The sequence below is a fragment of the Prodigiosinella aquatilis genome (assembly GCA_030388725.1).
In the GTDB taxonomy this organism is placed as follows: Bacteria; Pseudomonadota; Gammaproteobacteria; order Enterobacterales; family Enterobacteriaceae; genus Prodigiosinella; species Prodigiosinella aquatilis.
Genome location: CP128857.1, coordinates 4,550,966 through 4,608,636, shown reverse-complemented (window position 1 = coordinate 4,608,636; position 57,671 = coordinate 4,550,966). Strand labels below are relative to the sequence as shown.

The following is a 57,671-nucleotide window of genomic DNA, read 5'->3' as shown; positions in this document are numbered from 1 at the left end:
CGATCCAGCGCATCCGCGCACCAGGCGTAATCATAGGCATCCGGCCGTATTTCCAATGCGGCGCGGAAGGCATCTACAGCCTGTTGCCATTCACCGTGCTTCATCAACAACTGCCCCAGCGTACTGTGTAGTAACGGTGTGGCACCGTGTTGTTTAAGCAATTGACGCAGTATTTTTTCCAGTTGATCAGGGTTTCCGGTTTTGATGCGTGGCATGAGTAGTATCAGACGCTCGTCATACTGGCGTTTCAGACCATCCACAATAATCTGTTGGGCGGTATCGGGGTCGTCACATTGGATTAAATGTTCCGCCATTGCTATTTGTAACGTCAGCTCCTGACGCGTTTTCCGGCTCTGGTTTTTCCACCATTGCCTGAGTCCCTCGCTACCCCCTTCGGACATGGCCTGATTCATCAGCCCAATGGTTGAACGTTGCTGGAGATCCTGTAGTTGTTGTTCATCGTGCAACTGAATTTTGCGCATGGCGGGCAGAATATCCAGCAACGCGCTGTAAGCGCCGGTACGCAGGAACGCCTGTTCCGCTAGCCGCAGCACTTCCGGGTGCCGTGGGGCGACTTCCAGCAGATGATCAATACCGTGACGGGCAGCATGATCTTCGTTGCGAGCCAACTGGATACGCACGCGGGTGATATCCACCGGAAGCTGATTGGTATCCGCAATTTCTGCTGCACGCTCCAGATATTGTTTGGTACGGAAGTCATCACCACGTTGCTGAGCCGCTTCTGCCGCCAACAGATAATTTACCACCGGTTGATCGGCATGATCGGCATTACGCATTAGTAGTTTTTCTACCTGTAGATAATCGCCTTCGGCCAGTTTAAGTAACGCCGCCTTGGTTTGCTTACGGGCTCGACTGCTTTTGCGTCCGATAAACCAGCCATGAGTACGTGAACCGGTACGAAAAATCCGGCGCAGCAACCATTCGATGATCAGGAAAGCCAGCAAAAACAGAACCAGCATAATCACCAGACCGGTAACGCTGGTTTCAACGTTGTAGTTGTCGGTCTGAATCAATACATAACCCTGATGCCCCGCCATCATCGGGCCAACGACGATACCAGCGATGAGCACGATAAACAGCAACAAGACCTTTAGCATAATCAGCCCTCCTGCGGCGTGGCTGACGGCTGCGCCAGCAGGTTACGGACTCGGGTCTGCATGACTTTTTCCAGCAGCGCCTGGCTTTCCAGCTCGGTGGGGACATCCATCGAAATGGATTGCTTGCTCAGTGCATCCAACTGTTCCAGGAACGCTTTAGTGCTGGGATCGTTGTCATCAAAATAGGCCCGGACCCAAACAGCAGCGGTTTCCAGCGACTGTTTGTAGATTTCGTTCTGGTGACGGGGAATGGCCTGGGCAGCTATTAACAGGCGCGAGCGAATATTTTCACGCAGGTAAACATCTTGATTCGGTGCCAGCAATGGCTCGGCGGTACTGTCACGACGACGGATAGTAATGAAATCCGAGAGGAAGTTATGCCAGCTTTTGATCAGGTTTTGCCGCCATTCGCTCAAGGAAGCCGATACCGCAGTGTCGTTGTCGTCCATGGGCGCTTCATCGGTATCGTTATCCGCCAGACGCAGATTGTCTACCTGATCGGCCAATTGGTTAACTTTAAGAATGATGCCGTCAAAATCAATCTGGTTGACAGCAGCCAGCGTACTAATGTCATGCGTTAACGCGCGGCGCACATCAATCAGGCTTGGATCGTGCATGTCGGCCAGACTAATATCGGCACTTTTCAGCAATGCGACGGCGGTCGTCACGTCTTTATCACTCCAGAGCTTGCGGCCTGCCATTTTCACCAGAAAATCAGCCTGCGCCAATAACCAGGTTTGAGAGTCGCCATTGGAGATTGTCGCCAGTTTTTCCCGCATTTCATCCGACTGGCGAGTTAATGTCGCAATCTGCTGTTCTGCCGCGCTCTGCGCTTTGCCTTGTTGCGCCTGCGTCTGCTGCCATTGCTGCTGTTCCTGCTGATATTGTTTTTGCATAGCGGCGATCCGGGCTTGCAGGAGATCAATATTGGCGGACTGACGTTGTGCCTGTTGATGTATGTAGTAGTAAAGACCGCCGCTTAACCCTAATGCGATAACGATTGCTGTTATACCCAGAAGCACACCGTGGTGTTTGGGGACAGGGGTCAGCGGTTTTTTCTGTTCTTTCTGCGGATGTACGGGTTCAACCCGTCCGACAACCTCTTCCGGAGGGGGCGGGGGGGTAATGTGTTCCGTCATAATGATACCTATGATCAAGGTTATTGTAGTGCGCGCATCAGCGCATCGTTATCCGCATTATCGGCGATCCGGATATCACTCCAGCCAAGCTCTCGGGCCAGATCGGCCAGACGCTCGCTCACGACAATCACTCGGCAACACAGCAGCCAGGATGTCCGATAATAATCAGGTACTAAAGTATATAGCTGTTGCAGCATTTCTCCGCTGGTTATTACCAACGTATTAATGTTTAACGACTGCCAGTGCTGGCTCTGCTCCATACCATTATAAAAGACCGGATTACGCTGGTAGCATTCACAGTAACTGACGTCGGCGCCGCGTTCTTGCAGTGTGTTGCCAAGCAGTTCCCTACCACCGTTACCGCGCAACAGTAACGCCCGTTTGCCGGCCACGTGCTGTAATGAAGGCAGTTGCAACAGGGTTTCACTGGTTTCCCGTTCCGATGGATATTGCACGGGCAAGCCGCTAACGGTATGCAGGGATAATCCGGTAGTGCGCCCCACGGCATAGTAGGTTAACGCTTTAGGCCATCCGGTTCCGGTACGGACCAACACCGGATTAGCATGATCCGCTACCTGCTGGGAAAGGACAATAACCAGATCACCAGGATGTAATGCAGCAAGCATGCTCGGCAACTGGGATAATTCCCGGCCAGGCGAAAAATCAATCAATGGACTGTGATAAGCTGGCAGACCGGCCAGACAGAGGCGGGCTACCAGTTGCTCACCTGCAGGAGAGGGACGGGTAACCAGAATCGTCATGATGGCGTGTCCCCATAAACGGCTTGTAAAATGGTTTTGGCACCTCGGGCTAACAACTCTTCCGCCAGATTGATGCCAATCTGTTCTGCATACTGCAAGTTGCCTCGGCGTTCACTCCGGATAATGCAACTGCCATCCGGTGCGCCGACCAGCGCCCGTAGCCACAGCGTCTCACCTTCCAGTTCGGCGTAACTGCCAATAGGAACCTGACAGCCTCCTTCCAGTCGCGTATTCATGGCGCGCTCAGCCTGTACCCTTATTGCTGTTTCTGTGTGATTGAGTGGTGCCAGCAGCATGCGGGTATGCTCATCATCCAACCGACACTCAATACCAACGGCACCTTGCCCAACCGCGGGTAACGACTCTTCCGGGCTTAATGCACAACGAATGCGACTTTCCAGCCCCAGACGTTTCAGACCGGCGACAGCCAGAATAATGGCGTCATATTCGCCACTATCAAGCTTCGCCAGCCGTGTGCCGACGTTGCCACGTAAATCACGGATGGTCAGATCGGGGCGCTGCGCCCGCAACTGACATTGACGGCGCAGGCTAGATGTTCCGACACAGCTTCCAGCGGGTAAATCCGTCAGACCAGAATAGTGATTGGAAACAAAGGCGTCACGGGGATCTTCGCGTTCACAGATCGTGACCAGACCCAGGCCTTGAGGAAATTCAATAGGAACATCTTTCATGGAGTGTACGGCGATATCTGCGCGTTTTTCCATCAGGGCCAATTCTAACTCTTTGACGAATAAACCTTTACCACCAACTTTTGCCAGCGGTGTATCCAGCAGAACATCACCGCGGGTGATCATTGGCACCAGATCTACGCGTAAACCGGGATGGCATGCCTGTAGCCGATGTTGGACATACTGAGCTTGCCATAGGGCGAGTGGGCTCTGTCGGGTGGCGATTCTGAGAATATTGTCTAACATGCTTGATACCGTTTTTAGCATTTTTAGCCATCGTACCATTGATGGCGCGCTGGTGTCAGTTGCCTGGCATCTGCAATTAAGGACAAAAAGACGGAAATGGGAGGATGCCCGGCTGGTGATAAGGTAACAAGAAAAGGCAAGAATGTAGTCACAGGCGAAGCAGCAATAAGCGCGTCTAACTTTCTTTACTTTCTTTACGCCCTTTCAGCAAGGTGTTAGATTGATCACGTTTCCAGCAATAATCTGTCAGACATTCTTCCAATACACCTTCAGTGGCAGAAGCGGAATAACGGTATTTTTTGTAAGCACTGGGATAAGCAGGCGAAACGTCTTGTACTTCTATATCGAGACACTGAAGCAGAGACTGGATGCGATTAACCAACTACGTGTTGATCGTGCTCTTGGAGCGATGAAACCCGTTTTTCAGCAGGTTTACAGTCTTCTGCCAGTTTTATTACATCATCATCATCCTCTGATGCCGGGTTATCTTGAAGGTAAGGTTCCGCATGGTATCTGCATGTTCACGCCTGATGAAAAACAACAACACTATCTCGACAGTGTAGAACTGAAATGGGGCGAGTTGTCTTGCCCTGATACTCGGGGCGAGTTGCCTATTACCGGCGTTTATTCCATGGGTAGTACCTCTTCCATTGGCCAAAGCTGTCGTTCGGATCTGGACATTTGGGTATGCCATCAGTCCTGGCTCGACAATGAAGAGCGTCAACACTTACAGCAAAAATGTTCACTGCTTGAAAAATGGGCTGCTGCCCAGGGTGTGGATGTCAGTTTTTTTGTGATGGATGAAAACCGCTTCCGTCACAATGAAAGCGGTAATCTCGGTGGTGAAGATTGCGGTTCGACCCAGCATATTTTGTTGTTGGATGAGTTTTACCGTACTGCTGTACGCATGGCTGGCAAACGTATCCTGTGGAATATGGTGCCGGTGGACGAGGAAGCCAATTATGATGAATTCGTGCTCTCCCTTTATGCGCAAGGCGCACTGACACCCAACGAATGGCTGGATTTGGGGGGACTGAGTACGTTATCTGCCGAAGAGTATTTCGGCGCCAGCCTGTGGCAACTGTATAAAAGCATCGATTCGCCTTACAAGGCGGTGCTGAAAACCCTGTTACTGGAAGCGTATTCCTGGGAATACCCTAATACCCGGTTGTTATCCTCCGAGATTAAAACTCGTCTGCACAACGGTGAAATTGTCTCTTTTGGGCTTGACCCTTATTGCATGATGCTGGAGCGCGTCACCCAGTATCTGATCGCTATTGATGACTCGGCTCGCCTGGATCTGGTTCGCCGCTGTTTCTATCTCAAAGTGTGTGAAAAACTCTCCATTGAACGCGCCTGCACGGCATGGCGTCGCCAAATCCTGTTGCAATTGGTGCAGGAGTGGGGATGGGGAGAAGAACGCATTCTGATGCTGGACAACCGCGCCAACTGGAAAATCGAACGGGTACGTGAAGCTCATAATGAGCTGCTTGATGCGATGATGCAGAGTTATCGTAACCTGATCCGCTTTGCTCGTCGCAATAACCTGAGCGTGAGTGCCAGTCCGCAGGATATTGGCGTATTAACCCGTAAACTGTATGCCGCTTTTGAGGCGTTACCGGGTAAAGTGACATTGGTTAATCCACAGATCTCGCCGGATCTGTCAGAAGTTAATCTGACCTTCATTTTTGTGCCGCCAGGACGTGCCAATCGTTCTGGTTGGTATCTGTACAATCAGGCTCCTTCCATGGATGCCATCGTCAGCCATCAGCCGCTGGAATATAACCGTTACCTGAATAAACTGGTGGCCTGGGCTTACTTTAATGGTCTGCTGACGCCAGCAACGCGCCTGCATATCAAGGGTAGTGAACTGTGCGGGATTGACAGATTGCAAGAGCTGGTTGCCGATGTCTCCAACCATTTCCCACTGCGTGTACCCGCACCGACACCTAAAGCACTATATAGTCCATGTGAAATCCGGCATTTGGCGATTATCGTTAATCTGGAACATGATCCGACGGCGGCGTTCCGTAATCAGGTGGTTCATTTTGATTTCCGCCAGTTGGATGTTTTCAGCTTTGGCCAGCAGCAGCAGTGTCTGGTGGGGAGTATCGACTTGTTGTATCGCAACTCCTGGAACGAAGTGCGTACCTTGCATTTCAGCGGTGAGCAATCAGTATTGGATTCACTGAAAACCATTCTCGGCAAGATGCATCAGGATGCGGCGCTGCCGGAATCGCTGGAAGTGTTCTGTTACAGTCAACATCTGCGTGGACTGATTCGGACCCGGGTACAACAATTGGTTTCCGAGTGTATTGAGTTGCGTTTGTCCAGCACCCGTCATGAACCGGGTCGCTTCAAGGCGCTGAAGGTTGCCGGACAAACCTGGGGGCTGTTCTTCGAACGTTTAAGTGTCTCGGTGCAGAAACTGGAGAACGCCGTGGAATTCTACGGCGCCATTTCCAATAATAAATTGCAGGGATTGCCAATCCAGGTGGAAACCAACCATGTCCATCTGCCACCAGTGGTTGATGGCGTCGCCAGTGAAGGTATTATCCAGTTTTTTTTCGAAGATCAGTTAGATAATCAAGGGTTTAATATCTATATTCTCGATGAATCCAATCGGGTGGAAGTCTACCACCACTGTGAAGGCAGTAAGGAAGAACTGGTGCGCGATGTCAGCCGTTTCTACTCGTCGTCGCACGATCGTTTCACCTATGGTTCCAGTTTTATCAATTTTAACCTGCCTCAGTTCTATCAAATTGTTCAATTGGATAACCGTACACAAGTCATTCCGTTTCGTAGCAGTGCATTGACACATCTATGTGTGACACCTTCGTCGGAAGATAACGCGTTGATCATGAATCAGCGATTACAAATGCTCTGAGCTTTTTGTCTGTTATTCAGCCCGAAAAAGGTATCACGATGGATAGTGCGTAGCGGAAAACGCTGACCTTTACCCGTGCTCGGACATATATGCATCAGCGCACGATCAGTTGAAACGAATGGTTTCACCAGCCTGAGTCGAGCAGGCGCTGCTCAGCAGTGACAAAAATTCATCGCCATTGCGATTACAAATCCATTTTTGATCGAGATAATCAAAATGGTAGCCGCCGCCTTTGGTGGCCAGCCAGATTTGATGCAGTGGTTCCTGCCGGTTGATCACAATTTTGCTGCCGTTTTCAAAACTCAGTGTCATCACCCCGCCGTTAGTTTCATAATCGATATCGGCATCGCCATCAAATTGGTCCAGTGTTTCCTCCAATTGACGCATCAGTGTGTCGGCTAATTGATGAAACTCGCTATCGTTCATATTCGATTCCTATTGATTTTCATGATCCACCTGCGATTATAGAGAGCATACATCGATGAGTGACAGGTTTTAACGTTATGATAAATCTATTTCGCCATGTGTGCCTGGCATTAACTGTACTGGCACTGGCTGGTTGTGGCCTGAAGGGGCCGCTTTATTTTCCGCCGGAGAAATCGAAAGCGCCTGCGCCTGCGAAGACCACGCAGCAGCAACATATAACAAAAACACCGCAACAATCACCTGTCCAGCAATAATGGTGATATTGCGATTGGTCTACCATCATTTTATAACAGGTCACGATAGTGTGTTTACCGCGTCCGGTTAAGTCAGCGGAGTCAGGATAATGCAGTTCGCCAAAATGCACGGTTTGGGCAATGACTTTATGGTTGTTGATGCCGTTACGCAGAATGTCTATTTTTCACCTGAGTTGATTCGACGTTTGTCGGATCGGCATTATGGTGTTGGCTTTGATCAACTGCTGGTGGTTGAGCCACCTTACGATCCTGAACTGGATTTTCATTACCGTATTTTCAATGCAGATGGTAGTGAAGTGACTCAGTGTGGTAATGGTGCCCGTTGTTTTGCCCGATTTGTGCGGCTTAAGGGATTAACTAACAAACGAGATATCAGTGTCAGTACCCAGACTGGGCGTATGATTCTGAGCGTTACGGATGATGAACTGGTGCGAGTCAATATGGGTGAACCCAATTTTGAGCCGCAGCAGGTCCCTTTCCGCGCAGTTAAAGCGGAAAAAACGTATATTATGCGAGCAGAAGAACATACCGTACTGTGTGGTGTAGTTTCGATGGGGAATCCCCATTGTGTGATACAGGTGGATGATGTGGATACTGCGAAGGTCGATGTGTTGGGACCGCTGCTGGAGAGCCATGAGCGTTTTCCGGAACGTGCCAACATTGGGTTTATGCAGGTTGTGGATGACCACACTATCCGATTGCGTGTCTATGAACGCGGCGTGGGAGAAACTCAAGCTTGCGGTAGTGGAGCCTGTGGGGCTGTTGCGGTGGGTATTCAGCAAGGGCTGCTGGCCGACAATGTTAAGGTTAAATTGACTGGCGGTGAGCTTGATATTAACTGGGCAGGTCCAGGTAAGCCGTTATTTATGACTGGGCCAGCTACGCACGTTTACGATGGATCCATTCATTTATGAAAAGCGTTGAGGAGCAGGTGGAACACCGGATTTCACTCACTGACGAGATGGTTTTGCAGTTTTTGCACCAAAATCCTGACTTTTTTATCCGTAATTCACGTCAGATCGAACAGATGAGAATTCCTCATCCGGTGCGGGGCAGCGTGTCGCTGGTTGAGTGGCAGTTGGCACGCCAGCGTAACCATATAGATAAACTGGAAGAAGAAATCACCCTTCTGATGGAACAGGCCACTTCGAATGAAGCGTTGTTTAACCAGTTGCTTCAAGTGAATATGGAACTGTCCGCGGCGGACAGTCTACAGGACTTTCTGGAGCGTTTACGTCTCTGGGCGCGAACGCTGGGTTTGCTGGGAGCATCGGTACGGTTGTTCAGTGATAAATGGCACGTTGGTGCTCCTTCTGATTTTACTCATCTGGCGCTTAATCGCACATTGTTCGAGTCACTGCGTATTCAACGCCTGGGCAACGGGAATCATTATTTAGGTCCGTTGAACGGACCTGAACTGCTGCTTCTGTTGCCTGAAGCCAAGCAGGTTGGTTCGGTTGCCTTGTCACTAATGGGCCCAAATGGTGATTTGGGCCTGCTGCTTTTCAGTAGTCGTGACAGTCATCATTATCAGAAAGGGATGGGAACCGTGCTGTTACAGCATCTGTCATCAACGCTCCCCGTGCTGCTGCAACGCTGGGTTGAACGTTTATGAATCAAGCCGTATCGCCGTTACTGATACAAACGAATGCTTTCTTGCGTTACCTCAAGGTTGAACGGCAATTGAGTCCGTTGACGCAGAGTAGTTATGCGCATCAGTTACAGGTGATAACGGAGATATTGTCTGCTGTTGGGATAACGGCATGGCAGAACCTCGATGCCGCAGGCGTACGCTCGGTGGTGACGCGCAGTAAACGTGACGGATTACAGTCTTCCAGTCTGGCATTACGCCTTTCCGCGCTGCGCAGTTTTCTTGACTGGCTGGTGAGCCGGGGGGAGCTGGGCGCAAACCCGGCCAAAGGGGTTTCCACCCCAAGGGCCGGGCGCCACCTTCCCAAAAATATGGATGTAGACGAAGTGAACCGTCTGCTGGACATTAACCTGAATGATCCACTGGCTGTGCGTGATCGGACAATGCTGGAAGTGATGTATGGCGCCGGGTTGCGTCTGGCCGAATTGGTCGGCATGGATTGCCAGCACGTAGATCTGGACGGCGGCGAAGTGTGGGTGATGGGTAAGGGCAGTAAAGAGCGTAGATTGCCCATTGGCGCGACGGCCGTCACCTGGCTGCGTCGCTGGCTGGAACTGCGTGAGATTTATGATCCGCAGGATGATGCGGTGTTTGTTTCCAGCCTCGGGAAACGCATTTCCATGCGTAATGTACAGAAACGTTTTGCGGAGTGGGGGGTGAAGCAGGGAGTCAACAGCCACGTTAATCCACATAAACTGCGCCACTCTTTTGCCACCCATATGTTGGAGTCCAGCGGTGACCTGCGTGCGGTGCAGGAGCTATTGGGGCATGCCAACCTTTCTACCACCCAGATTTATACCCACCTGGATTTCCAGCATTTGGCATCAGTGTATGATGCCGCGCACCCACGCGCCAAACGAGGAAAGGGTTGATGCATTTCTACCGCCCGCTGGCTGCAATTTCAGCCATCACCTTTGATCTGGATGACACACTGTATGATAACCATGATGTGATACGACGTACCGAGCAGGAATCCATCCACTTCCTGCAAGAACACTATCCTGTGTTGAGGCATATGCAGGCTGTTGATTTTCAGCGTTTACGCGCAGAGCTTCGCGCCCAGGAGCCGGAAATTTACCACGATGTCACTCTATGGCGCTGGCGTGCGGTGCGGTTGGCGCTCATCCGTCACGGCGTCAGTGAAGCGGAAGCCTCGGCAGGTGCGAATGTCGCGATGGAGAACTTTGCTTATTGGCGTAGTCGTATTACCGTTCCACAGTCAACCCATGACACACTTGGCGCACTGGCCGAACACTGTCCATTAGTCGCCATTACCAATGGTAACGCCGATCCGTATGCCTGCGGGCTGGGTGATTACTTTCAGTTTATTTTGCGAGCCGGCCCGAACGGTCGTGCAAAACCTTTCAGCGACATGTACCACCTGGCAGCGGAAAAACTGAACCTCCCTGTAAAACAACTGCTGCATGTCGGTGATGATCTGACGACTGACGTAGCGGGCGCCGTGCGCTGTGGGATGCAAGCTTGCTGGGTTAACTTGCGTGAAGGAAATCTGATGCATATCGATGACACCCGGTTATTACCACATATTGAAATTTCCCGGTTGGAATCGCTGACAGCATTGCTATAATTCTTTTTATTGTGCTGTATGAATAACCAGTAAAATGTGTATCCTTTGTGATTATACGTTTTTCCGCCAACGGATAACGGTGCTATGGACGTCTCTGACCTGCTTGATAGTTTGAATGATAAACAACGCGATGCGGTAGCTGCTCCGCGCCATAATGTGCTGGTGCTGGCTGGCGCGGGCAGTGGTAAAACACGAGTCCTGGTACACCGTATCGCCTGGCTCCTGACGGTAGAAAACCGCTCACCGTACTCCATTATGGCCGTCACCTTTACCAACAAAGCGGCGGCCGAGATGCGCCACCGTATCGATCAGCTTATCGGCACCAGTCAAGGTGGGATGTGGATCGGCACCTTTCATGGTTTGGCGCATCGCTTGTTACGGGCTCATCATCTGGATGCCAATTTGCCGCAGGACTTTCAGATCCTCGATAGTGAAGATCAACTGCGTTTGCTCAAGCGTCTGGTCAAAGCGCTGAACCTGGATGAGAAACAGTGGCCGCCACGGCAGGCCATGTGGTACATCAACGGGAAAAAGGATGAGGGGCTGCGTCCTCAGCACATCGAAAGCTATGGCAATCCGGTAGAGCAAACCTGGCAGCGAATTTATCAGGCTTATCAGGAAGCGTGCGATCGCGCCGGTCTGGTAGATTTCGCCGAGCTGTTGTTGCGGGCCCACGAACTATGGCTGAACAAGCCACATATTCTGCAGCATTATCGCGAGCGCTTTCACAATATTCTGGTGGATGAGTTTCAGGATACCAATAGTATTCAGTACGCTTGGATCCGTCTGCTGGCGGGCGATAGCGCCAATGTGATGATTGTCGGTGATGATGATCAGTCCATTTATGGCTGGCGAGGCGCTCAGGTCGAAAACATTCAGCATTTTCTGCGCGACTTTCCCGATGTTGAAACTATTCGTCTGGAGCAGAATTACCGTTCTACCAGTAATATCCTCAATGCGGCGAATGCGTTAATTGCCCATAACGGTGATCGTCTGGGGAAAAATCTGTGGACTGACGGTGTCGAGGGTGAACTGATTTCCCTCTATTGCGCGTTTAACGAACTAGATGAAGCCCGGTTTGTGGTTAATCGCATCAAAGTGTGGCAGGAAGCCGGTGGTTCGTTAACCGAGAATGCCATTCTTTACCGCAGTAATGCCCAATCACGCGTACTGGAAGAAGCGTTGATTCAACAGAATCTGCCTTACCGTATTTATGGTGGTATGCGCTTTTTTGAACGACAAGAAATCAAGGATGCGTTGTCTTATCTGCGTTTGATTGCCAACCGTAATGATGACTCCGCCTTTGAGCGTGTGGTGAATACGCCGACACGTGGCATTGGCGACCGCACGCTGGATGTGGTGCGCCATGCGGCGCGTGACCGTCAGATCACGATGTGGCAGGCCAGTCGTGTTCTGTTGCAAGAGAAAGCGTTGGCAGGCCGTGCGGCTTCTGCATTACAGCGTTTTCTGGAGTTGGTGGATGCGCTGGCCTATGAAACAGCCGAATTACCGTTGCATGTTCAGACAGACCGGGCCATCAAGGATTCCGGATTGTGGAATATGTATGAGCAGGAAAAAGGTGAGAAGGGTCAGGCGCGGGTAGAAAACCTGGAAGAGCTGGTGACAGCAACGCGCCAATTCAGCTATCAGGAAGAAGATCAGGATTTGATGCCGTTACAGGCATTTCTTTCACATGCGGCACTGGAAGCGGGTGATGGACAAGCTGATGCGCACCAGGATGCGGTGCAGCTTATGACGTTGCATTCCGCCAAAGGTCTGGAGTTTCCGCAGGTATTCATTGTTGGCATGGAAGAGGGCATGTTCCCCAGCCAGATGTCGCTGGATGAAGGTGGACGTCTTGAGGAAGAACGACGCCTGGCATATGTCGGTGTGACTCGTGCCATGCAGAAGTTGACCCTCACTTATGCGGAAACCCGGCGTTTATACGGGAAAGAAGTGTATCACCGCCCATCGCGTTTTGTCGGTGAACTGCCAGCGGAGTGTGTGGAGGAGGTGCGGTTACGAGCCAGTGTGTCGCGCCCGGTCAACCACCAGCGATTGGGAACCCCGGTCAGTCAGAGTGACAGCGGCTTTACCTTGGGGCAGCGTGTGCGTCATGCCAAATTCGGTGAAGGGACTATCGTCAATCTGGAAGGAAGCGGCGAGCATTGCCGGATTCAGGTGGCGTTTCCAGGGCAAGGCATCAAATGGCTGGTCGCCGCTTATGCTCGTTTGGACGCGATATAAGAGGCCTGTACCCGACATGGAATAGCGTCAATCAGTTCAGGTAGTGAGAGACCGGGTAACGGTGGAAGTAAGATTTTCCTGGGGTTTTATCTCCCTCCCTCCGGGCCATGAGTATGACCGGCAATGGACATTGTGTAGCAACGGTTTTCCCCAGCATTTACTGATCCGCCCAGATGATTTGGTCCGTGTCTTTTAGTAGCGCGAAATGGTTGCCAACGGTGCTCATGACCGGAGGTGGAGCACCGGTCAAGATATTGTTGCGTTAATAACCTTTCTGCGTGTTGACAGCCTTTTTCATCTCGGCGTAACATGCGCCCATCATTATTTCCGGAGGACCCACGCCTTGGACACACCCAGTCGATGCTGGCTCAATAACCTACTGATTAGGTACAACCACTAAGGCTATCCTCCGCTGTATGCTGATAGCCTTAGTGGTTGTCAGCGATATCATCTGTGTCGCGTCGAGTCAGAACCGTCGAACGGTCTGAAACCTGATGGTGACCTTTCACCCCTGTTTCTGTGTTTCAATCGCGTTTTGTCCATCTCTGTTACGTTTAGGGAGCTGGCCTATGCTGAGCGCATTTAAACTGGAAAATTGCCGTTTATCTCGTCTGGAACTGGATGACACCGACGATCTCACCTTATCACTCTGGGTTGATTTGGTTGAGCCTGAGGATGACGAGCGAGAACAAGTACAAAACCAATTGGGGCAAAGTCTGGCAACCCGGCCAGAATTGGAAGACATCGAGGCATCGGCCCGTTTTTTTGAAGATGAAGATGGCTTGCATATCCACTCCTTCTTCTTCTATGAAGATGCTGACGATCATGCAGGAAACTCTACGGTCGCTTTTACTATTCGTGATGGTCGTTTATTCACGCTGCGTGAGCGCGAGTTGCCTGCGTTTCGTCTCTATCGTATGCGAGCCCGCAGTCAGATATTGGTCGATGGGAATGCTTATGAACTGCTGCTTGATCTGTTTGAAACCAAAATTGAACAGTTGGCGGACGAAATTGAGAACATCTACAGCGATCTGGAGGCCCTAAGCCGGGTCATCATGGATGGCCACCAGGGCGACGAGTATGATGATGCGCTTTCTACACTGGCGGAATTGGAAGATATCGGTTGGAAAGTTCGCCTGTGTCTGATGGATACCCAACGGGCGCTGAACTTTCTGGTGCGCAAGGCCCGGTTACCGAGTGGTCAGTTGGAACAAGCGCGTGAAATCTTGAGGGATATCGAATCACTTTTGCCGCATAACGAATCCCTGTTCCAGAAGGTGAACTTCCTGATGCAGGCGGCGATGGGCTTCATCAATATTGAGCAGAACCGCATTATTAAGATTTTTTCCGTGGTGTCTGTGGTCTTCTTGCCACCGACGCTAGTGGCATCCAGCTATGGGATGAACTTTAAATTTATGCCGGAACTGGAGTGGTCATTTGGTTATCCGGGAGCGCTGGCATTGATGTTACTGGCGGGTTTGGCCCCCTACCTCTATTTTAAACGTCGCAACTGGCTGTGACCGTGGCGTATACCTTCAGCAGCGTGCGTCATACCTGACTCGTCTGCTTGACTACGGGAATGGCGTTTCTGTCGAGATACTTCATTCCCGTGCCTACCCTGGCGATTTCATTTTTTATCCGTTTTGTACTGCGTTTAAGCTGGATTTTCATGTCCTGGAACAGGCTATCCGTTTAGAATGAAATCACTGTCTTATTTTTGTCATGGGTAATGTGCATGGAGAAAACCCCCGTGCTACTGCAATGGGGCATACTGCTATCGGTATCGCTGATTCTGGGATTCGGTTTACAAATTTATCATGTGCCGGCAGCGTTGTTGCTGGGACCGATGCTGGTGGGCGTCGTGATGGGATTAAATGGTTCCACCATTCGTATTCCCCGCCTTTTTTTTTACGCCAGTAACGCCGTACTTGGGTGTCTGGTGGCGCAAAGTCTCTCTTTGTCCATTCTGCGTCCATTATTGAATGAGTGGCCGCTGGTACTGTTTACTCTATTGGCGACATTGGTTATCAGCGGCTTGTCCGGATGGTGTCTGATGCGTTACAGCGAACTGCCCGGTACGACGGGAACCTGGGGAGCGTCACCGGGCGGTGCTTCCGCCATGGTTGCCATGGCCGGTGAATTCGGGGCAGATGTACGTCTGGTGGCGTTTATGCAGTATTTGCGCGTACTGATGGTGACGGCGTCGGCGGCATTTGTCGCCCGTTTTAGCCTGGGGGATAGTTCGGCAGGTAACCATGCCATGACGCTCTGGTTCCCGGCCCTTGACTGGCGTTTCCCTGCCACACTGTGTATGGCCTTTAGTTGCGCCTGGGTTGCCCGCCGGTTGCGAATCCCTTCTGGTCAGTTGTTGGGCCCGATGATTGTCGGTTCAATACTGCATTCGACCGGTACATTGGCATTGCAGACACCCGAGTGGCTGCTGGCATTAGCGTATTCGTTTATTGGCTGGAGTGTTGGCCTCTGTTTTATCCGCCCAATCTTCCGGCTGGCATTACGCACTCTGCCGCAAATGATGATCTCGATAGTGATGTTAATGCTGCTGTGTGGAGGGATGGCGTTTATGCTGACTCGTTTATTACCGGTGGATATGCTGACAGCTTATCTGGCAACCAGTCCCGGTGGGCTGGACTCTATCGCGATTATTGCCGCAGGAAGCCGGGTGGATATGGCTTTCGTAATCGCCATGCAAACGCTGCGTCTGTTTTCCACCCTGATTTTCAGTCCGATAATGTCGCGTTATATCTCACGCCACGCGATCCCGCACGCGACGTAACTTACGCTGGGTATAGAGTGCGTCAAGGATGAAAATGGCCAACGCTGTCCAGATAAAGGCGAAGGTGAGCAACTTGTCGCGAGTCATGGTTTCACCGTAAACCATGACGGCAAGAAGCAGTGTCATGGTCGGGCCGATATATTGGAAAAATCCTAGTGTAGACAGACGCAGGCGCATCGCCGCTGCGGTGAAAAACAACAAGGGAACGGTGGTGATGATCCCGGCGAGGGCTAACAACAAATTCAGTGATAGTGGATTCTGCATCAGGTGGCTGCTCGGTGAGTCCGCGATCATGAACAGGTAAATGAAGGCGGCGGGCAATAGCCACAGCGTTTCAATCAACATCCCCGTTTGTCCATCAATACCGATTTTCTTACGCAGCAGACCATAAAACCCAAAACTGAAAGCCAGCGCCAGGGCAATTACTGGTAATGATCCGAATTGCCAGAGTTGCACCAATATTCCACATACCGCCAGTGCGACTGCCAACCATTGCATGGGGCGGAAACGTTCCCGCAGAAACAGCATTCCCAGCATGATATTCACCAATGGATTGATAAAATAACCCAGACTGGCTTCCAGCATATGGTTGTGATTGACCGACCAGATATAAACCAGCCAGTTACTCCCTACCAACATGGCAGTGACCGCCAGTAATAACAATTGCCTGGGTTGTTGGCAGGCATGCCGCACCTGACGCCATTTAAGGCTGATACTCAGCAGGATGATCATAAAGAAAAACGACCAGATGATACGGTGCGCTAGTATCTCCGTTGCCGGAATCTGTATAAGTAATTTGAAGTAGACTGGAGCAATGCCCCAGATAAGATAGGCGCCAAGCGCGAAGAGGATCCCCTGACGGGTTTGTTGTACTTCCATGAATGATGGCTCGGTATAAAAGCGAGTAAACCGTGATTTTACGCAAAAAACGGTCTTTTTCCATCGCAACATACCCAGCGGTATCTTATCCGTTGCCATCGCATGTAACGGCGGGATCGCTACTAGCCAACAATATATGTCGCAGTGGCGCTAGCGATATGTAACTGTTGTTCATTGTGAAGTTCAGCGCGTGCAACCGCAATTTTATTGCCTCCACGCAGTAAGTGACTGGTAATGATGAAGCGCTCACCACGACCAGGACGCAGATAATCCACACGCATGTCAATCGTGCCCATGCGCGACAAGCGGTGATGAAATTCCGCTTCATTGATGGTTTCATGGCGCAGCAGGGTATTCCCCACGCATACCAGCCCGGCCGCAACATCCAGCCCGGCCGCAATCACACCGCCATGCAAAATTTGCTGCAAAACGTTGCCTATCATTTTGTCCTGACGGGCGAAAGTGAGAGTGGCGTGATCCTGGGCAAACTCAAGCAACTCTAATCCCAGTGCCTGATTGAAAGGCATTTGATAAATAAAGATATCACTGACACGCTGGCGAACAATATCCTGACTTAACAACACATCTGGCATGATGTTTTTCCTGTGGTTTTGTTGGCATGAATAAATAATAGGTTGAGGTCAGAGAATAATGATAACAAAAAGTTAATTATTTGTTTGTTTTGTGATGCATTTTGTCGCTTTCCGGAAAAAGTTAATAACTGGCAGGATAGTGATTCACCGACGGTTTATCTGTGTACAATATCGTTCTGAATCTACGGGATATCATCATTATCAATCGGGGGAAATACACCCATGCGTAAACGAATGGGGATTGTGATGGGGCTACTGCTGGCAGCAAATGCCCAGGCAGAGGAAGCAAAAGTACAGAAGATTCATGATGATCCCGCGGTCCGCGGTAGTATTATTGCTGGCCTGCTACAGGAGCATGATAGTCCTTTCGTTCTTTATCCTTATGAAAGTAATTACGCGCTTTATACATACACCAGCGATATCAATAAACAGTCTATTCAGAGCTATAAGTGGGCTAATCATGCTCGCAAAGACGAAGTGAACTTCCAGATTAGTCTTGGTTTTCCGTTGTGGCGTGGCATTGCGGGGGATAATTCTCTGTTGGGTGCTTCCTATACACAGCGTTCCTGGTGGCAGATGTCCAATAAAAGTGAGTCGACGCCGTTTCGGGAAACCAATTATGAGCCGCAGCTGTTTTTAGGCTGGGCAGTGGATGACACTTTTGCCGGCTGGACACTACGGGACGTGGAATTTGGGGTAAATCATCAATCTAATGGTCGCGCAGATCCCACCTCACGCAGTTGGAATCGGGTATATGCCCGACTGATGGCTCAACATAATAACTGGCAGGTGGAGGTTAAACCCTGGATCCGTCTTACTGACAGCGATGATGACAACCCGAATATCATTCACTATATGGGACATTATCGTTTGCGGATTGGTTATGTCTGGGGTGATAGCATTTTCAGTGCGGAAGGTCGCTATAACTGGAACAGTGGCTATGGGGGTGGTGACGTGAGTTGGAGTTATCCGCTTACCAAACATGTCCGCTTCTATACCAAGGTATTTAGCGGGTATGGCGAGTCGTTAATTGACTACAATTATCGTCAGACACGTTTCGGTATCGGGATCATACTCAACGACATGCTCTGAGTTATCACCATTTCCCCTCGCTGAGAGAGAAGAGCCGTGAGCGGCGTGGTCAGTACATGCAGACAATCATTGCAGTTTTATCAAACGGCGCTGAAAATAACGCCTGTTTGTCTTTATTAAGGTCGGGGAAGGCGTGTCTACGGCAGAAGTATTGAATAAAGAAGCGCTGGCAGTACAGGTACTGCGCGAGACCTTCGGCTATCAGCAATTCCGTCCGGGTCAACAAGGGATCATCAACGCTGTTATCGGCGGGCAGGATTGTCTGGTTATCATGCCCACTGGCGGTGGTAAATCCCTGTGCTATCAAATTCCCGCCTTGGTGATGGATGGCTTGACGTTGGTGGTGTCGCCTTTGATTTCCCTGATGAAAGATCAGGTGGATCAACTGCAGGCTTACGGTGTAGCCGCCGCCTGCCTCAATTCCACCCAGACCAGGGAGCAGCAACTGGAGGTGATGACGGGTTGTCGTAATGGTCAGATTAAACTGCTGTACATCGCCCCTGAGCGCCTAACTACCGACAGTTTTCTCGAACATCTCACTTACTGGAATCTCTCATTGATTGCGGTTGATGAAGCACACTGTATTTCTCAGTGGGGACATGATTTCCGGCCGGAATACCGGGCACTGGGCCAGATTAAGCAACGTTTCCCTTCATTACCGATTGTGGCTCTGACCGCTACCGCCGACGAAACCACGCGGCGGGATATCATCCGGCTGCTGGATTTACCGGATCCGCTTATCCACGTCAGTAGTTTTGACCGGCCCAATATCCGCTATACGCTGGTGGAGAAATTTAAACCGCTCGACCAACTATGGCTGTTTGTACAAGGTCAGCGTGGCAAAAGCGGCATTATTTACTGTAACAGCCGTGCCAAAGTGGAAGATATCAGTGCCCGGTTACAGAATCGGGGTCTGAGTGTCGCGGCGTATCATGCTGGTCTGGATAATAATTGTCGGGCGCAGGTACAAGACGCGTTTCTGCGTGACGACTTGCAGGTGGTAGTGGCGACGGTGGCATTTGGTATGGGCATCAACAAACCTAACGTGCGGTTTGTGGTGCACTTCGATATTCCACGCAATATCGAATCCTATTATCAGGAAACCGGACGGGCTGGGCGGGATGGTCTGCCAGCCGAAGCCGCGTTGTTTTATGATCCGGCTGATATGGCGTGGTTGCGCCGTTGTCTGGAAGAGAAACCGGCGGGGGCGCAACTGGATATTGAGCGGCACAAGCTCAACGCCATGGGCGCATTCGCCGAAGCGCAGACGTGTCGCCGTCTGGTATTGCTTAACTACTTTGGTGAAGGTCGCCAGCAGCCTTGTGGCAACTGTGATATTTGCCTCGATCCTCCCAAACGTTATGATGGGTTGGTGGATGCACAGAAGGCGTTATCCTGTGTCTATCGTGTCGGGCAACGCTTCGGGATGGGGTATATCGCAGAAGTTCTGCGCGGTGCTAATAATCAGCGTATCCGCGAGTTTGGGCATGACAAACTGCCGGTGTATGGCATTGGCCGTGATAAGACGCAAGAACAATGGGTTAGCATTCTGCGACAGCTTATTCATTTGGGATTGCTCAACCAAAATATTACTCAGCATTCGGCATTGCAGTTAACTGAACCGGCGCGGCCTGTTTTGCGGGGCGAAGTATCGTTGCAACTGGCGGTGCCGCGCATGATTAACCTGAAGCCGCGTGCCAGTCAAAAATCCTACGGCGGCAACTATGATCGCAAACTGTTTGCCAAGCTGCGGAAATTGCGAAAATCCATCGCAGATGATGCCAATATTCCGCCATATGTGGTGTTCAGTGACGCCACGTTGCTGGAAATGGCAGAAATCATGCCAGTAACGGCCAATGAACTGCTGACCATTAATGGCGTTGGGCATCGTAAGCTAGAGCGTTTTGGCATGCTATTCATGACATTAATTCGCGATCATCTTGACGACAAGGATAACTAGTCGCAATTTGACACGGGCGATCGCTCTCCTTTCAAGGTGTTGGAGTTTGAGTCAATAGAGAAACGTATTATGTGCTTACGACTTGTGAGCGGAAGCCAACATCGTTCCTACCAGCATAAACATTGAGCCAAAAATCCGATTCAGACGCTGCATCTGGCGCGGTCCTTTCAGCCATACGGCAATCCGTGTCGCCAGCGAGGCATAGCCAATCATTACCACAATGTCCACAACGACGGTGGTTACACCCAATACCAGGTATTGCTCCGCCTGAGGTTGATGCGGAATGATAAATTGTGGGAACAGCGCGGCGAGAAACACAATGCTTTTCGGGTTGGTGAGGTTAACCAGTATGGCACGCTTGAACAGTTTACGGCGCGGCATTGTGTTAGCCAGCGTATTCAGGTCAAGCGCTCCGGCACTGCGCCATTGCTGGATGCCGAGCCAAATCAGATAGGCGGCACCTACCCATTTTAAAATATCAAACGCCATCACCGATTGGGACAGCAGCGCGCCGAGGCCAATGCCCACGAGCATAATATGAATAATCAGTCCAACCTGTAGTCCGGCAATGGAAGCTGACGCGCCACGGTAGCCGTGGCTGATGCCGGTACTCATGGTATTGATAGCGCCGGAACCGGGTGAAAGGCTTAGAACCAGTGTTGTGATAAGGTAAGTTAACCACCAGTCGAAGGTCATTGGCGAAAGCTCCCTGATTGCCATTTTTTGTGCCACAATACGCCAATGCCGATTATTGTGCTACAGCTCCCAAAGTTGCTTTATGACCACGATGGTTAATTGTGAGGGGAATGATGAGCCAGTATCTGGATCGTCTACTGAAAAGGGAAGCGCAGTTTGCCGCATTTGTCACCGGGCCGTTGCTGGATTTCTGGCGGCAGCGCGAAGAGGGTGAATTTATTGGCGTCGACAATGTACCGATCCGCTTTGTGCGTTTTACCTCAGCAGAGCACCAGCATCTGGTCGTGATCTTCTCTGGCCGGACAGAGAGCTACATTAAATATAATGAAGTGGCCTACGACCTGTTTCAGTGTGGTTATGATGTAATGATGATGGATCATCGCGGGCAGGGCCGCTCTGGTCGGTTATTGAAAGACCGTCATCGTGGTCATGTGTTGCGGTTCGGTGATTATGTCGATGACGTGGCGACGTTCTGGCAGCAACAGGTTGCCTCTGGACGCTATGTCCGCCGTTTTGCGCTATCTCATTCCATGGGCGGCACCATTCTGTCACAGTTTCTGGCGCGTCAGCCACAGGCGTTTGATGCGGCAGTGCTTTGTGCGCCGATGTGCGGTATTCACTTGCCGGTACCTCATTGGCTGGCCTGGCGTTTTCTTAACTGGGGGGAGCGTCATCCGGCGGTGCGGGACTACTATGCCATCGGCACCCGGCAGTGGCAGGCGCTTCCATTCCTGGTGAATATTTTGACGCACAGCTATGAACGTTATCAGCGTAGTGTACGGTTTTACGCCGATGATCCCGATTTACGGGTCGGCGGGCCAACGTATCACTGGGTGCGAGAGGCGCTAATGGCGGGGGAACAGTTATTGTCACAGGCAGTGGACATCACCACACCATTGCTGTTGTTGCAGGCAGAGGAAGATCGAGTGGTGGATAATCACAGTCAGGATGTTTTCTGCCAGGCGTTGGCAGAGGCCGGACATCCCAGCGCGGGTAGTGTACCTCGGGTAATTAACGGCGCTCGTCATGAAATCCTGTTTGAGAAAGATACGATGCGGGCTGAGGCCTTCAGGTTGATTTTTGAATATTTTGAATATTATCGTTAAATGCTGTTGAGCGGCGGAGCCGCCCTGCACCAGCGGAGGTTAGATTCACCCTTATGTACCCTATTGTCGCTTCCGACCTGGATGGCACTCTGCTATCCCCCGATCACACCTTATCGCCTTATGCCAAAGAAACACTCAAATTATTGACGGAATGGGGCACTCATTTTGTTTTTGCCACCGGGCGTCACCATATGGATGTGGCACAAATCCGCGATAATCTGGCGATCACTGCGTTTATGATTACGTCAAACGGCGCCCGCGTACATAATTCGGACGGTGAGTTGATCTTCAGTCACAATCTGGACAGTGACATTGCGCAGGAGCTGTACGGCATGATATTTCACCGCCCGGATATCATGACCCATATTTATCGTCATGATGACTGGTTTATTAGCCGTCCGCGCCCGGAAGAGGAGCGTTTTTTCCGGGAGTCGGTGTTCAAATACAAAATTTTTGATCCCGATGTGTTGGGAACTGATGGCGTGGGTAAAGTCTTTTTTACCTGCGAGGATCACAATAAGCTACTGCCGCTGGAAGATGCGCTCAACGCGCGCTGGGGTGATCGGGTCAATGTCAGTTTTTCCACATTGAGCTGTCTGGAAGTGATGGCCGGTGGTGTTTCCAAAGGCCATGCGCTGGAACAGGTGGCGAAAACCATCGGTTTTACTATCAAGGATTGCATCGCGTTCGGCGACGGTATGAATGATTATGAAATGCTGTCGATGGCGGGCAAGGGTTGCATAATGGCAAACGCCCATCAGCGGCTGAAAGATTTATTGCCTGATCGAGAAGTGATTAGCACTAATATTGATGATGCGGTGCCCAAATATCTGCGTCGTATGTTCCTGAAGTAAGTGTTGAACGGGCGAATAAGTGCAGGAATAGCCGTACGAAGGGCGTTCCCGGTAGGGAACCCCCTGAATGACAGAGTTAAGCGAATTTTTCTATTTTTTCTTTATGCTTTCTTTCTTGGATCATGGTCAGTGAAAGCAACAGTATTGCCAGCACACTGCCGCCGATCATCACCATGAACCCTCCGTTCCAACCGAAGAAATCAACGGTATAACCGACAATAGCGCTGGCCGCGACCGACCCCCCCAGATAGCCAAACAGTCCGGTAAACCCGGCAGCGGTACCGGCGGCTTTTTTCGGTGCCAGTTCCAGTGCATGTAGACCTATCAGCATGACCGGTCCATAAATCAGAAAGCCGATGATGATCATGCAAGTCATGTCAATCCCCGGATTGCCGGCTGGGTTAAGCCAATATACAACGGTGGCGATAGTGACCAGCGTCATGAAGAACACGCCGGTTGCGCCGCGGTTGCCCTTGAACACGTTGTCCGACATCCAGCCACACAGCAACGTACCGGGAATCCCTGCATATTCGTACAAGAAATAGGTCCAGGACGATTTATCCAGTGCGAAGTGCTTCACTTCTTTCAAATAGGTCGGTGACCAGTCGAGAATGCCGTAGCGCAGCAGATAAACGAATACGTTCGCTATTGCGATGCACCACAACAGCTTGTTGGGGAAAATATACTTTATGAAGATTTCTTTGGCCGTCAGTTCCTGTTCGGTTTTTTCGTCATAATCTGGCGGGTAATCGTCTTTGTACTCTTCAATCGGTGGTAGACCACAGGATTGCGGGGTATCCCGCATCATAAAGAAGGCAAACAGCGCTAACAAAATAGCCGCCAGCGCTGGCATATACAGTGCCGCTTTCCAGTCATTGAACCAGAACATCCCCAGCAGAAACAGCAGCGGTGGTAGTCCGCCACCCACGTTATGGGCGCAGTTCCAGACAGAAACCACGCTACCGCGTTCTTTCTGCGACCACCAGTGCACCATGGTCCGTCCGCACGGTGGCCATCCCATGCCCTGGAACCAACCGCACAGAAACAGCAAGACAAACATGCTCATAATGCTGGAGGTCGCCCAAGGGACGAAGCCCATGAACAGCATCACCGAAGCGGCCAGAATTAATCCGGCTGGCAGGAATACGCGTGGGTTGGAGCGGTCAGATACCGAGCCCATGATGAATTTGGAAAAACCGTAGGCGATGGAAATACCGGATAATGCGAAACCCAGATCGCCACGAGAGAAACCCTGTTCAATCAGATAGGGCATTGCCAGCGTAAAGTTTTTTCTTACCAGATAGTAAGCCGCATAACCAAAAAAGATTCCCAGAAAAATTTGCCAGCGCAGACGACGGTAGTGTGGATCTATCTGATCCTCTGTGACGCGCGGACGGTGCATTGCTGGTTTAAAGATACTCAGCATAAAATCTCCCTGATGAGGTAAAGTGTTAATGTTTGTTCTATAACGCTCATAAAGGGTATCGAATGCGCTTGCGTTTAGGTGTGAGTTATCGCTCAATTGTTACGCTTTTATGAATTTTGGCGATATTTTGTGCTTTATTTAACAAAACCAAGATGATATTTATTCGTCAATAAGTGACATAGGTCATAAAATTAACAGTGATGGGGTTTTTATTTTTCGCTTTTTGCTCGATTTTGTTCTTTATCAAACATTGTGGGTTGTTTTTATGCCCAAATGAATAATGGAATGATCAAGATGAAGTGAGGCGGCTATGGGAAACAACGGGTCCTATCGTGAAACGGATGTCATTATTATCGGTGGTGGCGCAACGGGGGCAGGAACCGCACGCGACTGCGCTTTACGCGGATTACGTTGTCTTCTGCTGGAGCGTTATGACATTGCGACCGGCGCGACAGGTCGTAACCATGGCCTGCTGCATAGTGGTTCACGCTATGCGGTGACGGACGGAGAATCCGCCCGCGAGTGTATTGAAGAAAATCGTATTCTGCGCCGCATTGCCCGTCATTGTGTCGAGCCTACTGACGGCCTGTTTCTGACGCTACCGGAGGACGATCTGGCGTATCAGTCGCAGTTTATCGCGTGTTGCCAGCAGGCCGGGATCAATGCCCAGGCTATCGACCCGAAAGAGGCTCTGAGACTGGAACCCGCTGCCAATCCATCATTGACGGGCGCGGTACGAGTGCCGGACGGTACTATCGATCCTTTTCGTCTGACGACGGCAAATATGATTGATGCGTGTGAACATGGTGCGGAGGTCTTGACCTACCATGAAGTCATCGGCTTGATTCGGCAGGGAGATCGGATCACCGGTGTGCGCGTTTTCGACCATAAAAAAGGTCTTCAGTCAGAAATCCATGCCCGGATAGTGGTAAACGCTGCTGGTATTTGGGGACAGCACATTGCGGAATATGCTGACTTACGAGTACGTATGTTCCCGGCGAAAGGGGCGCTGTTAATCCTTGGTCATCGCATCAACAATATGGTGATCAACCGCTGCCGTAAACCAGCGGATGCCGACATTCTGGTACCAGGTGACACCATTTCCTTGATTGGTACGACATCTACACATATCGATTACGATCAGATAGACAACATGATCGTGACGCCCGCTGAAGTGGAAACGCTGATGCGTGAAGGTAGCAAACTGGCGCCGCAACTGGCGAAAACCCGAATTCTGCGTGCTTATGCGGGCGTTCGTCCGTTGGTGGCTAATGACAATGACTCTACCGGGCGCAGTGTGAGTCGCGGCATCGTTTTGCTCGATCACGCCAGTCGCGACGGGCTGGAAGGTTTTATCACCATCACTGGCGGCAAACTGATGACGTACCGGCTGATGGCTGAGCGGGTCACGGATAAAGTCTGTGAAAAGTTGAATCACTCCGTGGTCTGTACTACCGCCTCCCGCCCATTGCCCGGTTCCGAAGCGGTGGTATCCGATAAACCGGTGGCCGCCTCATCACTCTCCGCTCCTTTGCGTGGTTCGGCGATTTATCGTCACGGACAGCGCGCTGAACAAGTGGTCACCGGCGATCGTGTTGACAGTAGTCTGGTCTGCGAGTGCGAAGCGGTAACGGCGGGAGAAGTGCGCTATGCAGTGGAGTCGCTACAGGTCAATAACCTGATCGACTTGCGTCGCCGCACACGGGTGGGCATGGGAACTTGTCAGGGTGAATTGTGTGCCTGCCGCGCCGCCGGGCTGCTGTGCAAACTGGGACAATCTACACCGCAGCAATCGGTAGCCCAACTCAGTCAGTTTTTAAACGAGCGTTGGAAAGGTATTCGTCCGGTTGCCTGGGGTAATACTCTGCGGGAAAGCGAATTTACCAGTTGGGTTTATCAAGGATTATGCGGCTTGACCGCCAGTGATTGTCAGGAGAACAGTGATGCGCTATGACGTGGTAATTATCGGTGGTGGCCTGGCGGGATTAACCTGCGGTATCCGTTTGCAGGAGCAGGGGAAACGATGTGCCATCATCAGTGCCGGGCAGAGTGCATTGCATTTCTCCTCTGGTTCTCTGGATCTACTGTCAGCCTTGCCGGATGGTACTGCTGTCATGCAACCCGTCGATGCGTTGGCTGCGTTAGCTGAACAGGCACCACAACATCCTTACACGTTGATGGGAAAGTCCTGCATAACACAATTGATTCCCGAGGCCGAAGCATTGCTGTCACGCAGCGGTTTATGGTTGCGAGGTGAAGGTTCGGGCAACCATCAGCGCATGACGCCATTAGGAAAATGGCGCCCATGCTGGTTAAGCCCGGCAGATAGCGTTACGCGTGGTTTGGCGGGGACACCAGAATGGCGTAAGCCGCTAGTGGCGGGAATTGACGGGTTTCTTGATTTTCAGTCTCGCATGGTTGCTGGCGAGCTACAGGCACAAGGCATCGCCGCTCACAGCGGCGATCTGAAATTGCCAGTTCTGGATCGGTTGCGACAAAACCCCAGTGAGTTTCGAGCGGTAAACCTTGCCCGTGTGCTGGACCAGCCAGCAAGTCTGGTGGGGCTAACAGAAGAGTTGATGCGGCTCTCGCATGACAATGATGCCGTTATCCTGCCTGCCTGCGTCGGCCTGGAATCCTCTGCGCCGCTGGAGCAACTGCGTAGAGCGTTGGGTAAACCGGTCGGGCTACTGCCAACATTACCGCCATCAGTGTTAGGACTGCGTTTATATCATGCGCTGCTGAGCCGTTTTCGCCTGTTGGGGGGGATGTTCATGCCCGGTGATCGCGTCCTGGGTTCAGTACAACTGCCGCAGGATGTGGCGATTTATACTCACAATCACGGTGATATTCCGCTGCATGCCAGACGGGTCGTGCTGGCCAGCGGTAGCTTTTTCAGTAACGGGCTGGTGGCTGAATTTGACCAGGTTTCCGAGCCGGTGTTCGGGCTGGATGTTTATTTCCATGCCCAACGCGAAGACTGGAGCCAGCCGAATGTCTTTGCGGTTCAGCCGTATCTGCAATTTGGTGTTATTACTGACAACCAATTTCATCCCTACATCAAGGGGCAGACTCAACCTAACCTATATGCCATCGGCGCGGTTCTACAGGGATTTGATCCATTGCAGCAAGGGTGCGGTGCGGGGGTATCGATACTTAGCGCTTTATATGTCGCCGATGCCGTGCTGATGGAGGATAAGCAATGAGCCTGACAGATAACAGTTTTGAGAATTGCATCAAATGCACCGTTTGCACCACGTATTGCCCGGTCTCACGGGTTAACCCGCTTTATCCGGGACCAAAGCAGGCCGGTCCTGATGGCGAACGTCTGCGTCGCAAGGATCCGGCGCTGTATGACGAAGCGCTGAAATACTGCACCAACTGTAAGCGTTGTGAAGTTGCTTGCCCGTCGGAAGTGAAAATCGGCGACATTATTCAGCGCGCCAAAGCCAGTTATAGCGAGCATAAGCCAACGCTGCGTGATGCCATCCTGAGCCATACTGACGTGATGGGTAGTCTTGCTACGCCTTTTGCCCCGCTGGTAAATACCGCTACTGCGCTGAAACCGGTGCGTCAGTTGCTGGATAAAGTGCTGAAGATCGACCATCGTCGCCAGTTACCGAAGTACTCTTTTGGCACGTTCCGTCGGTGGTATCGTCAACAGGCAGAGACGCAGCGTCAGTACAGTGAGCAGGTCGCCTATTTCCACGGTTGTTACGTTAATTACAACCATCCTCAGTTAGGTAAGGATCTGATCCGCATTTTCAACGCCATGGGGATTGGCGTACAACTGCTGACGAAAGAAAAATGCTGCGGTGTGGCGTTGATTGCCAATGGTTTTCTAGATCAGGCGCGCAAACAGGCCAACATTAATCTGACATCGCTGGATGAAGCCATTAATACCCGCTCGATTCCAGTAGTGGCAACTTCTTCAAGCTGTACTTTTACGCTGCGGGATGAATATCCACATCTGTTAGGTATCGATAATCATCAAGTGCGTGATGGTATTGAACTGGCAACCCGCTATGTTTACCGGTTGCTGGACCAGGGGCGTGAACTACCATTGCGTAGTTTACCGTTGCGAGTGGTCTATCATACGCCGTGTCATCTGGAGCGAATGGGCTGGACCGCCTATACGCTGGAGTTGTTACGGCGTATCCCTGATCTTGAACTGATCGTGCTTGATTCTCAGTGCTGCGGCATCGCCGGTACCTATGGCTTCAAGAAGGAAAATTACACTACAGCGCAGGGCATTGGCGCGTCGTTATTTCGTCAGATAGAAGAGAGTGGGGCCGATCTGGTGATTACCGACTGTGAAACCTGTAAATGGCAGATAGAGATGTCGACCAGTAAAGCCTGTGAACATCCGTTTAGTCTGCTGGCGAGGGCATTGGCACCGGAGTCCGTCGTATAAATTCAACGTGAGTAAAAAAATGCTTTACAGATGCGAATGATAATGATTATTATTAGTGCGCGTTCCGGGAAAGCCTGATGATAATGTCCTTGCGACACATTGCGGTTTTACTGTGAAGGCACGACATTGCTCACATTGCTTCCAGTATTTTTTAGCCAGCCACGTGCTGGCTTTTTTTTACTTCTTTATTTTTTTTGGAATTTATGTTTCCTAAAATTCCCGTTCGTATTTTTTGAACAGAGCGTTGAGTTTTTTGCGCTTTCTTATTCTCTTCCTGCCGCTAGACTAAAAAAAACATCGGGAGGAACGGACCATGATTTATTTACGCAAAGCCCATCAACGTGGACACGCCAATCACGGCTGGCTGGATAGCTGGCACACCTTTTCGTTTGCGGATTATTACGACCCTGACTTTATGGGATTTTCCGCACTAAGAGTGATCAATGAAGATCGGATTGATGCCGGACAGGGTTTTGGCACCCATCCTCACCGGGATATGGAAATTCTGACCTATGTGCTGGAAGGAACGGTTGAGCATCAGGATAGCATGGGTAACAAAGAGCAGATTCACACTGGCGAATTCCAGATTATGAGCGCCGGCACCGGCATCCGTCATTCGGAATATAACGCCAGTCAGGACACGTTGCTGCATCTGTACCAAATCTGGATTATTCCGGAAAAAACCGGGCTGGCACCGCGTTATGAACAGCGGCGTTTTGATGCTCCACAGGGGAAACAATTAGTGCTGTCACCAGATGCCCGTGATGGTTCCCTTAAGATTTTTCAGGACATGACGCTGTGGCGTTGGCCACTAAAATCACAGGAACAGTCCGTCTATCAGATTCAGGCGGGACGCCAGATCTGGATTCAGGTGGTACGCGGTACAATTGAAATTAACGGTCATCAGGCGACCACCAGTGATGCGTTGGCCATCAAGGATGAAACCGAACTCTCCATCCTCGCTGGCGAAGACAGTGAAATTCTACTGTTTGATCTGCCGCCGGTATAATGCCCATTATCAGGGTAATCTCACATTACCCTGATTTTCTCGGCTTACTTTCTTACCTAATCGTGAAAATATTCACGGTTTCCTGTCATTATTAATGGTCCAATCCATCGCTTGTACCTGCCGGATGCTGGATACATATTCTGCCAATTATTTTTTTGTTAGACTCCGAAAAATTTTTCTCTTAATGGATATCAACGGATGATAAAGAAGAAAAGACCGGTACTTCAGGATGTCGCCGACCGAGTTGGTGTCACCAAAATGACGGTTAGCCGTTATCTGCGCCATCCTTCTCAGGTTTCCCCAGCGTTGCAGAAAAAGATCGCCATAGTGCTTGATGAACTGGGCTACATTCCCAATCGTGCGCCACACATTCTGGCCAGTGCCACCAGCCGGGCGATTGGCGTGTTGCTGCCCTCGCTGACCAATCAGGTATTTGCCGAGGTGTTGCGTGGTATTGAGAGGGTAGCGGATGCTCATGGGTATCAAACGATGCTGGCGCATTACGGTTACGACCCTGAGAAGGAGCAGCAGCGGCTGATGTCATTACTGTCTTATAATATTGACGGATTGATTTTGGCCGAGCGTACACATACTGTTCGTACCCGTCAGATGATTGAAGTGGCGGGGATTCCGGTAGTGGAACTGATGGATTCAGTTTCACCTTGTCTCGATTTGGCTGTCGGGTTTGATAATGTGGAGGCCGCCCGGCAGATGACGCACTATATGATTGACCGGGGTTATCGTCATGCTGTGTATCTGGGCGCACGGTTGGATGAGCGCACTCTCATGAAACGTGAAGGTTATGAGCAAGCCATGCAGGCGTCTGGTCTGGTCAGCCACTGTGTCATGAGTGAAATTGCGTCGTCATATTCGCTGGGAGGAGAGCTGCTGCGCCTGGCTCAGGCAGAATATCCCCAGGTGGATAGCGTATTCTGCACCAATGATGATCTGGCGGTCGGTGCGATGTTTGAATGTGTACGGCAGGGATTACGTATCCCGCAGGATATGGGCATTGCCGGTTTCCACGGTCACGATATTGGTCAGGCAATGGTGCCCCGGTTGTCCAGCGTTCTGACACCGCGTGAGCGCATGGGGGAAATCGGTGCTGAACGTTTGCTGGCGCGTTTGCGTGGAGAGCAGATTACGCCAGCGGTGGAAGATGTTGGTTTTACGCTGTTGGCAGGGGAAAGTTTGTAGCATCAGTCAGACGTGCGCGCAATGCTGTCGCGCAACGTTTCACCACTTGTTCCAGTGTGCCGTCAATATCCACGGTGATGACGTCATGCTCGTCTTTCCCTGGTTCTTCCAGCGCATCAAACTGACTTTTCAGCAGTTTGGTTGGCATAAAATGTCCGGCTCTGGCTTGATGCCGTTGCACAATCATCTCGATGCTCCCTTTCAGATAGAGAAAAATCATTCCCTCCTCATTACCGTTGCGAAGTCGGTCACGATAGCGCTTTTTTAACGCCGAGCACACGATGATACCCGTCTCGTTTTTGTGAAACAGGCTGTATGCCGCATCGTTCAATCGTTCCAGCCATGGAGCCCGGTCGTCGTCGTTGAGAGGATGACCACTGGCCATTTTCTGGATGTTGGCACGGGGATGCAAATCATCCCCATCAATAAATTTCGCGTTAATTACCTTGGCCAGTGCCGCACCGACAGAAGATTTCCCGCTACCAGACACGCCCATCAAAATAATACATAGACCTGACATAATTTGATCTCCATCCCAAAATGTAAATTAAATGCATCATAGTAGTTTCGGATTTTAACATGTTACCGGTATCATGGCATGGGTAACAAATGGCGTTGTGATAGGTTTCACAAACAATTAGTCATACTAAAATAATGGCTGGAAGGGATAACAAATAATGACAGATATTACCTCTACCTACAGTGCCGGCCCGTTGTTGTTGATTGCCGTTGGTGCCGTTGCTTTACTGCTGCTACTGATCATGCGCTTTAAAGTTCATGCTTTTCTGGCGTTGACGTTGGTCAGTATCATCACTGCGTTGGTCACTAAAGTCCCCTATGATAAAATTGTTTCCACCATGTTAAGCGGTTTTGGCAGTACGCTAGCCTCCGTTGCTTTGTTGGTCGGCCTGGGGGCAATGATTGGTCGTTTGCTGGAAGTTACCGGTGGCGCCAAGGTCCTCGCTGATACGCTAATCAGTAAATTTGGTGAAAAACGCGCCCCGTTTGCGTTGGGTATTGCCTCATTGCTATTTGGTTTTCCCATTTTTTTCGACGCCGGTCTGGTCGTCATGCTGCCGATTATCTTTAGTGTCGCGAAGCGGTTTGGCGGCTCGACATTAAAGTATGCTTTGCCGTCAGCAGGGGCTTTTGCCGTGATGCATGCCTTGTTGCCGCCTCACCCCGGCCCGGTTGCCGCCAGCGAACTTCTCGGGGCCAATATTGGACTGATGGTACTGGTTGGGGCCGTCATTGCCTTTCCTACCTGGTATTTCGGTAGTTATCTGTTTGGTCTGGTGGCCGGTAGCAAGTTTGTGTTGCCGTTGCCGTCATTCTTTACCGATGATGTCGACGCTGATGAAACCCATACGCCACCCCGGTTTGGTATCGTGCTTAGCGTATTGCTGTTGCCGTTGTTATTGATCTCGCTCGATACCCTGTTAAATACTTTGACGGTAGCCAAAGTGGTTAACGGTGGTGACGTATGGGTACAAAGCCTGCGTATGTTGGGTAAAACGCCGGTGGCGTTGTTGATTACGGTCTTTTTTGCTCTGTGGATTTTCAGCCGGGAACGGAGCATGAAGCACCTGCAAAAAGTGTGTGATGGTGCATTAGGCCCGGTTTGTTCAATCATTCTGGTTACCGGTGCTGGCGGGATGTTCGGCGGCGTGTTGCGCGCCAGCGGTATTGGCAACGCTCTGGCGGAGATGCTTTCCGATACCGGACTGCCAGTGATTGTGGCGGCGTTTATCGTTTCGGCGGCATTGCGAGTCGCTCAGGGATCGGCGACCGTCGCGTTGACGACTACCGCCGCATTGATGGCTCCGACGGTAGCGGCGACGGCCGGTCTGAGCCAGTTTGATCTGTGCTTCATTGTGGTTGCGATTGCCGGTGGCGCCACCGTATTGTCACATGTGAACGATTCCGGTTTCTGGCTGGTTGGCCGTTTTCTGGAAATGGATGAGAAAACCACGCTGAAAACCTGGACCGTAATGGAAACATTGTTGGGTACCATCGCCTTCCTGCTGGCGGGGCTTGGCAGTTTATTTCTGTAAGGCGGAATAGGCGGATAGTTGTGTCGTTGAACGGTGGATTCCCGTGGGGGCGGGATCCACCGTTCAAGTTACAGTTTCATATAGGCGCGCACACCATCCAGGAACATCTGGGTGGATAGCATGACCAGTACCAGTCCCATCAACCTTTCCAACGCGCCGACGCCTTTATCGCCCAACAGACGCAGGAATACATTCGACATCAGCAAAATCACAAAAGAGATACCCCAGGCGATAAACAGCGCCAGCGCCAGGTGCAACAGTTGATACGGGTACTGGTGTGACAGCAGCATCAATGTCGCCAGTATGGACGGGCCGGCAACCAGAGGAATGGCCATCGGTACCAGAAAAGGTTCATCCCCGGCTGGCAACCCGGTGGAATCCCCTTCCTGTGACGGGAAAATCATACGAATAGCGATCAAAAACAGCACGATGCCACCGGATATCGACACGGTTTCAGTGCGCAGATTCAGCACTGCCAGAATTTTTTCTCCGGCAAACAGGAAAACCAGCATAACGCCCAGTGCAATAACCATTTCCCGCATCAATACGATGCGTCGCCGTTTGGGATCCAGATGTTTTAACACCGACATAAAAATCGGCAGATTACCGAGTGGGTCCATAATTAATAGCAACAGCACGGTTGCCGAGATCATTTCGGTCATGTTAGCGGTGGACTCCTTTAATCCCTGAACATCGGGCAGTGACCGTAATATTAGGTCTACTGCTGAAAAACCTTGTGTTATCGAATAAATTCACTTGCGACTTTGTGTACATTTTGTAAGGCTGAATGTCATCACTTTAAACTATGTTTACTGCCGTAACTGGCAGCCAGACTTCTTTTGTCATCCCAAGCAGGACAGTTACCATGAAAAATGTTGGTTTTATTGGCTGGCGCGGCATGGTCGGTTCGGTACTCATGCAGCGCATGGTGGAAGAACGCGATTTTGATGCGATTCGCCCGGTATTTTTTTCCACTTCTCAGCACGGTCAGCCAGCACCGACATTGGGTGGTCAGCAGGGTGTATTGCAGGACGCTTACGATCTGGACACGCTGCGGGCGCTGGATATCGTCATTACCTGTCAAGGCGGCGATTATACCAATGAAGTTTATCCAAAGCTGCGTGAAAGTGGCTGGCAAGGATACTGGATCGACGCCGCATCTTCTCTACGTATGAGCGATGACGCAATTATTATCCTGGATCCCGTTAACCATGGCGTAATTAAGCAAGGTCTGGATAACGGTGTTAAAACCTTTATTGGTGGTAACTGTACTGTCAGTCTGATGCTGATGTCGCTGGGTGGTCTGTTTGCTAACGATTTGGTGGAATGGGTGTCGGTTGCGACTTATCAGGCCGCATCCGGCGGTGGTGCACGTCATATGCGCGAACTGCTGGTGCAGATGGGGCAATTGAACGCTGAAGTGGCTAACGAGTTAAGCGATCCGGCGTCCGCGATTCTGGATATCGAACGGAAAGTCACGGCGTTGACGCGTAGTGGATCTCTGCCAGTGGACAATTTCGGTGTACCGCTGGCTGGCAGTCTGATTCCGTGGATTGACAAGCAACTGGATAACGGTCAAAGCCGTGAAGAGTGGAAAGGTCAGGCAGAAACCAACAAGATTCTGGGTACTCAGCGTGTGATTCCAGTTGATGGTCTGTGCGTGCGTGTTGGGGCATTACGCTGCCATAGTCAGGCATTCACCATCAAGCTGAAGAAAGATGTGGCGCTGCCGGAAATCGAACAGATGTTGGCAACGCATAACGACTGGGTGAAAGTGATACCGAATGACCGCGACATCTCCATGCGTGAACTGACACCTGCCGCAGTAACTGGTACGTTGTCTACGCCGGTTGGGCGTCTGCGTAAGCTAAACATGGGGCCGCAGTACCTGTCCGCGTTCACCGTGGGTGACCAATTACTGTGGGGCGCGGCTGAACCACTGCGCCGCATGCTGCGTATCCTGCTGTAGTTTCTGTAAAACAGGTGCATTCCCTGGCGAATGCGCCTGTTGCTGTACCCCCGTTACCAATAGGCCGGATTCAGTGTTACATTTGCCACTTAGCGTTCTACTTCCGGTTTAAAATTCACACTCTTTTTCCCAGGTAATCCGGCCAGACAACCTTTCTCCGATCTGTGAGGCGTTATGGGGTGCCACAAATGCGGGTAGAATCTGACTGGCGTTGGTGGTTTTTGCCAGCATCAGTTGATCTTGCAATCGGGGATGAACGTTCCAGGGTAGCCAGCGCGCTTTTTCCGCTTGCAGCATTGCTAACGCCGGTGTGCCACGTGCGATATAGCTGCCGAAGATAAAACGGAATGTCTCGGTCTGTTGACTCAGTTCGGCAGAAAGTCCGCTTTTTGCTGTGGCATCACAGCAGATAATCACATCATCCGGCTGGTAAGGCTGTGCGGTTTGCTGGGTCAGCAGTGTGGATAGTCTGTCCTTCACATATCCGGATAATTTCGGCAACTGTAAGGTGATTTCCCGTATGATCTGCGAGCAAAACCGCGGCATGATGCCGGACTCCATCAGATACAGCGCTATTTCTGGCGCACGACCCCAGGCCGGAACTGCAATGACGGCACCTTCCCGTGCCTGTTGTAGCAGAACGGATTTCTGTTCCGGCAACGACTGAGTGCGATCACCATAGGTGGCATCAGTGATCAGTAGTGCTGCCTGCGGAGGCAGATCGAAGGGGAAGACGTTGGATTCGGTACTCCAGTCGCCAGTGTAGGTCATGCCTGTACTTTCATTCGGATGCAGCCAGATACCACCGGGTGAGTGACCATTGCGCCCGGTGATGACTTTCAACGGGCCGATATGTCCGTGCCCGTGTTCCGGCAGGGTATGGCGATCTGTTTCGGCCACTATGGTGGTGGGGATCTGCTGCCAGACCATGGCGGTGGTGTAAACTGGCGGGTTGCCCCACTGGGAACGTAGCGCCAGCCCACCACAATGATCTTCATGGGCATGGCTTAGGTAGATGGCATCCGGTGGCGGTACATTCTGGATATCGGGCAATATCCCCGATTCTGGGCCCATTCCCAGGTCCAGCAGTAAACGAAATCCGCTTACTTCAACCATAAATGCGGCAGGGTGCTTTCCTCCTACTCCACTGATTGCGGTGAGTTTCGGCATTGTGTGTCTCCTTTCACAACAGCATTATACCGGCCAGTACAAATCGCTGGCGGGTAATGTTGGACCCTCAGGGGATTCATCAACACAGTATCTGTGTGGCCAAGAAACATCAGATAACCCACCATCACGACAATGCAGATGTTTCCCCCTTAATCTTGAAAGATAATTATCGGTCTGGGGGTTTGAACCTGTGAAGAGACCAACATAATGGCGATCTGCATCCCGTAGAGTAAACTGAAGAAAGCGATAATTACACCGGCAATGCATGCAGTTGCCAGCAATGGAAGTAAGGTACATCGGGCCTAAATTAGCGGTGTAATATTACAGAATGTTGACATATCGTGCCGTATCACTGACGCTGCAACCGGATGGAACATAGAGTATATAATGCGGGCTGGCAGTATTTTTCTTTTCCCTATGAGGATGACAATGCAAAGACTGACGATTTCAATGGACGACCAACTGGCGGAAGACTTTGACGAGCTGATGACATGCAAAGGTTATGCCAATCGTTCGGAAGCGTTTCGGGATATGCTGCGCCGTGAACTGGGGGAAATGACGGTGGCAGCGGATAAAGAAGCACACTGCGTTGCAGTGTTGAGCTACGTTTATGATCATCATGAGCGCCAGCTTTCCAGCCGTCTGGCGGGTATGCAGCATGACCATCATGACCTGACCGTCTCCACCATGCACATCCATCTGAGTCATGATGAATGCGTGGAAACAGTGGTCCTGCGTGGTATGACCTCACTGGTGGAACAGTTTGCCGAATCGGTGATTGCCCAGACCGGTGTGCGCCACGGCCGTCTTAATCTGATTCCGCTGTAATGCCAAGACCCACGATTCCGTTTTTTGCGCTCTGCTGAATATTATCTCTCCGGCTGCATTGTCTTGCGGCCCAAAACACGGTGGTAACGTGCTGCAATATTAAGCCAGATCAAGAAAGTATGATTTTTTATGAAAACTTCATACGCTGTAATTAACCCACACCAGACAATCTGTTATAAATCGGCACAGTAGTTTCCCTCTCCCTTTTTGGTATCCCGTCAAGCAGACCGCCGTGGGCAGAGGCATTTCCGACCAACATATTACCGATTAAAGGATGATCCGCGTGAGTCAACTTCTCCTTGATAAGGATAACCAACCGTTGCTGGAGGACGTCCAGCGTTATTGGAGCCATCGTGCTGCCGATTACAGCCAGATTAATGTTGCCGAGCTCGCTAATGCCAAACGAGTTGCCTGGCTGAGTAAAATTACCGAATATGCGCCGAATAAACCGGTGTTGCGGGTGCTGGATATTGGCACCGGGCCGGGTTTTTTCGCGATTACGCTGGCGCTGGCGGGGCATCAGGTTACGGCGGTGGATATTACGGAAGCGATGCTCGATCAAGCCAGGGAAAATGCAGAACATCATGGCGTATCGATCAATTTTGTCCGCTCGGATGTGCATAACCTGCCGTTTGACGATGGCAGCTTTGATCTGGTGGTTTCTCGTAACGTGACCTGGAATCTGGATGCTCCACAGTGTGCCTATCAGGAATGGCGGCGAGTGTTGATGCCCGGCGGACGAATGGTGAACTTTGATGCCAACTGGTATCTGCAACTGTTTGATGAGGCCAGCCGTCTGGGGTATCTGGAGGATCGCGCTAATGCCCGTTATCTGGGGCTGGACGATCACTACGTCAACACGGATACCACTGTGATGGAAAACATCGCCCGCCAACTGCCGCTCAGCCGTGAGCGTCGCCCGCAATGGGATACTGCCGCACTGCTGCACTGCGGTTATCACAAAGTGATGCTGGATACCCGCGTTGGCGAAACGCTGTGGGATGAAACGGAGAGAGTGAATTACGCCTCAACGCCACTATTTTTGGTGTGCGCGGAAAAATAAGCCAAAGAGATCACAATGAAACGTGTTCAAAATCTGATCCTGCTGCTGTTTACCGGCTTGATGATGGCGTTTGGTTTGCCTGCGGCGGAATCCCGTCCGGATAGTACAACCACGCTGCAATACGCCAGTACCAAAGATATTCGTGATATTAACCCGCATCTTTACCGTGGGGAAATGGCTGCGCAAAATATGGTGTTTGAGTCGTTGGTCATTAACACTAACGATGGTGTAAAACCTTGGCTGGCGCAGCGCTGGGACGTTTCACCGGATGGTAAGGTTTACACCTTCCATCTGCGCCCGCATGTTATGTTCAGCGATGGTATGCCATTTAATGCGCAAGCGGTGAAACTGAACATTGATGCTGTGATGGCCAACTATCAGCGGCACGCCTGGCTGGAACTGGTGCAACAGATTGACCATGTGGCGGTTGTGGATGACCTCACTGTGGCGTTATATCTGAAAAATCCCTACTACCCGACGCTGATTGAACTGGGGCTGACACGGCCTTTTCGTTTTATCTCCCCCCGTAGTTTCATCGATGGTCAGACTAAAAATGGAGTCGGCGGCTATAGTGGTACCGGGCCGTGGCTGTTGACCCAACATGTGAAAAACCAGTACGCGGTGTTTGCCGTTAACCCGAATTATTGGGGGCGTCAGCCACGCATTTCGCGTGTGGTATGGCGAGTCATTCCCGAACGACAGAGTATGTTGATGGCACTGAAAAAGGGCGATATTCAGCTTATTTACGGTGCGGATGGCGACATGTTGAACAGTGACAGCTTTATCGCGTTGCAAGCCGCCGGAAAGTTTCATACCGACATCAGTGAACCGGTAGCGTCACGGGCATTAGTGCTCAATAGCAGTCGCCCGATCATGTCGGATCGACAGGTTCGGATGGCGCTGGAATATGCGGTGAATAAAGAAGCACTAGCGCAGGGCGTCATGTCGGGCAGTGAAAGCGTAGCGGATACTCTACTGGCGCGTAGTGTGCCATATGCCGATATCCCTGACCTGCCGATCTACCGCTACAATACGGCAAAAGCCAATGCGTTACTGGATACTGCTGGCTGGACATTGCCCCGTGGCGGAAAGATGCGCCAGAAACAGGGTAAAACGCTGCAACTGCTCTTCTCCTATAACAGTAATAATGCTGGCGAACGGGATATCGCCGAGATGGTGCAGAGTGATTTTCGGCAGGTTGGCGTGGATCTGGTGTTATTGGGTGAGGAAAAGCAGGCCTATCTGGACCGCCAGAAATCCGGTGATTTTGATATTCAATACTCGTTATCCTGGGGAAAACCTTACGATCCGCAATCTTACGTCTCTTCTTTTCGCATTCCGGCTCACGCCGATTATCAGGGGCAAAAAGGCTTGCCAGATAAGGCCGACATTGACCGTATGATCGGCGAGGTGCTGATCGCGCATAATGAAGTGGCTCGTAAATCACTGTACCGGCAGATTCTGACGACACTGGCGAATGAATGTGTGTATATCCCGCTGACCTACTCGCGGACCAAAGCGGTGTTCAGCCCACGTCTGCAAGGGGTTTCATTCAATCCCTCTCAGTACGAAATCCCGTTTGAAAAGATGTTTTTCCGCTGATTCCGGGTGGTGGATGACGCGTTATCTGTTAACCCGGCTTTGTATGATGGTGCCACTGATACTGGTGATCTCCCTGATCGCTTTTACACTGATTCGTCTTTCGCCTTCTGACCCCGCCGAGGTTGCTTTGCGGGTGAATGCCATTGTCCCTACTGATGCCGCCATCGCTGCCATGCACCATGAGCTGGGTCTGGACAAACCGTTCTGGCAACAATATCTGTCCTGGCTAAAACAGAGTCTGCATCTCGATTTTGGCACTTCGTTTGTAACCCGCGATGGCGTCTGGCAGGAGCTGATGTTGGCGTTGCCTGCAACATTGCGGCTGGCTGGCGTGGCACTGAGCATGATTCTGGTTGGATCACTGTCGTTGGCGATGTTATGTGTTGTTCGTGTCGGACGCTGGCCGGATAAGTTGTTGCGCACCTTGTTATTCCTGCTGACTGCCATGCCGAATTACTGGACAGGGTTGCTGCTGCTCTGGCTGGTGGCGTTAAAATTGGACTGGCTGCCTGTGGGCGGGATGACTGAATCCGGCGCGGTGATTCTGCCAGCGTTGACGCTGGCGCTGGGTTATCTCGGCACCTATGTGCGATTACTGCGCAATAACATGCTGAGTCATTTCAACCAACCTTATGTGACATATGCCAAAGCGCGCGGTTTGTCTCAGCGTCGTATCTTGTGGCGGCATGTGTTGGTGAATGCGCTGTATTCGCCGTTGGTGGCGCTGGGAATGAGTATTCCCAAACTGATCGCCGGTACACTGGTGATAGAAAATATTTTTTCCTGGCCCGGACTGGGACGATTGTGCGTCACCGCCATTTTCAATCGCGACTATCCAGTGATTCAGGCTTACATCCTGTTGATGGCATTGCTGTTTGTGGTCGGTAATTTTCTGATTGATATGCTGCAATTGTGGCTGGACCCACGGTTACGTCAGGGGCTGACGCGATGATCAGACGGTTGTGGCAGATATTAAAAGCGGATTGTCTGGCACAATTGAGCCTGTCTCTTCTGCTGTTGGTCTTGCTGACCGGCGTGCTGGCACCCTGGATCGCGCCACATGATCCACTGTTAGTGTCGTGGCGTGATAAATACCAGGGCATCAGCATGAACCATCTGTTGGGTGCCGATCATCTGGGTCGTGATGTGTTGTCGCGTTTGTTGTTCGGTATCCGCAGTACGGTATTTGTGTCGCTGCTGGCAATGAGTGTCACGCTGTTGGTCGGCATGGTCATTGGCGTATTGGCGGGATATTGTCGGGGCCGCGTGGATGCGCTGTTGATGCGTTTGTGTGATGTGATGCTGGCTTTCCCGGCGGAAGTGATGATTTTTGCATTGGTAGGGATGATGGGGCCGGGGTTAGGCAATATCCTGCTGGCGGTATTGCTGGTGAAATGGGCGTGGTATGCCCGCATGATTCGCGGCATCGTGCTGCAATACAGCAGCGGCCATTATATTCATTACGCCCGGCTGATTGGTGGCTCACCGCGCTATATCGTACTGCGGCATCTATTGCCAGTAACGGCGGCAGAAATGGCTCTGCTGGCGACCACCGACAGTGGTGCGGTCATTCTGATGCTTTCCGCACTTTCATTTCTTGGCCTGGGTGTTCAGCCCCCGACACCAGAGTGGGGCGCGATGCTGGGTGAGGCCAAAAATGTGATGATGACGCACCCGGAGCAGATGTTGCCCGCCGGGATTGCCATCGTGCTGGTGGTGGCCGCATTTAACTATCTGGGTGATTTTTTGCGCGATGTACTGGATGTCACCCATGATTCAGGCAAGAGGGAATAACTGAGGGAAAGGCACTCATCCTGAATATCCGATGTTAAACGTAAGGGATGTCTTCAGCCCTGTTATTTGTCTGACCGTCTTATATCACTGGCGCTAACAATTTTACTGATCGAGCAGATAGACCGTCTGACTCGTCTTAGTAACAGCGACTGGATGACGCTGAAAAAGCAGATTGAGCAACATGAACTTCGGATTGTCAGTCTGGATGTTCCGACTTCATGGCAGACGTTGTCGGATAAAGACCCCTCGCAGTCTGATCCGATCACCCGTGCTGTTATTACTGCCATCAACAGTATGCTGATAGACCTAATGACCACAATGTCGCATAAGGACTGGCTGAGCCGCCGACAGAGGCAAAAACAGGGGATTGAACGGGCGCATACCCTGGGGAAATACCGGGGAAAACAGGCCGATCTTGAGCGACACCAAAAAGTACTGTATTACCGGCAAGTAAAAAACCTGAGTATCCGGGAAACTGCGGATGCAACAGGTTACAGTGCTTCACAGGTCTGTCGGATACAGGCTCTTTATAAAGTCGGAGTGTGAGAAAAAATAGTTTTAAAATACAATAATTCCGGTTTATTAATTAGACCTTATTCTGGATAATTCTATGAAATTGTTAGAAAGTGAAATTCGCGACGTGATTTCAGGAAATAACGTCACCATCATCAGACCTGCCAATATTTATGAATGTGAACTCAAGGATAACGTATTCATTGGCCCTTTTGTTGAGATACAGAAAGGGTGTCTAATTGGTAGTGGTAGCCGGGTTCAGTCACACACATTTATCTGTGAAAACGTAACATTAGGCATGAACTGCTTCATCGGCCATAACGTGACGTTCGCAAACGATCTGTTTCATTCCGGTGCGCCGGACCCGTCACCGAATAACTGGATCACCATTTCCCTCGGAGATTCGGTCACTGTGGGAAGCGGAGCCACCATTCTGTCACCATATATATGCAGTGGTTCCGTCATTGGCGCGGGTTCCGTCGTGGTTAAACCGATAGAGATAAAAGGGATTTATGCAGGAAACCCAGCAAAATTAATCAGGCTATTATGAAAAGTAAAAGGGCCTGTTACGGCCCTTTTTATCAGAGATATATTTGCGAGTATGGTAGATATGCGGAAACGGATTCCTGTAGTTCTTTACCAACTGCTGCCCTGTATTCAGCGTCAGTGATATCACCTTTGCTAAGCAAATGACTGAGAACTTCTCTCCCCAGCCCTGACAGTATCTGTATTTTTGCAGTACTGAAATCAAACATATTATCTATCATACCTGGCTCGGGAGTTACCGGCGGCTTAGCCAGATAGGCGGGTTTAACCACACTGGTAATGATGTTCCAGTAAGAGGAAAAGTCCCTGGAAGGATCAGGGAGGAGGCCCGCCCGCAACCCTATACGGATGGTTTCCAGCCAGCTGTCATAAAAGCGTTTAACATGCAGTGAAGTCATGTGTTCAGCGCACCAGTCCTGCATAACAATTTTCTCCGGAAGTTCTGAATTCCCAGTGAAAACATTAATAACCCATTGGCTGATAATATCAAAGTAGGGAAACGCAGCACCGAAACCAGCAGTATCTACAGGAGGATTGATGACAGCGAGAGTAGGATCTTCCGTCCAGAAAAAATGTTCATACAGCTGTTTCCTGTCAAAACCTGGAACGAACGAATAATCAGGCATTTCGTAGCCGGTACAGGTAATGATGACATCATATTTTTCCTGAGTTGCGTCAACGAATTCGATACACCCTTTATCCGTGAAACGCTCTACCTGAGGTTTAACCTTTATCCGGCCAGCGGCCACGTTAGGTATGATCTTTTCGTTAACGTGAACCGCATTATTATTCGCAAGGTCTGGCAACAAACCAGATGCACGGTAGATCTGCATGTAGTCAGGCATAATGTTATCGAGATAATCGATAAATTCTGAATAATTCATGCGACTCAACATCCACCTGCCCAAATAGGAATGCATCATATCATTCGGACCAGTTCGGAATTGTCTTGGGAGGTAGAGCCCCATTTTTTTTACCGAAATACTCACTGTATTTGCATAGGGAACAAGATCTGAAGCAATATCAGCTCCACTGACACCACCACCTATGACGAGAATATTCTTCCCTTTAAATTTCTCCGGCTCGTGGTATTCCCGTGATGAGATCACCGTTCCTGAGAAGTGTTCAGCTCCGGACAAAGCCGGCGGACGTGGCTGCCAGAGTTCACCTGTTGCAATGATGACCCTGTCAAAAACATCCTCCCTGAATCGTCCTTCACAATCACTGCTGATCAACCAGCTCTCTGATGTTTTCCGGAGTGAAATCACTTCAGTATTCAGCCGGGTAGCCTCACGAATATCATCTGAGCCGGCCATCGCCGAAAGATATCCGAACACCTCCTCCACACCGGGAAATGCATCGATAGATCCCGGAGGGAAGTCCGTATAATGAAACGCATCCCGAGAATTTTGCATTCGAGCGTTACGATAAGCACCACTGCTCCTGGGGTTCCAGATCCCCCCTATCTGAGTATTTTTCTCAAACAAAACAACAGAATGACCTGCCTGAATAGCGTTGCGGGCTGATATCAATCCGGCGGGACCTGCACCGATGATCGCAATATTCATACGTGTTTTCTCCTGCGGTTGAGAAGTGTCATGATCAGCACCGGTGCCGCCAGAAACAATGTGACAATATTAGCGGCGAGCACAGCAAAATCAGAGCGTTGGATGCCATAAACAATCCATGAAATAACCCCGATGAGGAACATAATGTACATTACAAGGGAGATACCTTCGGTATTGCGCGTCCGGAGCGTTTTGATACTTTGAGGGGCAAACGCAAACGTCGTAAAAAATGCGGCAAACAGCCCAGTAAAAAGAATAGTGTCCATTTTCTTTCAGAATTCCTCGATAATTTCCTGTATATGAAGACCTGATGACAAATCCGCCAGCATCGGGGTTGATGTGCCATGTTTAACCAAGGCACACCAGTCGTCATGAAGATGAATAAATGAATCGGACCAGAACGGAAGTTCCCGTGGAGGGTCAGGTAAACGTTTCACACCGTCGAAACCAATAGTTTCAGTACCGGTCTCATTAAACAGGCTCAGGAGCAGACTGTTTTCCTGACGAGTGGTATATCGTATCTCTCCCTTCTCAAACACGATCTGCATGTGCAGCCCCAGATTCTGCCCTGTTTCAGATTTACTGGCATGAATTCTGAAATAGGCTCCCTTCTCTGAACACCCCATCACATACCCGTTATCATCCACTTCAACCAGACCATCTGATTTTTCGCCCACACGTGTTGTTAGCGCCAATGATATAAGACTGTAATGGGGGTGCGGACGATTTCCTGGACTCTCAGGAGATAAATAATGTTTACCGAAGCAGAACGGCTCCGCGCAATTGAACTTTACTTTAAATACGGCAGAAAACTGGCTCCTGTAGTTCGTGAACTGGGTTACCCCTCTAAAAGAAATCTACGACGCTGGATCCGTTTATGGGAAGCGAGTGACGGTGCTACAAAATCCATACTCCGTAAGCCTCGTTACTCTGATGTGCAAAAGCAGGCTGCTGTTGAACATTATCTTAACCATGGCTGCTGCCTGGCGTTTACCAGCAGGACTCTTGGTTATCCCTGCTGTGATGTATTGGCTCGCTGGGTTAATGAACGTCATCCCGGCAGACGGCTTATTTTCACCAGTACGATCAATCAAAATGCACCTTTTGAACCTGAGGTGAAACGTCAGGCTGTCATGGCGCTTTGTACACGGCATGTACCTGCCAGAGAAATCGCCATGAACGTTGGCATCAGTCGCACGGTATTGTACAAATGGAAAGATGAAATCATCGGCGATGAGGCTTACCAGTCCATGCGCAAACATGAAAAGCCGTCTCTTACGGAAGAGCGCGACACGCTGCGCGAAGAAGTTAACCGACTTAATCAGGAGATACGTCGACAGCAGATGGAGCTCGATATCCTGAAAAAAGCGGAGGAAATCATAAAAAAAGACCCGGGCATCAGCGTCAGCACTCTGACAAACAGGGAAAAGACGCAGATCGCTGATGTCCTGAGAGGCTCGTACCCGTTGACAGAGCTGCTGCGAGTCCTTGAACTTGCACGGAGCAGTTTTTTTTACCACCGGACAGCTCTGCGCTCGGGAGATAAATACGCGACCGTACGTATCGCAATAACAGAGATCTTCAACGGTAACTATCGTTGTTATGGCTATCGCCGTCTGCACGCTATGCTACGGCACAAAGGCCAGCGACTCTCTGAGAAGGTTGTACGCAGACTTATGGTGGAAGAACAGCTTGTGGTCAGTCGAAACCGTCGGCGCCGCTACAGCTCATACTGCGGAGAAATCGGCCCGGCACCTGACAATCTTCTCGCCAGAGACTTTAACGCGGAACAGCCTAATCAAAAATGGCTGACAGATATCACGGAGTTCCAGCTGCCGTCAGGCAAAGTATGGTTGTCACCTGTAATCGACTGCTTCGATGGTAAAGTTGTGAGCTGGTCGTTGGGTACACGCCCGGATGCAGAACTGGCGAATACCATGCTGGATGGTGCAATCAGCACATTAACCGCAGGCGAACGACCAATAATCCATAGCGATCGAGGCGGGCATTACCGCTGGCCAGGCTGGCTTAAGCGTGTGAATGCTGCCAGTCTTATCCGTTCGATGTCCCGTAAAGGCTGTTCACCGGATAATGCGGCCTGTGAAGGATTCTTTGGTCGCCTGAAAACGGAAATGTACTATGGTCATGAGTGGTCAGGCGTGACACCTGAGCACTTTATGCAGCATGTTGATGCCTATATACGATGGTATAACGAACATCGCATCAAGTTGTCGCTGGGAGCACTCAGCCCGGAAATGTACCGTCGACAACTCGGCATCGCGCAATAAAACCGTCCAAGAAAACATCCGCACCCCCAAAACGGCCATAAATCTTGGCGTTGACAGTGTTCCCTTTACCGTCCTGATCCCGTTAAGAGCAACCGGGCTTTCGCCTATAAAACAAAACAGGTCCAAGAGATGGCAGGAGAGATCGCCCAGTGCACCACTGCTCTTGCTCTGCTGGGTAGAGTCACGCCAGGTAAGGTGATGGCGAGTCAGTGCCGAATTTTTATTGAACTCTGCAGAGAAGAAATGCAGATCCCCTAATTCACGGTCTTTTATCAGCTGCATAATCGTGTCGATAACCCGGTTATACCGGTAGTTAAAGGACACGATACTGCCTTTCGGCGCAATTGTTTTAAGATAACGGGCGGAGCTTAGATCCGTTGAGAGCGGTTTTTCGCACACAAACGGGATCGGTTTATAGCGAAGAACCTCTTCAGCCACACTGATGTGGAGATGATTGGGTGTGCAGATGACGAAGCCCTGACTCATCTCCGCCAGCTGCTTCAGGTGCTGACAACGAGTTACCGGCAGGGCGCTGATCTCGCTGAGTTCGCGCATGTTATCTTCACTGACATCATACAGGGCAAGCCCGGTGACCAGCTTATTGAGGGAAAGTGCATACACATGGGCGCGGGCAATACCGCCACAACCGACAATACCAATAATCATCCCTTTAACTCCTTAAGTACGCTCAGTATTCCGTGGCAATAAGCATCATCCAGACTGCTGCTGTACTGCTTAATCGCGAACGGGTCAGCATTACCCACCAGATAACCTTTCCCAGCCTTCGCAAACATGGCGAAATCATTCGCGCTGTCCCCAAATGCGATAACGGCTTCTTTCGGGAGAGTGGTTTCTTCCATGAGAAACGAAACCGCCTGATCCTTGCCACAGCAAAGGGGGATAAATTCAACATCATAGCAATCGGGGGGATCTCCGGCGGCTGGATTACAACGGGTAAACACGACACGAACACGTCGTTCATCAGCCAGTGCCTGTATGAAGGCAAAATCACTGTCCATTGCCGGACCTTCAGGATAGTAATAACTGATTTTATAGGGTCCCTGATAATCCTCCGGTTGTTTCCGCAGGGGCATACCTTTTTCCATCAGCATGCCGACTATACCGTCGACGTTTTCACGGCTATATCCTGAACGACGTATCCGTTCAGACCAGGCGTCCGATGGGCAGAGCATGCCATTTCTTACCCAGTAGAATTCAGTACCTAGGCTGCAACAGATAAAATGGGGACTCCGTGAAATATAGCCTTTGGACTTACGCCAGGCCGAATCCAGATTAGTTCCCGTCACCCAACCTGCAAGGATGCCTTTTTCAACAGTATTGGATATAAGATAAGACTCCAGCAAGTCGACTCCCCCAAATGCCTTTTTGTCAATGGCCGAGGGGATGTATGTTTCGTCAAGATCGCAGCAAACAACAGTACTAATCACCGTTGGGAAAGGAAATTCAGATGGCCATTTTTCATTTAAAATAGTCATACAGTACCTCGATAACTCTGTTCTGTTCTTGAAGCGACATGTGGTTATGCAGCGGAAGATGAAACAATGCAGAGTGAATAATTTCAGAAGTGATGAACTGTTCAGGACTGGAATATCCTGTAGCTAGAGGGTGTTCCCCGCAATGAGAAAGGATTGGGTAGTAAATATCTAACTCAATTCCTCTTTCACGCGCAAAGGAAAACAAAGAATCACGCTCCCCCTGACAGATCAGTACAGGGAATAGATGCCAGGTATTCTGATGTTTCTCAGGCGGAAGCATTATTTTATGCGACAGCTCTGCCAGCAGAAGATGGTAGCGTGCGGCCAGCAGAGAGCGTTTCTTTGCGTTATTTTCAAAGTGCCTGAGTTTGACACTGAGCGTGGCAGCCTGCATGTTATCCATGCGGCTGTTGAACCCCCAGTCTTGGGCTTTTATATTTTTTTTACTTCAGCAAATCCATGATAGGAATATTGTCTCGCCATGCGGGCCAACTCGGGAGATTGAGTCAGTATCGCACCGGACTTGCCGAAGGAACCAATATTCTTGAGCGGGTTAAAGCTTAGAATCAGCAAGTCACAATAATTCATGAGTGACCGGATCCCGAAGCACTGTGCCGCATCCACAATAACCGGGATATCGGCCTCGCGGGCTATGCGATAAATGACATCAATATGCCGGCACGAGCCATAAAGACAGACCGGTAATACCGCTTTTGTTCTAGATGTCTTAAGGCGTGCCACTTCATCTGGAAGCATATTGAAAGACTTATCAATATTTGCGAACACCGGTACTGCCCCGACAGCCATTACAGCATTCTCAGTAGCAGCAAAGGAATTCAGAGGGACAATCACTTCATCACCGGGACCAACACCGACAGATTTAAGTGCGATTTTTAACGCATCAGTCCCGCTACTGGTGGCAATGCATGTATGTGCATCATAAAAATTGCTTAATACTCCTTCTATCTTCCCTATGTAAGGCCCGCTGGTAAAAAATCCGCTTTCAATGACATCTGAAATGATGTCCCCGCATTCCTGCCGTTCTTGACGTGAATTCAGTCTTGAGAGAGGCAGAAATGCAATATGTCCGGACTCATCATATTCATTCTCATCATTAATTCTGCGGTAAATATCTTTAAACCGTTCCTGAAGTTCATTCTCCGTTGATGCGCTGAAAACCATTTCATTTAAAACGCTGACATCGTCAAATTTTTCCATAAACACCTCCATTTGATGTGGGCTAAAAATAAACCATCGGAGGGTAATGTTTCATATTCGTATTACTAATTGGTGAATGTGATCACAATTGTATGAAGCATGTAAGTGATATGTGTCATAGTTTGGCTTATCACCATATTAATATTCTATCTCTAAAGGATTTTTTTCTGCTTCCTGAAGCCCTCAGTCTGAGTGCTTTTTGCAGTGTGAAAAGATAAAATTTTGATTAGCAATTGTGATGGATGTAACAACAGGACAATTTCGCCTCGTATTTCTAACCAAAGCCGAAAGTACAAAAACAGTCAAAACGTACAATAATTTTCGATATCCAAACTACCCCCAAACAGGTTTCCCCGCCCTGACAGAAAACGACTAACAAAAGAATCGTGCCCAGATAAACGAGCGCGAAAAAAGTGAAGATAACAACATAACCAGAGAGGTGGTGCCCATGAACGTTGCGCCCAAACAGTCATGCCAGAGATGGCGTTCGACATCGAGCGCAGAGTCGTCAGTAGCCAGATATATAGCTTATGTCAGTTATTCCCGGTGCGTTAGGCATAGGCTTTTCTTACCATAATATCAATGACCTGAGTGTCTATTCGCTGCATTGAACCACAGGCTAACGCGCACAGGTTGGCAATTGATTTATCCACATCACCAGCCACAATCCCTTCGTTGCCACTCACACCACTGCGATCCAGCGCCATCAATACCGCCTTATAAGCCGCCGTCGCGCTGGTAGACACTTTCATGGCGCAACTGTTGGCGGCACCGTCGCAGATGATCCCGCTAATATCGCCAATCATGCTGCTAATTGCCATAGCGACCAGCTCGTAGCGTGGCTCCAATAGCCAAGACATCCCGGCTGCCGCACCCATTGATGCTGTAGTGGCAGCACATAATGCTGACAAGGTTGGTAACTGACTATGAATATAAATCGCCATCAAATGTGACAAGGTTAACGCTCTGGCTAATTTTTCTTCGCTTACGCCCAGATATTCCGCCACCACCACTACTGGCATTGTCGCTGCGATACCCTGATTGCCGGAACCTGAATTGCTCATTGCTGGCAATAGCGCGCCGCCCATCCGTGCGTCAGAGGCAGAAGCGGTGCGGATCATGATATCGGACAGCAGGTCTTTAACCAGTAAGCCGCGCTCACGTTGCCGGGATAAAGTGGCGCCAATGTGCAGGCCATAGTTACGGCTTAGTCCCTCTCTGGACAAATTCTCGTTCAGTGTGGCCGCTTGCAAAATAAACGCGATCTGCTCAAAGGGGACCTCGGTCGCAAACTGGTAAATCTGTTGCGCTGTGGCTTGTTTCAGACAATAACCCTGTTGGTACGTCTCGGCATTGATAGATGACGCCGTTTCTGTCGTCGCATCAAAAAGCACGTCGTCATTCTTCACGATTCTTATCACACGGGTATGATTCCCGGTAATGGTGACAGCAACCCATTCATCGCCGTGATGAACCCGCGATTCTACAAACAGGATTTCATCTCCGGCCTGCATCCCAATATTTACTCTTCCTTGTGATAGCATCGCTTTGGCTGCCACCACCTGTTCCTGAGTAACCTGTTTAAGCACTTCCAACCCGGCTGTCGGGTTCCCTCCCAATGCACCAACTGCAGCCGCTATTGGTAATCCGACCATTCCAGTACCGGGAACCATTACCCCCATCCCATTTTTCATCAGGTTTGGCGAGACCCGTGCTTCGATACGTTCTACCGTGCCGGATAAATAAGAGGTAGCTATAGCGGATGCCAGCGCTAATGAGATGGGCTCAGTACAGCCTATCGCAGGTTTGACTTCCTGAATTAGCGCCCGAATAAATTCGTCCCACACTGCTGAATGACTAACATGACTCATAATTAATACCTTTAAATCGTGACAGCAGGTAGTAGCCGATGCCGTTAATTTATGAAAATGTCGGGAATGGAAAAATACAAAGTAATAAGCCGGTAATAATGATTATCATCAGCGGAGTACCTGGGTATTTATGCTGTGCCAGTACTTTGTAAACCAAACCAGTGAAAATTAAACAATCTATCAAACCAACTATCGGGTTACAGATTGAGGTAAAACATGGAGCCGGAGCATTTAGAATAATGGTGCTCCACGTTAAAGCACCGCGCAGACCATAATGCTGTTTTTAATCCCCTTCTGGCTATGTACATCGCACGACGCAGAGTGCGCATTACCGTGCTTTGGCCGGCTTTGCTAAGCCGAAATAAACCCCAAACATCTGGTTAGTCGGTTTCATTGTTGTTGACATGTACAGCGTTTGTGATTCGATATTTATTTCTAATAAGATAATTGAATTTATTTATTTTTTCTTCTATCAACCGGCCGGTAATTTTATCTTCCCTATAATATTACGCCGTGGCGTAGAGAATATTTTTTTAATATTACCGGCTATTTAGGGGGGACGTAGAAAATTATTCTATATAAAGCGGTTTATCCTGTATCCGTTTCTAACGATAATCCTAAAACAGGGGGATGCTATTCCCACCACTACATAAGTCGCTAGCTCTTGAGCCTCGCCATCTCGCCTGTTTGTTGCTGTTAAATAGGTTTGTATGTGCGCTTCAACTTCCTGCTCAAGGGGCAGCGTTGAGTAAAAGTACTTAAGGGGCCTGATATGGCAGCCCTTCTCTGGCTAACACATGGCAACCTTAGTAAGATTATTATGAATAACCACTACAAGCTTGAGCCGAAAGATTTTTCCAAAGTATGAATTGGGGACTACATGGGAAACGCTTTAAGCGCGAAGGCCTATGTGTGTAACAAGAACGAAATGGACTACGATCGGAAAAAACGACAACGTATTCTGGGTTACATGAGCAAGATGGTTCCGCATCTGGCTTAATGGTGGGCCCATTTACCTCGGTCTCAGTACCAGAAAATTATCGGTTTTCTGCAAAGTGCTCAAAGTACATGAGGGAATGAGATGGTTGAACTATCTACCGGGAAAGATTGGGTTTATAGGGCTCCAGAGTCGGGTAAGCTGGAAAGAATTGAAGCCTATTTTTCAAATCATGGCTACGATCCGCATCGCCATGATACCTTTGCTATCGGCAGAACCTTATCCGGTGTTCAAAGTTTTCATTACCGCGGCGCCATGCAACATAGTCTGCCAGGTAATACAATCGTCCTCTATCCTGATGAGGAGCACGACGGCCAAGCTGGAACGCAGGAAGGCTTCCGCTATCGTATGATTTATGTTGAGCCAGCCCTGATACAACAGATCCTCAAAGGTAAGCCACTTCCTTTCATCAAGAATGGGATTACCACCGACCCTCGACTTTTTCAGGCAACCAATATGCTACTGCAACAGATGGATTGCCAAATCAACCCAATGGAAGAGGATGATGCCCTTTACGATCTTGCCATTGCATTAAGCGAGACGGTAGGGCAGTCGATAACAAACAATAAATCATTTGATTATCTCGCGGCAGAACGTGCCAGAGAATATATTAACGTCTCACTGGATAGAAACATCACATTAGATGAACTTGCGGAGCAAGCAGGACGCGACCGCTGGAGCTTATCTCGTGATTTCCGATTGCTTTTTGGGACCAGCCCCCACCGTTATATAACGATGCGCAGACTGGATATTGTGAAGTCCTGTTTAATGAAAGGGGAATCGATCATCGACGCGGCTATGATCGCGGGGTTCTTTGATCAGAGCCATATGTCACGACACTTTACCAAAACATTCGGTTTGACACCGTTTCGCTGGAAATTTATTCATAGCAAAAACACCAAGCGAAACGGCACAAAAATTTAGCGCCTTTCGGATATTCTGACTGGGTGCCAGTATCTACATTATTATCTGACGTTCAATATCATTTGAAATGTGTGCCACAGGCATAATTTCCCAACCTGAGTACCTAAGAGAATTAGCGGATAACATAATGATCTTCCTTACATTAAATTGACACCAATTAAGAAATCGTATGCCATAAATACACCAGCAGATATCAACATCAGACCCATCAATCTATTCAGTCTATTAAACCATTTTTCATTAGTGATTCTTTCTCCGAGCACTGATCCGATAAAAGAATAAATACCTGGTGCGCCCGCGCCGCCTACAGAAATTAAAGCCGAAACCGTTAGAATCATACTTCCGGTGATATGAGAAGAAGGATACATCACTGTAGTTATTGGTAACACAACAAGCATTCCCTTGGGATTTAATGCCTGAATAAAAAAACCATTCCAGAAAGTAAGATTATTTCTTCTCGTAGCCTCTTTCGAACCATTTATCCCTACATAAGAGGTCATCATTTTTAACGCCAAATAAAATGTATAGATTGCACCGGCTAAAGCAATATAGGGTAAATAACGATGAGAAATCACTGCTTCTCCAGTGTAACCAAACAGCAGGAAAAGAGTAAACATTGCGAAACCTACGCCAATAAAAAAACCGACTGTTTTTTTGAAATTGCCGGTTAGTCCAGCATTCAAACCCATAAAATTAACGGGGCCGGGGCTGTACATTACACTGACAGCATAGAGAAAGATCTCCATCATAACTCCTGTTTGCTCTGTAACACTGATGCCAACAGTGTTTAACACGTTGAGATATTCAACTTCATGAATATTATCTGTAGATTGAATAATGTCTTTTGCTATAAATAAAAATATTTAAATACCGTGACAATGCCTTTTCGCTCCAATACGCGGAACATTGACTCAGGGGGATACAACGCCGTTCACTCTCTAAGAATAAGCGCAGCTAAAATCCCCAATTTTTCTGTTACAAAACCAAAAGTTGAATAAACTGAGGGCGATGTGCAACAACATTAACTGTGGTTTCAACGCATTCAGCTATATACCCGTCATACTTCAAGTTGCAGGTGTGTTGGCTGCGTTCGTTCACCCGAATCACTTACCTGAGTAAGCTCCTCGGGATTCACTCTCTTTCCTCCTTCCTGCAACTCGAATTATTTGGGGTATATCAAGTACCACAGAACATAATTGTGTGTTTTTCCCATCTTAATCAGAGGAATCGATCACAGTAATCAGGTTGAAGAAACGATAGTTCAGATGCTATTCGTTTTTATTGTACGTTTGTGCAATATCTGGGGACAGGTTAAGTCTGGGCCTTTTATTTAAACAAAAATAGTTATTGATCATATGATTGGCTATCTCATACGGACGCATTTAATGTTACTTATCACTCATTTAGCGGCGAACTCACTTAGGAATATTGCAAGATTTACTGCGAGCCAGCCGCGTTACACTTAGCGTCATTATCAACCGGCCGGTAATTTTATTTTCTCGGTATATTACGCTGTGGCATAGAGAATATTTTTTAATATTGCTGGATATTTATAATTAAAGTAGAAAATTATTCTACATAAAGCGGTCTATCCTGCATTCGTTATCTACCGATGGCCCCAAAACAGGGAGATGTTATTTCCACCACGGATGATTAGGCGGATTTTTTTTCGTTGTCAAAACCACACGTTTCGACTTTATCCGGTAACGTCAATGGCACGCGTACTTCCACACGGGTGAATTGCTCCGGCTCACTGACCACGGTGATGCCAACGTTTTATTCAAAAAAGAGTCCCGTTGCTTTGTATGCATCAGTCGCTAACTCTTGAGCCTCGCCATCTCGCCTGTTTATTGCTGTCAAATATCCTTGTATGTGCGCTTCAACTTCCTGCTCAAGGGGCAGCGTTGAATAAAAATACTTAAAGGGCCTGATATGGCACCCCTTCTCTGGCGAACCTGGCCGTTGAAGGCGTGGAACCTGATGGCGTGGGCAACCTTGCTTTCATTGCCAACCAGATGGGACACCAAGACTACTCAATGCTCGTGGAAGTCTCTGCGCGTTGGATAGACTTAGAGTCTCCCAGAGAACTGGATAGCATTTGGGAGAACATGAAAAATATGGCTCAAATTACCCCAAAATCACCCCCCTTAATTTGCCATTATGGTTTATAAGTGATTTATTTAAATGGAAAAAAAAGAAGTTAGCTTGCACACGCCCATGATGAATTGGTGCGTTAGTGCTGATAAATAAAGATTATTTATATAAAACCAGTAAAAACTACGCTTTAACCTACACTTTTATAACAATTTGATTTATCTGTTGTTACTACGCTGCTGTGCTGTGCTGTGCTGTGCTGTGCTGTGCTGTGCTGTGCTTTGATAGATTAGTGCATGTGGTTTACAAATCACCATGTAGTGATACCCAGGGTGAATGTATAGATTAAATGATAAACTACTCTATCCACTCGGCAAGAACTGTCTCAAGCTTCGCCAACGCCTGAATATGTTTATCTTTTGGTATGTGCCCAATATTTTGCAACTTCCATTTTACCGCTGGCAAATGCTGAATCTGCTCTTCAGGAGCGAGATTCCAGTCCGGTTGACCACTTTTGAAAGACATCAAAAAATCATAATCCCGCTGCGTGAATTGTGCTTTGAGAGCAGTAACCATTAAGTTGGGTATCGCATTGAGTTCTTCAAGAGAGACCGCATCGAATGTCATTCCATTAAATTCATTTGCGTATGGCAGAGAAATATCTTTCCAATGAGGATCTAAAATTTCTGATAACGGGCGCTTATGCCCCAATAGATAGGTGATGAAACCATTAAATATCTGGCGATCAATACCCTGCGTTTCAAGCAGCATTTTGACGTCATAAAAATCACGGGGATGTTGCCTATCCAGCGCAGCACAAAGCTTTCCACCATAGAGATCGGCAAGCGATACAACCTGAATAGCAGCGAAACCGAACTCATCTTCTACCGCCTCAACAACATCACGTTCTTCCGGGGGATACAGCGTACCTCGCGCAACAGGCGAAACTTCTATCTTTATCTGTGCCTCCTGAGAAGAAACAACAATGCGCATTTCATCAGGATTATTCGTTTGTAGTACCGCCGAAATGCCAGCCTGTTGTTGCAGTATTTCAGCAATACGCGTCAAAGCAGCCCGAACGTTTGGCAATGCCACATCTCTGCTTTCCAGCGGAATGTAAGCCAAATCGATATCAACCGATAATCGTGGGAAATCACGAACAAACAAGTTTATCGCCGTCCCACCTTTTAGTGCAAAGCATCGCTCTGATGCCACAACAGGTAATGCACTGAGCAGCAACGCAACTTGCCGATAATAAGGTGAATGCTTATCCATGCGAGATCCCTTTGCTAACAAAACTCTCTGGAACAGTGATCTGATATTTTGGGTCTAGCTTGCCACCAGATACGATCTGCCGTTTCCCAGCCCCCAAGTCAATGTTGGCTTTATCTATTCGCTTAACCCATGCATGAGCATAGTGATCGGCCAGAAACAGGTAAAGCCGGTTAGTTTGCACTGCGCGACTGGACTGTAACAACACTTCGACTTTACGCGGACTCAGGTTTACCAGCCCCTGAAACAGCTCCGCTGCGTGCTCAAATGAAAGTGAACCAGGGACTGCATTAGCAATCTCGTAAGCAGCTAATTCCAACACACTCGCTTTCAACCGCCCTCCTTTAATTTCAACCTCTGTCAGATATTTTTCGTCATGCATATTGAGCTTCTGGTTAGAAAGTAAAAGCCACTCGACATTGGGAAATTCTTTGAACCATTTTGGCAATGAAGCTTTATCTTCTACGCAAAGCCAAATCGCCTGGTGTGTTAAGTGAAGATAATGAGAGCGTCCCTGATAGGTCAGGCTAGTAAGCCCCGCCAGATGAACAGAAATCCCAAGCTGATTTTGGAGGCATAGGACGGCATCACTCCACTGAGGGTCGCGCCCACTCCGCACGTATACCCCGGCACGTAGCTTTTGTAACCAGTCGCTGTGCATATACTTATTGGCTAAAGAAGGGCTGATACCATTTTTTGTCAGCCAGGACTGTAATATCAAGGAACCTGGCGCAGTTTTCTGCAAAAGCCAGTTTAACTTTGATGACATAGATTCACCCATGGTTTAACAATATAACAAATACTAAACTACTGAGTTGATAATATGTCAATAGTGAGAGAAGTCAGTCCAACTTGATCTCTTTTTTATGGAGAAGAAGGGCCGAAAACTCTACTTTACGTCGGTACTGAACAACGGGAAGAGATCAATTCGTTATCTACCGATGGCCCCAAAACAGGGAGATGTTATTTCCACCACGGATGATTAGGCGGATTTCTTTTCGTTGTCAAAACCACACGTTTCGACTTTATCCGGTAATGTCAATGGCACACGTACTTCCACACGGGTGAATTGTTCCGGCTCACTGACCACGGTGATGCCATAGCGATGGCCGTAACGCGCTTTGATACGGCGGTCCACCAGATTCATGCCCAACCCATCGCCGCCGCTGCGTGGCTGATAGGTACCGGCATTGTCTTCTACCGTCAGTTCCAGCGTGTTGGCGTGTAATCGTCCCCGGATGCAAATATGGCCGCTTTCCAGCATCTGGGAGGTCCCATGTTTGATGGCATTTTCTACGATGGGTTGCAGTGAGAATGCTGGCAGCCGTGCTTCCAGCAGTGATTCCGGCAGCGAAATATCTACTGTCAGATGATCGGC

At 49.7% G+C, this 57,671-nt stretch carries 51 protein-coding genes and 2 pseudogenes (2 of these 53 running past the window's edge); 29 read left to right on the top strand and 24 right to left on the bottom strand.

Annotated features, from left to right (window positions below; all coding sequences use genetic code 11):
* The 4 genes in view from hemY to hemC are tightly spaced (at most 20 nt apart) and all read right to left on the bottom strand, a layout consistent with a single transcriptional unit that may run on beyond the window.
* On the bottom strand, positions 1 to 1,118 hold the 5' portion of the coding sequence (gene hemY, locus PCO85_21470; protein WJV53676.1) for a protoheme IX biogenesis protein HemY. 76 nt of this gene lie to the left of the window's left edge; 1,118 of the gene's 1,194 nt are visible here — the first part of the coding sequence; its start codon is at positions 1,116 to 1,118; its stop codon lies off the left edge, out of view.
* A gap of 2 nt (positions 1,119 to 1,120) precedes the next feature.
* Positions 1,121 to 2,257, bottom strand: coding sequence for a uroporphyrinogen-III C-methyltransferase (hemX, locus tag PCO85_21465; GenBank protein ID WJV53675.1), 1,137 nt, complete (start codon positions 2,255 to 2,257; stop codon positions 1,121 to 1,123).
* A gap of 20 nt (positions 2,258 to 2,277) precedes the next feature.
* On the bottom strand, positions 2,278 to 3,018 hold the full coding sequence (gene hemD, locus PCO85_21460; GenBank protein ID WJV53674.1) for a uroporphyrinogen-III synthase: 741 nt from the start codon (positions 3,016 to 3,018) through the stop codon (positions 2,278 to 2,280).
* Positions 3,015 to 3,953 carry a hydroxymethylbilane synthase gene (hemC, locus tag PCO85_21455; protein ID WJV53673.1) on the bottom strand — a complete coding sequence of 313 codons (939 nt, stop codon included), beginning with the start codon at positions 3,951 to 3,953 and terminating at the stop codon, positions 3,015 to 3,017. The genes hemD and hemC overlap by 4 nt, the downstream gene beginning before the upstream one ends.
* A 331-nt stretch (positions 3,954 to 4,284) precedes the next feature.
* Between hemC and PCO85_21450 the strand changes: the two genes are divergently transcribed.
* Complete coding sequence (locus PCO85_21450; protein ID WJV53672.1) at positions 4,285 to 6,840, top strand: class I adenylate cyclase; 2,556 nt, start codon at positions 4,285 to 4,287, stop codon at positions 6,838 to 6,840.
* 105 nt (positions 6,841 to 6,945) lie between these two features.
* Here the strand turns inward: PCO85_21450 and cyaY are convergent, their stop codons facing one another.
* Positions 6,946 to 7,266 (bottom strand): iron donor protein CyaY, encoded by a 321-nt coding sequence (cyaY, locus tag PCO85_21445; protein ID WJV53671.1) that lies wholly within the window; start codon positions 7,264 to 7,266, stop codon positions 6,946 to 6,948.
* A gap of 77 nt (positions 7,267 to 7,343) precedes the next feature.
* On the opposite strand from cyaY, the gene PCO85_21440 reads away from it, so the two are divergent.
* The 8 genes from PCO85_21440 (at position 7,344) to PCO85_21405 (ending at position 15,800) form a co-directional block, all read left to right on the top strand.
* Complete coding sequence (locus PCO85_21440; GenBank protein ID WJV53670.1) at positions 7,344 to 7,520, top strand: lipoprotein; 177 nt, start codon at positions 7,344 to 7,346, stop codon at positions 7,518 to 7,520.
* Positions 7,521 to 7,609: 89 nt separating this feature from the next.
* The gene (gene dapF / locus PCO85_21435) at positions 7,610 to 8,434 is read left to right on the top strand and encodes a diaminopimelate epimerase (GenBank protein WJV53669.1); all 825 of its coding nucleotides are present in this window, start codon (positions 7,610 to 7,612) and stop codon (positions 8,432 to 8,434) included.
* Positions 8,431 to 9,135, top strand: coding sequence for a DUF484 domain-containing protein (locus tag PCO85_21430; GenBank protein WJV53668.1), 705 nt, complete (start codon positions 8,431 to 8,433; stop codon positions 9,133 to 9,135). Before dapF ends, PCO85_21430 begins: the two co-directional genes overlap by 4 nt.
* Positions 9,132 to 10,043: a tyrosine recombinase XerC gene (gene xerC, locus PCO85_21425; protein ID WJV53667.1), complete on the top strand. Its 912-nt coding sequence runs from the start codon at positions 9,132 to 9,134 to the stop codon at positions 10,041 to 10,043. The genes PCO85_21430 and xerC overlap by 4 nt, the downstream gene beginning before the upstream one ends.
* On the top strand, positions 10,043 to 10,759 hold the full coding sequence (gene yigB / locus PCO85_21420; protein ID WJV53666.1) for a 5-amino-6-(5-phospho-D-ribitylamino)uracil phosphatase YigB: 717 nt from the start codon (positions 10,043 to 10,045) through the stop codon (positions 10,757 to 10,759). Before xerC ends, yigB begins: the two co-directional genes overlap by 1 nt.
* 84 nt (positions 10,760 to 10,843) lie before the next feature.
* Complete coding sequence (gene uvrD, locus PCO85_21415) at positions 10,844 to 13,006, top strand: DNA helicase II (protein WJV53665.1); 2,163 nt, start codon at positions 10,844 to 10,846, stop codon at positions 13,004 to 13,006.
* A 569-nt stretch (positions 13,007 to 13,575) separates the two neighbouring features.
* Positions 13,576 to 14,526: a magnesium/cobalt transporter CorA gene (gene corA / locus PCO85_21410; GenBank protein ID WJV53664.1), complete on the top strand. Its 951-nt coding sequence runs from the start codon at positions 13,576 to 13,578 to the stop codon at positions 14,524 to 14,526.
* 215 nt (positions 14,527 to 14,741) lie between these two features.
* The gene (locus PCO85_21405; protein ID WJV53663.1) at positions 14,742 to 15,800 is read left to right on the top strand and encodes an AbrB family transcriptional regulator; all 1,059 of its coding nucleotides are present in this window, start codon (positions 14,742 to 14,744) and stop codon (positions 15,798 to 15,800) included.
* On the opposite strand, the gene rarD is transcribed toward PCO85_21405, so the two are convergent.
* Both rarD and PCO85_21395 read right to left on the bottom strand, forming a co-directional pair.
* Positions 15,771 to 16,679, bottom strand: coding sequence for an EamA family transporter RarD (rarD, locus tag PCO85_21400; protein ID WJV53662.1), 909 nt, complete (start codon positions 16,677 to 16,679; stop codon positions 15,771 to 15,773). The two genes, PCO85_21405 and rarD, sit on opposite strands and share 30 nt — an antisense overlap.
* A 122-nt stretch (positions 16,680 to 16,801) precedes the next feature.
* Complete coding sequence (locus PCO85_21395) at positions 16,802 to 17,272, bottom strand: thioesterase family protein (GenBank protein WJV53661.1); 471 nt, start codon at positions 17,270 to 17,272, stop codon at positions 16,802 to 16,804.
* Between the two features lie 222 nt (positions 17,273 to 17,494).
* On the opposite strand from PCO85_21395, the gene pldA reads away from it, so the two are divergent.
* Both pldA and recQ read left to right on the top strand, forming a co-directional pair.
* The gene (pldA, locus tag PCO85_21390) at positions 17,495 to 18,364 is read left to right on the top strand and encodes a phospholipase A (protein WJV53660.1); all 870 of its coding nucleotides are present in this window, start codon (positions 17,495 to 17,497) and stop codon (positions 18,362 to 18,364) included.
* A gap of 133 nt (positions 18,365 to 18,497) precedes the next feature.
* Positions 18,498 to 20,324, top strand: a complete 1,827-nt coding sequence (gene recQ, locus PCO85_21385) for an ATP-dependent DNA helicase RecQ (GenBank protein ID WJV53659.1) — start codon at positions 18,498 to 18,500, stop codon at positions 20,322 to 20,324.
* A gap of 75 nt (positions 20,325 to 20,399) precedes the next feature.
* Here recQ and rhtB read toward each other — a convergent pair whose 3' ends face one another.
* Positions 20,400 to 21,020, bottom strand: coding sequence for a homoserine/homoserine lactone efflux protein (gene rhtB, locus PCO85_21380; GenBank protein ID WJV53658.1), 621 nt, complete (start codon positions 21,018 to 21,020; stop codon positions 20,400 to 20,402).
* Positions 21,021 to 21,133: 113 nt separating this feature from the next.
* On the opposite strand from rhtB, the gene pldB reads away from it, so the two are divergent.
* Together pldB and yigL are read left to right on the top strand one after the other, a co-directional pair.
* Entirely contained in the window at positions 21,134 to 22,126 is a 993-nt protein-coding gene (pldB, locus tag PCO85_21375) for a lysophospholipase L2 (GenBank protein WJV56168.1), read from the top strand.
* A 53-nt stretch (positions 22,127 to 22,179) separates the two neighbouring features.
* Entirely contained in the window at positions 22,180 to 22,980 is an 801-nt protein-coding gene (gene yigL / locus PCO85_21370) for a sugar/pyridoxal phosphate phosphatase YigL (protein ID WJV53657.1), read from the top strand.
* Positions 22,981 to 23,056: 76 nt separating this feature from the next.
* Here yigL and glpT read toward each other — a convergent pair whose 3' ends face one another.
* Positions 23,057 to 24,406, bottom strand: a complete 1,350-nt coding sequence (gene glpT, locus PCO85_21365; GenBank protein ID WJV53656.1) for a glycerol-3-phosphate transporter — start codon at positions 24,404 to 24,406, stop codon at positions 23,057 to 23,059.
* A 310-nt stretch (positions 24,407 to 24,716) separates the two neighbouring features.
* Between glpT and glpA the strand changes: the two genes are divergently transcribed.
* The 5 genes from glpA (at position 24,717) to gntR (ending at position 31,026) form a co-directional block, all read left to right on the top strand.
* The gene (gene glpA / locus PCO85_21360) at positions 24,717 to 26,360 is read left to right on the top strand and encodes an anaerobic glycerol-3-phosphate dehydrogenase subunit A (protein ID WJV53655.1); all 1,644 of its coding nucleotides are present in this window, start codon (positions 24,717 to 24,719) and stop codon (positions 26,358 to 26,360) included.
* On the top strand, positions 26,350 to 27,612 hold the full coding sequence (gene glpB / locus PCO85_21355) for a glycerol-3-phosphate dehydrogenase subunit GlpB (GenBank protein WJV53654.1): 1,263 nt from the start codon (positions 26,350 to 26,352) through the stop codon (positions 27,610 to 27,612). The genes glpA and glpB overlap by 11 nt, the downstream gene beginning before the upstream one ends.
* Entirely contained in the window at positions 27,609 to 28,820 is a 1,212-nt protein-coding gene (gene glpC, locus PCO85_21350; protein WJV53653.1) for an anaerobic glycerol-3-phosphate dehydrogenase subunit GlpC, read from the top strand. The genes glpB and glpC overlap by 4 nt, the downstream gene beginning before the upstream one ends.
* A gap of 313 nt (positions 28,821 to 29,133) precedes the next feature.
* Entirely contained in the window at positions 29,134 to 29,829 is a 696-nt protein-coding gene (locus tag PCO85_21345) for a pirin family protein (GenBank protein WJV53652.1), read from the top strand.
* 201 nt (positions 29,830 to 30,030) lie between these two features.
* A complete protein-coding gene (gene gntR, locus PCO85_21340; GenBank protein WJV56167.1) occupies positions 30,031 to 31,026 on the top strand; it encodes a gluconate operon transcriptional repressor GntR in 996 nt (331 codons plus the stop codon).
* Here gntR and PCO85_21335 read toward each other — a convergent pair.
* Complete coding sequence (locus PCO85_21335) at positions 30,998 to 31,546, bottom strand: gluconokinase (protein ID WJV53651.1); 549 nt, start codon at positions 31,544 to 31,546, stop codon at positions 30,998 to 31,000. The two genes, gntR and PCO85_21335, sit on opposite strands and share 29 nt — an antisense overlap.
* Before the next feature lie 157 nt (positions 31,547 to 31,703).
* On the opposite strand from PCO85_21335, the gene PCO85_21330 reads away from it, so the two are divergent.
* A complete protein-coding gene (locus tag PCO85_21330) occupies positions 31,704 to 33,080 on the top strand; it encodes a GntP family permease (GenBank protein WJV53650.1) in 1,377 nt (458 codons plus the stop codon).
* Between the two features lie 68 nt (positions 33,081 to 33,148).
* Here PCO85_21330 and PCO85_21325 read toward each other — a convergent pair whose 3' ends face one another.
* Complete coding sequence (locus PCO85_21325; GenBank protein WJV53649.1) at positions 33,149 to 33,742, bottom strand: YhgN family NAAT transporter; 594 nt, start codon at positions 33,740 to 33,742, stop codon at positions 33,149 to 33,151.
* Between the two features lie 203 nt (positions 33,743 to 33,945).
* On the opposite strand from PCO85_21325, the gene asd reads away from it, so the two are divergent.
* Complete coding sequence (gene asd, locus PCO85_21320; protein ID WJV53648.1) at positions 33,946 to 35,049, top strand: aspartate-semialdehyde dehydrogenase; 1,104 nt, start codon at positions 33,946 to 33,948, stop codon at positions 35,047 to 35,049.
* Between the two features lie 108 nt (positions 35,050 to 35,157).
* On the opposite strand, the gene PCO85_21315 is transcribed toward asd, so the two are convergent.
* On the bottom strand, positions 35,158 to 36,219 hold the full coding sequence (locus tag PCO85_21315; GenBank protein WJV53647.1) for an MBL fold metallo-hydrolase: 1,062 nt from the start codon (positions 36,217 to 36,219) through the stop codon (positions 35,158 to 35,160).
* Positions 36,220 to 36,648: 429 nt separating this feature from the next.
* Here PCO85_21315 and nikR point away from each other — a divergent pair, with 429 nt between their 5' ends.
* The 7 genes and pseudogenes from nikR (at position 36,649) to PCO85_21280 (ending at position 42,569) form a co-directional block, all read left to right on the top strand.
* Positions 36,649 to 37,047 (top strand): nickel-responsive transcriptional regulator NikR, encoded by a 399-nt coding sequence (gene nikR, locus PCO85_21310; GenBank protein WJV53646.1) that lies wholly within the window; start codon positions 36,649 to 36,651, stop codon positions 37,045 to 37,047.
* Positions 37,048 to 37,330: 283 nt separating this feature from the next.
* The gene (locus tag PCO85_21305) at positions 37,331 to 38,110 is read left to right on the top strand and encodes a class I SAM-dependent methyltransferase (GenBank protein WJV53645.1); all 780 of its coding nucleotides are present in this window, start codon (positions 37,331 to 37,333) and stop codon (positions 38,108 to 38,110) included.
* A gap of 60 nt (positions 38,111 to 38,170) precedes the next feature.
* A complete protein-coding gene (gene nikA, locus PCO85_21300) occupies positions 38,171 to 39,712 on the top strand; it encodes a nickel ABC transporter substrate-binding protein (GenBank protein ID WJV56166.1) in 1,542 nt (513 codons plus the stop codon).
* Between the two features lie 13 nt (positions 39,713 to 39,725).
* Positions 39,726 to 40,664, top strand: a complete 939-nt coding sequence (locus PCO85_21295) for an ABC transporter permease subunit (protein WJV53644.1) — start codon at positions 39,726 to 39,728, stop codon at positions 40,662 to 40,664.
* The gene (locus PCO85_21290) at positions 40,661 to 41,506 is read left to right on the top strand and encodes an ABC transporter permease subunit (GenBank protein WJV53643.1); all 846 of its coding nucleotides are present in this window, start codon (positions 40,661 to 40,663) and stop codon (positions 41,504 to 41,506) included. Before PCO85_21295 ends, PCO85_21290 begins: the two co-directional genes overlap by 4 nt.
* A 99-nt stretch (positions 41,507 to 41,605) precedes the next feature.
* A pseudogene (locus PCO85_21285) lies at positions 41,606 to 42,052 on the top strand (resolvase).
* A gap of 64 nt (positions 42,053 to 42,116) precedes the next feature.
* Entirely contained in the window at positions 42,117 to 42,569 is a 453-nt protein-coding gene (locus tag PCO85_21280) for an acyltransferase (GenBank protein ID WJV53642.1), read from the top strand.
* A 31-nt stretch (positions 42,570 to 42,600) separates the two neighbouring features.
* Here PCO85_21280 and PCO85_21275 read toward each other — a convergent pair whose 3' ends face one another.
* From PCO85_21275 to PCO85_21265, 3 genes are read right to left on the bottom strand one after another with little or no spacing between them, the layout of a single operon-like run.
* Complete coding sequence (locus PCO85_21275; protein ID WJV53641.1) at positions 42,601 to 44,133, bottom strand: FAD-dependent oxidoreductase; 1,533 nt, start codon at positions 44,131 to 44,133, stop codon at positions 42,601 to 42,603.
* Positions 44,130 to 44,399, bottom strand: coding sequence for a SemiSWEET transporter (locus tag PCO85_21270; GenBank protein ID WJV53640.1), 270 nt, complete (start codon positions 44,397 to 44,399; stop codon positions 44,130 to 44,132). The genes PCO85_21275 and PCO85_21270 overlap by 4 nt, the downstream gene beginning before the upstream one ends.
* Before the next feature lie 6 nt (positions 44,400 to 44,405).
* Entirely contained in the window at positions 44,406 to 44,810 is a 405-nt protein-coding gene (locus tag PCO85_21265) for a hypothetical protein (GenBank protein ID WJV53639.1), read from the bottom strand.
* 75 nt (positions 44,811 to 44,885) lie between these two features.
* On the opposite strand from PCO85_21265, the gene PCO85_21260 reads away from it, so the two are divergent.
* Positions 44,886 to 46,421, top strand: a complete 1,536-nt coding sequence (locus PCO85_21260; GenBank protein WJV53638.1) for an IS3 family transposase — start codon at positions 44,886 to 44,888, stop codon at positions 46,419 to 46,421.
* 330 nt (positions 46,422 to 46,751) lie between these two features.
* Here the strand turns inward: PCO85_21260 and PCO85_21255 are convergent.
* The 5 genes and pseudogenes from PCO85_21255 to PCO85_21235 all read right to left on the bottom strand — a co-directional run bounded on the left by PCO85_21255 (position 46,752) and on the right by PCO85_21235 (position 51,006).
* Positions 46,752 to 47,087: pseudogene (locus PCO85_21255) on the bottom strand (Gfo/Idh/MocA family oxidoreductase).
* Entirely contained in the window at positions 47,084 to 47,917 is an 834-nt protein-coding gene (locus PCO85_21250) for an HAD-IIB family hydrolase (GenBank protein WJV53637.1), read from the bottom strand. The pseudogene PCO85_21255 and the gene PCO85_21250 overlap by 4 nt, the downstream one beginning before the upstream one ends.
* A complete protein-coding gene (locus PCO85_21245; protein ID WJV53636.1) occupies positions 47,901 to 48,320 on the bottom strand; it encodes a DegT/DnrJ/EryC1/StrS family aminotransferase in 420 nt (139 codons plus the stop codon). Before PCO85_21245 ends, PCO85_21250 begins: the two co-directional genes overlap by 17 nt.
* A 29-nt stretch (positions 48,321 to 48,349) precedes the next feature.
* Complete coding sequence (locus PCO85_21240) at positions 48,350 to 49,135, bottom strand: aminotransferase class V-fold PLP-dependent enzyme (GenBank protein ID WJV53635.1); 786 nt, start codon at positions 49,133 to 49,135, stop codon at positions 48,350 to 48,352.
* A gap of 551 nt (positions 49,136 to 49,686) precedes the next feature.
* Positions 49,687 to 51,006, bottom strand: coding sequence for an L-serine ammonia-lyase, iron-sulfur-dependent, subunit alpha (locus PCO85_21235; protein ID WJV53634.1), 1,320 nt, complete (start codon positions 51,004 to 51,006; stop codon positions 49,687 to 49,689).
* Positions 51,007 to 52,087: 1,081 nt separating this feature from the next.
* On the opposite strand from PCO85_21235, the gene PCO85_21230 reads away from it, so the two are divergent.
* A complete protein-coding gene (locus PCO85_21230) occupies positions 52,088 to 52,927 on the top strand; it encodes an AraC family transcriptional regulator (protein ID WJV53633.1) in 840 nt (279 codons plus the stop codon).
* A gap of 137 nt (positions 52,928 to 53,064) precedes the next feature.
* On the opposite strand, the gene PCO85_21225 is transcribed toward PCO85_21230, so the two are convergent.
* From PCO85_21225 to PCO85_21210, 4 genes are all read right to left on the bottom strand, one after another.
* Positions 53,065 to 53,676, bottom strand: coding sequence for a LysE family transporter (locus PCO85_21225; protein WJV53632.1), 612 nt, complete (start codon positions 53,674 to 53,676; stop codon positions 53,065 to 53,067).
* 1,702 nt (positions 53,677 to 55,378) lie between these two features.
* Entirely contained in the window at positions 55,379 to 56,296 is a 918-nt protein-coding gene (locus PCO85_21220) for a nucleotidyl transferase AbiEii/AbiGii toxin family protein (GenBank protein ID WJV53631.1), read from the bottom strand.
* On the bottom strand, positions 56,289 to 57,062 hold the full coding sequence (locus tag PCO85_21215; GenBank protein WJV53630.1) for a type IV toxin-antitoxin system AbiEi family antitoxin domain-containing protein: 774 nt from the start codon (positions 57,060 to 57,062) through the stop codon (positions 56,289 to 56,291). Before PCO85_21215 ends, PCO85_21220 begins: the two co-directional genes overlap by 8 nt.
* A gap of 213 nt (positions 57,063 to 57,275) precedes the next feature.
* A protein-coding gene (locus PCO85_21210) for a sensor histidine kinase (GenBank protein ID WJV53629.1) crosses the window boundary here: on the bottom strand, positions 57,276 to 57,671 show its end. Its footprint extends 1,338 nt past the window's final position; 396 of the gene's 1,734 nt are visible here — the last part of the coding sequence; its start codon lies beyond the right edge, outside the window; its stop codon occupies positions 57,276 to 57,278.

What these genes read in the sequence shown, in the direction of transcription:
- hemX (WJV53675.1), bottom strand. Translation starts at nt 2,257, where the DNA reads ATGACGGAACACATTACCCCCCCGCCCCCTCCGGAAGAGGTTGTCGGA.
- hemD (WJV53674.1), bottom strand. Translation starts at nt 3,018, where the DNA reads ATGACGATTCTGGTTACCCGTCCCTCTCCTGCAGGTGAGCAACTGGTA.
- hemC (WJV53673.1), bottom strand. Translation starts at nt 3,953, where the DNA reads ATGTTAGACAATATTCTCAGAATCGCCACCCGACAGAGCCCACTCGCC.
- cyaY (WJV53671.1), bottom strand. Translation starts at nt 7,266, where the DNA reads ATGAACGATAGCGAGTTTCATCAATTAGCCGACACACTGATGCGTCAA.
- PCO85_21440 (WJV53670.1), top strand. Translation starts at nt 7,344, where the DNA reads ATGATAAATCTATTTCGCCATGTGTGCCTGGCATTAACTGTACTGGCA.
- dapF (WJV53669.1), top strand. Translation starts at nt 7,610, where the DNA reads ATGCAGTTCGCCAAAATGCACGGTTTGGGCAATGACTTTATGGTTGTT.
- PCO85_21430 (WJV53668.1), top strand. Translation starts at nt 8,431, where the DNA reads ATGAAAAGCGTTGAGGAGCAGGTGGAACACCGGATTTCACTCACTGAC.
- xerC (WJV53667.1), top strand. Translation starts at nt 9,132, where the DNA reads ATGAATCAAGCCGTATCGCCGTTACTGATACAAACGAATGCTTTCTTG.
- yigB (WJV53666.1), top strand. Translation starts at nt 10,043, where the DNA reads ATGCATTTCTACCGCCCGCTGGCTGCAATTTCAGCCATCACCTTTGAT.
- uvrD (WJV53665.1), top strand. Translation starts at nt 10,844, where the DNA reads ATGGACGTCTCTGACCTGCTTGATAGTTTGAATGATAAACAACGCGAT.
- corA (WJV53664.1), top strand. Translation starts at nt 13,576, where the DNA reads ATGCTGAGCGCATTTAAACTGGAAAATTGCCGTTTATCTCGTCTGGAA.
- PCO85_21405 (WJV53663.1), top strand. Translation starts at nt 14,742, where the DNA reads ATGGAGAAAACCCCCGTGCTACTGCAATGGGGCATACTGCTATCGGTA.
- rarD (WJV53662.1), bottom strand. Translation starts at nt 16,679, where the DNA reads ATGGAAGTACAACAAACCCGTCAGGGGATCCTCTTCGCGCTTGGCGCC.
- PCO85_21395 (WJV53661.1), bottom strand. Translation starts at nt 17,272, where the DNA reads ATGCCAGATGTGTTGTTAAGTCAGGATATTGTTCGCCAGCGTGTCAGT.
- pldA (WJV53660.1), top strand. Translation starts at nt 17,495, where the DNA reads ATGCGTAAACGAATGGGGATTGTGATGGGGCTACTGCTGGCAGCAAAT.
- rhtB (WJV53658.1), bottom strand. Translation starts at nt 21,020, where the DNA reads ATGACCTTCGACTGGTGGTTAACTTACCTTATCACAACACTGGTTCTA.
- pldB (WJV56168.1), top strand. Translation starts at nt 21,134, where the DNA reads ATGAGCCAGTATCTGGATCGTCTACTGAAAAGGGAAGCGCAGTTTGCC.
- yigL (WJV53657.1), top strand. Translation starts at nt 22,180, where the DNA reads ATGTACCCTATTGTCGCTTCCGACCTGGATGGCACTCTGCTATCCCCC.
- glpT (WJV53656.1), bottom strand. Translation starts at nt 24,406, where the DNA reads ATGCTGAGTATCTTTAAACCAGCAATGCACCGTCCGCGCGTCACAGAG.
- glpA (WJV53655.1), top strand. Translation starts at nt 24,717, where the DNA reads ATGGGAAACAACGGGTCCTATCGTGAAACGGATGTCATTATTATCGGT.
- glpB (WJV53654.1), top strand. Translation starts at nt 26,350, where the DNA reads ATGCGCTATGACGTGGTAATTATCGGTGGTGGCCTGGCGGGATTAACC.
- glpC (WJV53653.1), top strand. Translation starts at nt 27,609, where the DNA reads ATGAGCCTGACAGATAACAGTTTTGAGAATTGCATCAAATGCACCGTT.
- PCO85_21345 (WJV53652.1), top strand. Translation starts at nt 29,134, where the DNA reads ATGATTTATTTACGCAAAGCCCATCAACGTGGACACGCCAATCACGGC.
- PCO85_21335 (WJV53651.1), bottom strand. Translation starts at nt 31,546, where the DNA reads ATGTCAGGTCTATGTATTATTTTGATGGGCGTGTCTGGTAGCGGGAAA.
- PCO85_21330 (WJV53650.1), top strand. Translation starts at nt 31,704, where the DNA reads ATGACAGATATTACCTCTACCTACAGTGCCGGCCCGTTGTTGTTGATT.
- PCO85_21325 (WJV53649.1), bottom strand. Translation starts at nt 33,742, where the DNA reads ATGACCGAAATGATCTCGGCAACCGTGCTGTTGCTATTAATTATGGAC.
- asd (WJV53648.1), top strand. Translation starts at nt 33,946, where the DNA reads ATGAAAAATGTTGGTTTTATTGGCTGGCGCGGCATGGTCGGTTCGGTA.
- PCO85_21315 (WJV53647.1), bottom strand. Translation starts at nt 36,219, where the DNA reads ATGCCGAAACTCACCGCAATCAGTGGAGTAGGAGGAAAGCACCCTGCC.
- nikR (WJV53646.1), top strand. Translation starts at nt 36,649, where the DNA reads ATGCAAAGACTGACGATTTCAATGGACGACCAACTGGCGGAAGACTTT.
- nikA (WJV56166.1), top strand. Translation starts at nt 38,171, where the DNA reads ATGATGGCGTTTGGTTTGCCTGCGGCGGAATCCCGTCCGGATAGTACA.
- PCO85_21295 (WJV53644.1), top strand. Translation starts at nt 39,726, where the DNA reads ATGACGCGTTATCTGTTAACCCGGCTTTGTATGATGGTGCCACTGATA.
- PCO85_21290 (WJV53643.1), top strand. Translation starts at nt 40,661, where the DNA reads ATGATCAGACGGTTGTGGCAGATATTAAAAGCGGATTGTCTGGCACAA.
- PCO85_21280 (WJV53642.1), top strand. Translation starts at nt 42,117, where the DNA reads ATGAAATTGTTAGAAAGTGAAATTCGCGACGTGATTTCAGGAAATAAC.
- PCO85_21275 (WJV53641.1), bottom strand. Translation starts at nt 44,133, where the DNA reads ATGAATATTGCGATCATCGGTGCAGGTCCCGCCGGATTGATATCAGCC.
- PCO85_21270 (WJV53640.1), bottom strand. Translation starts at nt 44,399, where the DNA reads ATGGACACTATTCTTTTTACTGGGCTGTTTGCCGCATTTTTTACGACG.
- PCO85_21260 (WJV53638.1), top strand. Translation starts at nt 44,886, where the DNA reads ATGTTTACCGAAGCAGAACGGCTCCGCGCAATTGAACTTTACTTTAAA.
- PCO85_21250 (WJV53637.1), bottom strand. Translation starts at nt 47,917, where the DNA reads ATGACTATTTTAAATGAAAAATGGCCATCTGAATTTCCTTTCCCAACG.
- PCO85_21245 (WJV53636.1), bottom strand. Translation starts at nt 48,320, where the DNA reads ATGGATAACATGCAGGCTGCCACGCTCAGTGTCAAACTCAGGCACTTT.
- PCO85_21240 (WJV53635.1), bottom strand. Translation starts at nt 49,135, where the DNA reads ATGGAAAAATTTGACGATGTCAGCGTTTTAAATGAAATGGTTTTCAGC.
- PCO85_21235 (WJV53634.1), bottom strand. Translation starts at nt 51,006, where the DNA reads ATGAGTCATGTTAGTCATTCAGCAGTGTGGGACGAATTTATTCGGGCG.
- PCO85_21230 (WJV53633.1), top strand. Translation starts at nt 52,088, where the DNA reads ATGGTTGAACTATCTACCGGGAAAGATTGGGTTTATAGGGCTCCAGAG.
- PCO85_21225 (WJV53632.1), bottom strand. Translation starts at nt 53,676, where the DNA reads ATGATGGAGATCTTTCTCTATGCTGTCAGTGTAATGTACAGCCCCGGC.
- PCO85_21220 (WJV53631.1), bottom strand. Translation starts at nt 56,296, where the DNA reads ATGGATAAGCATTCACCTTATTATCGGCAAGTTGCGTTGCTGCTCAGT.
- PCO85_21215 (WJV53630.1), bottom strand. Translation starts at nt 57,062, where the DNA reads ATGTCATCAAAGTTAAACTGGCTTTTGCAGAAAACTGCGCCAGGTTCC.